This window comes from Pseudomonas sp. GW821-FHT09D08 (genome assembly GCF_059416305.1).
Map to the genome: position 1 here is coordinate 162,570 of NZ_JBWKOX010000006.1, position 57,671 is coordinate 220,240.

At 62.5% G+C, this 57,671-nt stretch carries 51 protein-coding genes and 2 pseudogenes (2 of these 53 cut by a window edge); 35 read left to right on the forward strand and 18 right to left on the reverse strand.

The window, feature by feature from the left end:
- Window positions 1-127, forward strand: partial view of a protein adenylyltransferase SelO gene (gene selO / locus AC07OP_RS13690; RefSeq protein ID WP_495101361.1) — the end only. 1,337 nt of this gene lie to the left of the window's left edge; only the last 127 of its 1,464 coding nucleotides appear in the window; its start codon lies beyond the left edge, outside the window; its stop codon occupies window positions 125-127.
- Between the two features lie 218 nt (window positions 128-345).
- Window positions 346-780 (forward strand): thioredoxin TrxC, encoded by a 435-nt coding sequence (gene trxC / locus AC07OP_RS13695; RefSeq protein WP_495101362.1) that lies wholly within the window; start codon window positions 346-348, stop codon window positions 778-780.
- Window positions 781-928: 148 nt separating this feature from the next.
- On the opposite strand, the gene AC07OP_RS13700 is transcribed toward trxC, so the two are convergent.
- Window positions 929-1,144, reverse strand: coding sequence for a DUF6124 family protein (locus tag AC07OP_RS13700; protein WP_495101363.1), 216 nt, complete (start codon window positions 1,142-1,144; stop codon window positions 929-931).
- Window positions 1,145-1,614: 470 nt separating this feature from the next.
- Window positions 1,615-2,385: a ParA family protein gene (locus AC07OP_RS13705; protein WP_495101364.1), complete on the reverse strand. Its 771-nt coding sequence runs from the start codon at window positions 2,383-2,385 to the stop codon at window positions 1,615-1,617.
- A 337-nt stretch (window positions 2,386-2,722) separates the two neighbouring features.
- Here AC07OP_RS13705 and AC07OP_RS13710 point away from each other — a divergent pair, with 337 nt between their 5' ends.
- The 20 genes from AC07OP_RS13710 (at window position 2,723) to AC07OP_RS13805 (ending at window position 20,272) form a co-directional block, all read left to right on the forward strand.
- Entirely contained in the window at window positions 2,723-3,442 is a 720-nt protein-coding gene (locus AC07OP_RS13710; RefSeq protein ID WP_495101365.1) for a beta-ketoacyl synthase chain length factor, read from the forward strand.
- Window positions 3,418-4,230, forward strand: a complete 813-nt coding sequence (locus tag AC07OP_RS13715; protein ID WP_065940811.1) for a lysophospholipid acyltransferase family protein — start codon at window positions 3,418-3,420, stop codon at window positions 4,228-4,230. Before AC07OP_RS13710 ends, AC07OP_RS13715 begins: the two co-directional genes overlap by 25 nt.
- Window positions 4,208-4,477, forward strand: a complete 270-nt coding sequence (locus AC07OP_RS13720) for a phosphopantetheine-binding protein (RefSeq protein ID WP_027604978.1) — start codon at window positions 4,208-4,210, stop codon at window positions 4,475-4,477. Before AC07OP_RS13715 ends, AC07OP_RS13720 begins: the two co-directional genes overlap by 23 nt.
- 9 nt (window positions 4,478-4,486) lie before the next feature.
- The gene (locus AC07OP_RS13725; RefSeq protein ID WP_003187949.1) at window positions 4,487-4,741 is read left to right on the forward strand and encodes an acyl carrier protein; all 255 of its coding nucleotides are present in this window, start codon (window positions 4,487-4,489) and stop codon (window positions 4,739-4,741) included.
- Window positions 4,738-5,283, forward strand: coding sequence for a COG4648 family protein (locus AC07OP_RS13730; protein WP_065925689.1), 546 nt, complete (start codon window positions 4,738-4,740; stop codon window positions 5,281-5,283). The genes AC07OP_RS13725 and AC07OP_RS13730 overlap by 4 nt, the downstream gene beginning before the upstream one ends.
- On the forward strand, window positions 5,280-6,950 hold the full coding sequence (locus AC07OP_RS13735) for an ApeI family dehydratase (RefSeq protein WP_495101366.1): 1,671 nt from the start codon (window positions 5,280-5,282) through the stop codon (window positions 6,948-6,950). The genes AC07OP_RS13730 and AC07OP_RS13735 overlap by 4 nt, the downstream gene beginning before the upstream one ends.
- 185 nt (window positions 6,951-7,135) lie before the next feature.
- Window positions 7,136-7,870 carry a glycosyltransferase family 2 protein gene (locus AC07OP_RS13740; protein ID WP_065925691.1) on the forward strand — a complete coding sequence of 245 codons (735 nt, stop codon included), beginning with the start codon at window positions 7,136-7,138 and terminating at the stop codon, window positions 7,868-7,870.
- Complete coding sequence (locus AC07OP_RS13745) at window positions 7,867-8,802, forward strand: lysophospholipid acyltransferase family protein (protein ID WP_065940809.1); 936 nt, start codon at window positions 7,867-7,869, stop codon at window positions 8,800-8,802. Before AC07OP_RS13740 ends, AC07OP_RS13745 begins: the two co-directional genes overlap by 4 nt.
- Window positions 8,786-10,327: an HAL/PAL/TAL family ammonia-lyase gene (locus AC07OP_RS13750; RefSeq protein ID WP_098480505.1), complete on the forward strand. Its 1,542-nt coding sequence runs from the start codon at window positions 8,786-8,788 to the stop codon at window positions 10,325-10,327. The genes AC07OP_RS13745 and AC07OP_RS13750 overlap by 17 nt, the downstream gene beginning before the upstream one ends.
- Window positions 10,320-10,748: an acyl-CoA thioesterase gene (locus tag AC07OP_RS13755; RefSeq protein WP_495101367.1), complete on the forward strand. Its 429-nt coding sequence runs from the start codon at window positions 10,320-10,322 to the stop codon at window positions 10,746-10,748. Before AC07OP_RS13750 ends, AC07OP_RS13755 begins: the two co-directional genes overlap by 8 nt.
- Complete coding sequence (locus tag AC07OP_RS13760) at window positions 10,742-11,434, forward strand: outer membrane lipoprotein carrier protein LolA (protein ID WP_495101368.1); 693 nt, start codon at window positions 10,742-10,744, stop codon at window positions 11,432-11,434. The genes AC07OP_RS13755 and AC07OP_RS13760 overlap by 7 nt, the downstream gene beginning before the upstream one ends.
- Window positions 11,424-13,736 (forward strand): MMPL family transporter, encoded by a 2,313-nt coding sequence (locus AC07OP_RS13765; RefSeq protein ID WP_495101369.1) that lies wholly within the window; start codon window positions 11,424-11,426, stop codon window positions 13,734-13,736. The genes AC07OP_RS13760 and AC07OP_RS13765 overlap by 11 nt, the downstream gene beginning before the upstream one ends.
- A gap of 33 nt (window positions 13,737-13,769) precedes the next feature.
- Window positions 13,770-15,017, forward strand: coding sequence for an NAD(P)/FAD-dependent oxidoreductase (locus tag AC07OP_RS13770; protein WP_141156547.1), 1,248 nt, complete (start codon window positions 13,770-13,772; stop codon window positions 15,015-15,017).
- The gene (locus tag AC07OP_RS13775; RefSeq protein ID WP_495101370.1) at window positions 15,014-15,748 is read left to right on the forward strand and encodes a class I SAM-dependent methyltransferase; all 735 of its coding nucleotides are present in this window, start codon (window positions 15,014-15,016) and stop codon (window positions 15,746-15,748) included. Before AC07OP_RS13770 ends, AC07OP_RS13775 begins: the two co-directional genes overlap by 4 nt.
- Window positions 15,745-16,227: a hypothetical protein gene (locus tag AC07OP_RS13780; RefSeq protein ID WP_495101371.1), complete on the forward strand. Its 483-nt coding sequence runs from the start codon at window positions 15,745-15,747 to the stop codon at window positions 16,225-16,227. Before AC07OP_RS13775 ends, AC07OP_RS13780 begins: the two co-directional genes overlap by 4 nt.
- On the forward strand, window positions 16,224-17,390 hold the full coding sequence (locus AC07OP_RS13785; protein ID WP_495101372.1) for a beta-ketoacyl-[acyl-carrier-protein] synthase family protein: 1,167 nt from the start codon (window positions 16,224-16,226) through the stop codon (window positions 17,388-17,390). The genes AC07OP_RS13780 and AC07OP_RS13785 overlap by 4 nt, the downstream gene beginning before the upstream one ends.
- Window positions 17,387-17,848 carry a hotdog family protein gene (locus tag AC07OP_RS13790; protein WP_027604991.1) on the forward strand — a complete coding sequence of 154 codons (462 nt, stop codon included), beginning with the start codon at window positions 17,387-17,389 and terminating at the stop codon, window positions 17,846-17,848. The genes AC07OP_RS13785 and AC07OP_RS13790 overlap by 4 nt, the downstream gene beginning before the upstream one ends.
- Entirely contained in the window at window positions 17,845-18,573 is a 729-nt protein-coding gene (gene fabG, locus AC07OP_RS13795; protein ID WP_253493007.1) for a 3-oxoacyl-ACP reductase FabG, read from the forward strand. The genes AC07OP_RS13790 and fabG overlap by 4 nt, the downstream gene beginning before the upstream one ends.
- Window positions 18,573-19,799, forward strand: a complete 1,227-nt coding sequence (locus AC07OP_RS13800; protein ID WP_027604993.1) for a beta-ketoacyl-ACP synthase — start codon at window positions 18,573-18,575, stop codon at window positions 19,797-19,799. Before fabG ends, AC07OP_RS13800 begins: the two co-directional genes overlap by 1 nt.
- 26 nt (window positions 19,800-19,825) lie before the next feature.
- Window positions 19,826-20,272, forward strand: a complete 447-nt coding sequence (locus tag AC07OP_RS13805; RefSeq protein WP_115486460.1) for a hypothetical protein — start codon at window positions 19,826-19,828, stop codon at window positions 20,270-20,272.
- 46 nt (window positions 20,273-20,318) lie between these two features.
- Here AC07OP_RS13805 and AC07OP_RS13810 read toward each other — a convergent pair whose 3' ends face one another.
- Window positions 20,319-21,212: a LysR family transcriptional regulator gene (locus AC07OP_RS13810; protein WP_115486461.1), complete on the reverse strand. Its 894-nt coding sequence runs from the start codon at window positions 21,210-21,212 to the stop codon at window positions 20,319-20,321.
- Between the two features lie 172 nt (window positions 21,213-21,384).
- On the opposite strand from AC07OP_RS13810, the gene AC07OP_RS13815 reads away from it, so the two are divergent.
- Window positions 21,385-22,605 carry an MFS transporter gene (locus AC07OP_RS13815; protein WP_495101410.1) on the forward strand — a complete coding sequence of 407 codons (1,221 nt, stop codon included), beginning with the start codon at window positions 21,385-21,387 and terminating at the stop codon, window positions 22,603-22,605.
- 26 nt (window positions 22,606-22,631) lie between these two features.
- On the opposite strand, the pseudogene AC07OP_RS13820 reads toward AC07OP_RS13815, so the two are convergent.
- From AC07OP_RS13820 to pilM, 11 genes and pseudogenes are all read right to left on the reverse strand, one after another.
- Window positions 22,632-23,126 (reverse strand): annotated as a pseudogene (locus AC07OP_RS13820) (cytochrome b/b6 domain-containing protein); the annotation flags it as partial.
- Window positions 23,127-23,321: 195 nt separating this feature from the next.
- Window positions 23,322-24,389 (reverse strand): uroporphyrinogen decarboxylase, encoded by a 1,068-nt coding sequence (gene hemE, locus AC07OP_RS13825; RefSeq protein WP_027604999.1) that lies wholly within the window; start codon window positions 24,387-24,389, stop codon window positions 23,322-23,324.
- A 242-nt stretch (window positions 24,390-24,631) separates the two neighbouring features.
- The gene (locus AC07OP_RS13830; protein WP_027605000.1) at window positions 24,632-26,050 is read right to left on the reverse strand and encodes an FAD-dependent oxidoreductase; all 1,419 of its coding nucleotides are present in this window, start codon (window positions 26,048-26,050) and stop codon (window positions 24,632-24,634) included.
- 32 nt (window positions 26,051-26,082) lie between these two features.
- Entirely contained in the window at window positions 26,083-30,528 is a 4,446-nt protein-coding gene (gene gltB / locus AC07OP_RS13835; protein ID WP_495101373.1) for a glutamate synthase large subunit, read from the reverse strand.
- Between the two features lie 351 nt (window positions 30,529-30,879).
- Window positions 30,880-32,424 carry an SPOR domain-containing protein gene (locus tag AC07OP_RS13840; RefSeq protein ID WP_115486467.1) on the reverse strand — a complete coding sequence of 515 codons (1,545 nt, stop codon included), beginning with the start codon at window positions 32,422-32,424 and terminating at the stop codon, window positions 30,880-30,882.
- A gap of 10 nt (window positions 32,425-32,434) precedes the next feature.
- The gene (gene aroB / locus AC07OP_RS13845; RefSeq protein WP_495101374.1) at window positions 32,435-33,535 is read right to left on the reverse strand and encodes a 3-dehydroquinate synthase; all 1,101 of its coding nucleotides are present in this window, start codon (window positions 33,533-33,535) and stop codon (window positions 32,435-32,437) included.
- Window positions 33,536-33,660: 125 nt separating this feature from the next.
- Complete coding sequence (gene aroK, locus AC07OP_RS13850; protein ID WP_003171222.1) at window positions 33,661-34,179, reverse strand: shikimate kinase AroK; 519 nt, start codon at window positions 34,177-34,179, stop codon at window positions 33,661-33,663.
- 4 nt (window positions 34,180-34,183) lie between these two features.
- Window positions 34,184-35,449 (reverse strand): annotated as a pseudogene (locus AC07OP_RS13855) (type IV pilus secretin PilQ); the annotation flags it as partial.
- A gap of 129 nt (window positions 35,450-35,578) precedes the next feature.
- Window positions 35,579-36,550 (reverse strand): pilus assembly protein PilP, encoded by a 972-nt coding sequence (locus tag AC07OP_RS13860; protein ID WP_495101375.1) that lies wholly within the window; start codon window positions 36,548-36,550, stop codon window positions 35,579-35,581.
- Window positions 36,547-37,098, reverse strand: a complete 552-nt coding sequence (locus tag AC07OP_RS13865; RefSeq protein WP_092489395.1) for a PilN domain-containing protein — start codon at window positions 37,096-37,098, stop codon at window positions 36,547-36,549. The genes AC07OP_RS13860 and AC07OP_RS13865 overlap by 4 nt, the downstream gene beginning before the upstream one ends.
- On the reverse strand, window positions 37,095-37,751 hold the full coding sequence (gene pilM, locus AC07OP_RS13870) for a type IV pilus biogenesis protein PilM (RefSeq protein WP_495101376.1): 657 nt from the start codon (window positions 37,749-37,751) through the stop codon (window positions 37,095-37,097). Before pilM ends, AC07OP_RS13865 begins: the two co-directional genes overlap by 4 nt.
- A gap of 221 nt (window positions 37,752-37,972) precedes the next feature.
- Between pilM and AC07OP_RS13875 the strand changes: the two genes are divergently transcribed.
- Entirely contained in the window at window positions 37,973-40,432 is a 2,460-nt protein-coding gene (locus tag AC07OP_RS13875; protein ID WP_495101411.1) for a penicillin-binding protein 1A, read from the forward strand.
- 211 nt (window positions 40,433-40,643) lie between these two features.
- Here AC07OP_RS13875 and AC07OP_RS13880 read toward each other — a convergent pair whose 3' ends face one another.
- From AC07OP_RS13880 to rpmE, 3 genes are all read right to left on the reverse strand, one after another.
- On the reverse strand, window positions 40,644-41,912 hold the full coding sequence (locus AC07OP_RS13880) for a malic enzyme-like NAD(P)-binding protein (protein WP_027605010.1): 1,269 nt from the start codon (window positions 41,910-41,912) through the stop codon (window positions 40,644-40,646).
- A gap of 181 nt (window positions 41,913-42,093) precedes the next feature.
- Window positions 42,094-42,900 carry a thermonuclease family protein gene (locus tag AC07OP_RS13885; RefSeq protein WP_495101377.1) on the reverse strand — a complete coding sequence of 269 codons (807 nt, stop codon included), beginning with the start codon at window positions 42,898-42,900 and terminating at the stop codon, window positions 42,094-42,096.
- A gap of 14 nt (window positions 42,901-42,914) precedes the next feature.
- Window positions 42,915-43,148, reverse strand: a complete 234-nt coding sequence (gene rpmE, locus AC07OP_RS13890; protein ID WP_005784030.1) for a 50S ribosomal protein L31 — start codon at window positions 43,146-43,148, stop codon at window positions 42,915-42,917.
- Between the two features lie 230 nt (window positions 43,149-43,378).
- Between rpmE and AC07OP_RS13895 the strand changes: the two genes are divergently transcribed.
- From AC07OP_RS13895 to AC07OP_RS13940, 10 genes are all read left to right on the forward strand, one after another.
- The gene (locus tag AC07OP_RS13895; RefSeq protein WP_495101378.1) at window positions 43,379-45,598 is read left to right on the forward strand and encodes a primosomal protein N'; all 2,220 of its coding nucleotides are present in this window, start codon (window positions 43,379-43,381) and stop codon (window positions 45,596-45,598) included.
- A 110-nt stretch (window positions 45,599-45,708) separates the two neighbouring features.
- The gene (gene argS, locus AC07OP_RS13900; RefSeq protein WP_027605013.1) at window positions 45,709-47,445 is read left to right on the forward strand and encodes an arginine--tRNA ligase; all 1,737 of its coding nucleotides are present in this window, start codon (window positions 45,709-45,711) and stop codon (window positions 47,443-47,445) included.
- Window position 47,446: 1 nt separating this feature from the next.
- Window positions 47,447-48,148, forward strand: a complete 702-nt coding sequence (locus AC07OP_RS13905) for an SPOR domain-containing protein (protein WP_027605014.1) — start codon at window positions 47,447-47,449, stop codon at window positions 48,146-48,148.
- 258 nt (window positions 48,149-48,406) lie between these two features.
- On the forward strand, window positions 48,407-48,937 hold the full coding sequence (hslV, locus tag AC07OP_RS13910) for an ATP-dependent protease subunit HslV (protein WP_010563201.1): 531 nt from the start codon (window positions 48,407-48,409) through the stop codon (window positions 48,935-48,937).
- A 37-nt stretch (window positions 48,938-48,974) separates the two neighbouring features.
- The gene (gene hslU, locus AC07OP_RS13915) at window positions 48,975-50,312 is read left to right on the forward strand and encodes an ATP-dependent protease ATPase subunit HslU (RefSeq protein WP_065940783.1); all 1,338 of its coding nucleotides are present in this window, start codon (window positions 48,975-48,977) and stop codon (window positions 50,310-50,312) included.
- A gap of 149 nt (window positions 50,313-50,461) precedes the next feature.
- Complete coding sequence (locus tag AC07OP_RS13920) at window positions 50,462-50,839, forward strand: gamma-butyrobetaine hydroxylase family protein (protein WP_027605016.1); 378 nt, start codon at window positions 50,462-50,464, stop codon at window positions 50,837-50,839.
- A 249-nt stretch (window positions 50,840-51,088) separates the two neighbouring features.
- Window positions 51,089-52,768 (forward strand): class II poly(R)-hydroxyalkanoic acid synthase, encoded by a 1,680-nt coding sequence (gene phaC, locus AC07OP_RS13925; RefSeq protein WP_115486474.1) that lies wholly within the window; start codon window positions 51,089-51,091, stop codon window positions 52,766-52,768.
- Between the two features lie 135 nt (window positions 52,769-52,903).
- Window positions 52,904-53,749 (forward strand): poly(3-hydroxyalkanoate) depolymerase, encoded by an 846-nt coding sequence (gene phaZ / locus AC07OP_RS13930; RefSeq protein WP_027605018.1) that lies wholly within the window; start codon window positions 52,904-52,906, stop codon window positions 53,747-53,749.
- A gap of 88 nt (window positions 53,750-53,837) precedes the next feature.
- On the forward strand, window positions 53,838-55,520 hold the full coding sequence (gene phaC, locus AC07OP_RS13935) for a class II poly(R)-hydroxyalkanoic acid synthase (RefSeq protein ID WP_027605019.1): 1,683 nt from the start codon (window positions 53,838-53,840) through the stop codon (window positions 55,518-55,520).
- Window positions 55,521-55,547: 27 nt separating this feature from the next.
- Window positions 55,548-56,168 (forward strand): TetR/AcrR family transcriptional regulator, encoded by a 621-nt coding sequence (locus AC07OP_RS13940; RefSeq protein ID WP_065940780.1) that lies wholly within the window; start codon window positions 55,548-55,550, stop codon window positions 56,166-56,168.
- On the opposite strand, the gene AC07OP_RS13945 is transcribed toward AC07OP_RS13940, so the two are convergent.
- Window positions 56,169-56,831 carry a response regulator gene (locus AC07OP_RS13945; RefSeq protein ID WP_115486529.1) on the reverse strand — a complete coding sequence of 221 codons (663 nt, stop codon included), beginning with the start codon at window positions 56,829-56,831 and terminating at the stop codon, window positions 56,169-56,171. It lies immediately after the preceding gene.
- A 354-nt stretch (window positions 56,832-57,185) separates the two neighbouring features.
- On the opposite strand from AC07OP_RS13945, the gene AC07OP_RS13950 reads away from it, so the two are divergent.
- On the forward strand, window positions 57,186-57,671 hold the 5' portion of the coding sequence (locus AC07OP_RS13950) for a fimbrial protein (RefSeq protein ID WP_115486475.1). The gene runs 93 nt beyond the window's last position; 486 of the gene's 579 nt are visible here — the first part of the coding sequence; it begins with the start codon at window positions 57,186-57,188; the stop codon falls past the right edge of the window.

The following is a 57,671-nucleotide window of genomic DNA, read 5'->3' on the forward strand; positions in this document are numbered from 1 at the left end:
CTACAGCGAAGTGCAGCGACTGCATGAGGTGCTTTCCAAGCCGTTCGAGGAGCAAGCGGGGATGGAACAGTACGCGCAACGACCGCCGGATTGGGGCAAGCATTTGGAGATCAGTTGTTCGTCCTAAGACAGGCAGACTGTGGCGACAGAGCTGGCTCCCGCTGGGCTGCGCAGCAACCCCAACGCCTGAAAGCGAGGTATATCCAGTACACCTCGCCACGCTACCCAGGGCTGCTACGCAGCCCAACGCGGGACAAGCCCGCTCGCCACAGTCATGTATCTATCTTGATAATTATCGGCGCTGACTCCAGATAGGGAGCATTGGCCACATCCACGGAGCCCACCATGTCCGAACCTCTCGTTATCCCCTGCCCCCATTGCAACGGCCTCAACCGCATCCCCGCAGAACGCCTGGGTGATACGCCCAAGTGCGGGCGCTGCAAGCAACCGGTTCTACTGGGCAAGCCTTTCGAGCTGAAACAAGGCGACTACGCCAGCCAGATCAAGGGCGACCTGCCGCTGCTGGTGGATGTGTGGGCCGATTGGTGCGGGCCGTGCAAGTCGTTCGCGCCGGTGTTTGAACAGGCGGCCGGGCAGCTGGAAGGCAAGTGCAGGCTGGCCAAGCTGGACAGCGAGGCCAATCAGCAGCTGTCGGCACAATTGGGGATTCGTTCGATCCCCAGTCTGATTCTGTTCAAGAACGGCCGCGAAGTGGCGCGCCAGAGCGGAGCGTTTCCGTTGCCGCAGTTGATGAGCTGGTTGCGTAGCCAGGGGATATAACCGGACTTGAGAACGATGCTGAACAATGTGGGAGGGGGCTTGCCCCCGATGGCGGTGGCTCAGCTACAGATGAGCTAGCCGGCATACCGCCATCAGGGGCAAGTCGAATCGTCGCACCGCCCCTCCCACATTTGACCGCGTTGTACCTTCAGGCCAGAGGGACTTCGCGGTCCATCATCTGGCCGACCAGCAATACGCCCAGTTCACTCAATTGGTGGATAGCCAGGGCCATGTCGCGGTGTTCACCGGTGAGGTCGCTGGAAAGGTTGAGCAATAGGGTACGGACGGAGGAGAAGGTTTCGTAGCTGTTGAGGATGAGGGTTTCGGTGGGGAGGTTGGGCGTAACGGTATAAAGGTTAACCATGGATCGTCTCCGAGTAGTGGAGCCGCAACCGGCCGCTACTAAACGGAGGGTGGCAGCTGTACGCAGGTTAGTAGACCGGGGAGACGCAACCGGCGCGCTCGAAAGCGCCCTCCGTACAGCCACCATCAAATTCAGGAAGCTCCTGATCGACGAATTGCCGTACATCTCACCTCGGGCTACTAAACCCGATCACTGAACATTCAGTGACCGCAGAACCTTAGAGATGCCCATCCAGACGCACAAGCCGGCGGATTCTGGCGTAGCTGTAGGCAACGATACAAGCCACAACCCCTCTAGCCAGACCCTTCCTACAACCTCTGTGGGACAAATCCAAATCCCCGACTGAAATGCAATACAAATGTGGGAGGGGCTTGACGCCGATGGCGCTGACTCAGTCAACGTATTCGTGACTGACACACCGCAATCGGGGGCAAGCCCCCTCCCACAGGGATTCTTTGTTGCCTTCAAGGTCAGGCGTTTTCCAGCAGGTTATGCAGCTCCAAGAATTGTTGCGTGAGCTTGTGCCGTGGGTCGAGGTGGATCAGCGGCTTGTTCTCCTGGTGCGACTCACGCATGCGCACTGAGCTGGCCAGGTACACCGGCAACACCGGCAAGCCCTCGGCAATCAACTCATCGAGCATTTGCTGCGGCAGGCTCGCCCGCGCCTGGAACTGGTTGACCACGATGCCTTCCACCTCGAGGCTTTCGTTGTGGTCTTCCTTCAACTCTTCGATTTCAGCCAGCAGGCCATACAGTGCCTGGCGCGAGAAGCTGTCGCAATCGAAGGGGATCAGCACACGATCAGCGGCAATCAGCGCAGAAACCGCATAAAAGTTCAGGGCTGGCGGGGTATCCAGGTAGATCCGGTCGTAATCTTCGCTCAGTTCATCGAGCAGCTTTCGCAGCTTGTTGATCTTGTGCTTGGCTTCAAGCTTGGGCTGCAGGTCCGCGAGTTCGGCGGTGGCGGTGATGACGTGCAGGTTGTCGAAGGGGGTTTCGTAGATGTCGACCTTGTTCTTCTTCGAAAACGGCCCGGAAGACAGGGTTTGCTTGAAAAAGTCCGCGATCCCCATGGGGATGTCGTCGCCAGTCAGCCCCGTCAGGTATTGGGTTGAATTGGCCTGTGCATCGAGGTCCACCAACAGGGTTCGATAGCCTTCGCTGGCGCTGACCGCCGCCAGGTTGCAGGCGATGCTCGACTTGCCAACACCGCCTTTTTGATTGAACACCACGCGCCGCATGGAAAAACCTCCGTGTATCAATGAATGTCCGAGTGTAGAGGGCAAAAGCGCCTGTTAGCTACCTCGTTCATCGATGCATTGCTGCATTGCATCGGGTCTGTCATATGTCGCGTACAAATGAAAAGGAAGTGTCCGACGATCCAAGTTGCTCCTCGTTGAAGGACAATCTGTAAACCTTCCCGACTTATTTGTAATCGGCCTTGCACAATTCTTTACCAAAGTTTGCTAGAACCCCGCAGCACCGGGATAATGCGCGCCACTCGGCGATTGCTCCCTGTCCCGGTATTCGGGGCCAAAAGCCGCACATGGAAGCCCGCAGGGGCGGGATAACTTCTCAGTGATTAACTTCAACATCGCCCAATGGCGCGCCTGGGCCCCCGGCCTGGAAAGCGCGGACGACTGGCACGCCTGGTGCCAGGCCCCGGTGTTGCTGCCTGCCAGCGATGCTTCGCCCGATGTATCGTTCCTGCCGGCCATACAGCGCCGCCGCCTGAGTCGCCTGGCGCGCATGGCGTTCAGCGTAGGCTGGCCCCTGGCCGACGGCCTGCAAGACCTGCCGCTGGTGTTTATTTCCCGGCATGGCGAAACCCCGCGCACCCTCGACATCCTCAGCGACCTGGCCAACGACCAGCCGCTGTCGCCGACCCAATTCAGCCTGTCGGTGCACAACGCGGTGATTGGCCTGTGGTCGATCCTGCGCAATGAAACCAGCGAAATGACAGCCCTCGCCGCCGCCGGCGATGGCCTGGAGCACGGCATGCTCGAAGCCGCGGCCCTGCTCAACGAAGGCGCTCCGGCGGTATTGCTGGTCATCACCGAAGAACAGCCGCCCGAGGCCTACGCCAGTTGGATCGTTGACGTGCCGTTTCCCTACGCCCTCGGCCTGCTGCTGACGCCAGGCGACGAGTGGCAACTGGAACTCAGCGCCGGCACTGTCCAACCCACTCAAACCCAGTGGCCCCACGCCCTGAACCTGCTGCGCACCCTGCTTACCGAACAGGGCGCCTGCCAACATGCCTGGAAGAACCGTGTATGGAACTGGCAACGCAAGTCGTGAACGATAAGCCACGGGATGCCTACTACTGGCGCCTGTTCGCCACTGCCGCGAGCTTCTTCGTGTTCGGCGTCGGCGGGTTGTGCCTGCGTTTGCTGGTCTTTCCCCTGCTCAGCTGCCTGCCGGGCAACGTAGAAAGGCACCAGCGCCGCGCCCGCCATACCATCAGCAAGCTGTTCTGGTTCTTTATCCGCCTGATGCAGCGCGCCGGCGTGCTGACCTACAGCGTCGAAGGCGCCGAACGGCTCGGCCAGCCAGGCCAGATGATCATCGCCAACCATCCGTCGCTGATCGACGTGGTGTTCCTGATCGGCCTGATGCGCCAGACCAATTGCGTGATCAAGCAGAGCCTGTTTCAAAACCCGTTCACCCGTGGCCCGGTGCGCGACGCGGGTTACATAAGCAACGACGGCAGCGCGGACATGCTCGACGCCGCCGCCGACGCCCTGCGCCAAGGCCAGACGCTGATCATCTTTCCCGAAGGCACTCGTACCACACCCGGCGTGGCGCCCGCCTTTCATCGCGGGGCCGCCGCCATTGCCCTGCGCGGTGCGACAATCATCACCCCGGTAGTGATCAAGGTCAGCCCCACCACCCTGACCAAGGCCGAACCCTGGTATCGCATCCCCAAATGCCGTTTTCACTTCAGTTTGCGCGTGGGGGCCGATATAGAACCACAGGCGTTCGCAACACTGGGGCCCGCGCCCCAGGCCTCACGCAAGCTCAACGATTACCTGCACCACTATTTCATTAAGGAGCTCGCCGAAGATGAGCGACCAACACCGCCTTGAGCACGACATAAAGCTGTTGATCATCGAGGCCCTGGGCCTGGAAGACATCAGCGCCGACGACATCGGCAGCGACCAAACCCTGTTCGGCGAAGGCCTGGGCCTGGATTCGGTAGACGCCCTGGAATTGGGCCTGGCGATCCAGAAAACGTACGGCATCAAGATCGATGCCGACGCCAAGGACACCCGCAATCACTTCACCAACGTGGCCAGCCTTGCGGCGTTCGTCACGGCCAGACAGGCAGCTTGAGACCGGACCATGCAAACTCGTGACGATATTTTCAACACCCTGCGCGATGCCTTGGTGGAACTGTTTGAACTGCCCCCGGAGCGCGTCACCCTCGACGCCAACCTGTATCAGGACCTGGAGATCGACAGCATCGATGCCGTGGACCTGATCGACCATATCAAGCGCCAGACCGGCAAGAAGATCGCCGCCGAAGAGTTCAAGGCCGTGCGCACCGTCAACGACGTGGTTGAGGCGGTGTACCGTCTGGTCCAGCCTGCCGCATGAGCCGGCTGATCGGCCTTGGCCTGTTATTGGCGGGGCTGCTGTACCCGTTTGCGGTGTATTACGGCACCGAGCACTTTGCGCCCTGGCAATTCGGCCTGCTGCTGGGCAGCCTGTGGCTGCTGCGCGCGGTCACGGGTGCGGCGCGCCCCGGCAGCCGCTGGATGGCGTTGGCGGTAATCGTGTTTTGCCTGGCCCTGGCCTGGTTCGACAACCCGCACCTGTTGCGCTGGTACCCGAGCCTGGTCAGTGCGTTCATGTTGGCGCTGTTCGGCCTGAGCCTGAAATACGGCCCGCCGATGGTGGAGCGTCTGGCGCGCATGACCGACCCGGTGCTGCCGCCGCACGCGATTGTGTATACGCGCCAGGTCACCGTGGTGTGGTGCGTGTTTTTTCTGTGTAATGGCCTGCTCGCCGCCGCCCTCACCCTATGGGCGCCGTTGAGCTGGTGGACGTTGTACAACGGCTTGATCGCCTACGGGCTGATGGGGCTGTTGTTTGCCGTGGAATGGCTGGTACGACAAAGGGTTCGAGGCCGCGTATGAATGGGTTGAATCTTGAGCATCTGTTGCTCGAGCCGCTGGAACAGCGTTTGGTGACCACCGAACCTGCGATGAATCACGCCCAGCTGTGGGAACACTCCCTGAGCCTGGCCGCCGGGTTGCAAGCGCGTGGTATACAGCGCCTGGCCCTGCACCTGGAAGACGCCGGCCTGCTGGCGATTGCACTGCTGGGCGCCTGGCGCGCCGGGGCCAGCGTACTGCTGCCCGCCGATCTGCAACCCCAGACCCGCCAACGCTGGGACACGGTTGTCGACGCCTGGCTGACTGAAGCGGCAGACCTGGACGCGCTGTATCAAGCACCGTTGAGCCCGGCTGCCCTCGACCTGGACACCTGCCAACTGAGCCTGTGCACCTCCGGCTCCAGCGGCGAACCCAAGCGCATCGACAAGACCCTGCGCCAGTTGGCCAATGAGGTCCAGGCCCTGGAAGCGCTGTGGGGTTCAGACCTGAAAGACGCCTGCATCATCGGCAGTGTCGCCACCCAGCACATCTACGGTTTGCTGTTCCGCGTGCTGTGGCCGCTGTGCGCCGGGCGCAGCTTTGTGCGCCGCCAGCTGGCGTTTCCGGAAGACATGCAACGCGCCAGCCGCGAACACCCGCAATTCGCCTGGGTCGCCAGCCCGGCGCTGCTCAAGCGCATGGGCGACAACCTCGACTGGCCGGCGCTGAGCCAGGTATCGCGGGTGTTCTCGTCGGGCGGCGCCCTGCCCATCGAGGCGGCCGGCAGTCTATACGAGCGCTTGCAGCAATGGCCGACCGAGATCCTCGGCAGCTCGGAAACCGGTGGCATCGCCTGGCGCCAGGGCGCGCAACCCTGGCAGCCGTTTGCCGATGTACACCTGAGCCAGGACGCCGACGGTGCCCTGCGCATCGCCTCGCCATACTTGCCGGTCGGGCACATAGAACAAACCGCTGACGCTGCGCGTATCCATGCCGATGGTCGCTTCGAGCTGCTCGGACGCCTGGACCGTATCGTCAAGCTGGAAGAAAAACGCATCTCCCTGCCCATGCTTGAGCAGGCGCTGATGACCCACCCGTGGGTCGTCGAAACGCGCCTGGGGGTGGTGCAGGAAAACCGCGCATCACTCGGCGCGCTGGTGGTGCTCAGTGCCGACGGCCTGCACGCCCTGCGCAACCAGGGCCGACGGACTGTCACCCAGACCCTGCGCCAGCATTTGAGCCAGCATTGCGAAGCCCTGGCGCTGCCACGTCGCTGGCGGCTGCTGCGCCAGCTGCCGCTGAATGCCCAGGGCAAGCTGCCCCAGGCCGATGTGGCCGCGTTGCTGCTGGCACCCCGGCCCAAGGCGCCGGAAGTGCTGGAGCAAGTCGAAGTCGATGGCGAATGGACCTTGCAACTGAGCGTGCCGCCGGACCTGGCCTATTTCAGCGGCCACTTCCCGGTCACTCCGGTATTGCCCGGCGTGGTCCAGGTGGAGTGGGCGTTCAACCTCGGCCAACAACTGCTCGATCTGCCCGCGACCTTTGCCGGCATGGAAGTGCTCAAGTTCCAGCAACTGGTGCGCCCCGGCGACCGTATCGAACTGCACCTGCGCTTCGACCAGGAACGCGGCAAGTTGTATTTCGCCTACCGCAACGGCGTCGCGGCCTGCTCCAGCGGCCGCATCCAATTGGAAGCGGCCCATGCATAAGCTTTTGTGGCGAGCGGGCTTGCCCCGCGTTGGGCTGCGAAGCGGCCCCAAAACCTGCGCCGGAGGTCTGTCTGACACGCCTCGGTTACCTTACTGGGGCCGCTCCGCGGCCCAACGCGGGGCAAGCCCGCTCGCCACAACAGGCCCGCTCGCCACAGGTTATTTACCAGACGGTGAGGGACACCATGCATAACCCCTGCGCCCTGATCCCGGTCTACAACCACGAAGCCGCCGTGCCCGCCGTGGTCCACAGCCTGTTGAACAGTGGCCTGCCGTGCCTGTTGGTGGACGATGGCAGCAGCCCGGCCTGCGCAGCGGTGCTGGCGCAACTGGCGCGGCTGGACAATGTCACCCTGCTGACCCTGCCGACCAATCAGGGCAAGGGCGGCGCAGTGATGGCGGGCTTTCGCGAAGCGGCGCGCCTGGGCTTCAGCCACGCCTTGCAGGTCGATGCCGACGGCCAGCACGACCTGCGTGAAGTCGAAACGTTTATCGACGCGTCCCGCAGGCAGCCCAACGCAATCATCTGCGGCTACCCCGAATACGACGAAAGCGTGCCCAAGGGCCGTTTGTATGCGCGTTACCTGACCCATGTGTGGGTGTGGATCAACACCCTGTCACTGCAGATCCGCGACTCGATGTGCGGCTTTCGCGTGTACCCGCTGGCACCGGTGCTGGCGCTGATGGACTCGGCCTATATCGGCACGCACATGGACTTCGACTCCGACATCCTCGTGCGCCTGGCCTGGCGCAACCAGCCGATGCGCTGGCTGCCGACCCAGGTGCATTACCCCGCCGACGGCCTGTCGCACTTCCGCCTGTTCCGCGACAACGTACGCATCAGTGCCATGCACACCCGCCTGTTCTTCGGCATGTTGGTGCGTGCGCCGCTGATCTTGTGGCGACGGTGGCAGGCATGAGCGACAGCACCAAGCACTGGGCCGACCGCGAAGAGCGCGGCAGCTACTGGCTGATGAAATTCACCGCCCTCGCCGCCAAGGTCCTCGGCCGCCGCCTGCTGAGCCCGGTGCTGTACGGCATCGTGCTGTACTTCTTCCTGTTCGGCCGCACCGCGCGCCAGAGCGCCTGGCAATACCAGCAGCGCCTGGCCGACTGGAGCGGGCGCGATGAACTGCGCCCCAGCCAGCGCAGAGTCTTTGCCCAGTTCATGGCCTTCGCCGATGCCCTGCTCGACAAACTCGACGTGTGGAACGGCAAGCTGCGCCTGGAACAGATCGACATCAACGACCCGGCAAAACTGCGCGGGCAACTGCGCGGCGGGCGCGGGCAGATGCTGGTGGGCGCCCACCTGGGCAACCTCGAAGTGTGCCGCGCGCTGGCGGAAATCGGCGAACAGGTCACCATGAACGTGCTGGTGCACACCAAGCACGCCGAACGCTTCAACCGCCTGCTGGGCGAAGCCGGTGCCACCCACCTGCGCCTGATCCAGGTCAGCGAGCTGGACCCGGCCACCATGCTGCTGCTCAGCCAGCGCCTGGACGACGGCGAGTGGCTGGCGATTGCCGGCGACCGCGTGCCCTTGCATGGCGGGCGCACGGTGCGCGTGGATTTCCTCGGCCATGACGCCGCGTTCCCCCAAGGCCCGTGGCTGCTGGCGGGCCTGCTGAAATGCCCGGTCAACCTGCTGATGTGCCTGAAACACCAGGGCCGCTATCGCCTGACCATCGAGCCCTTCGCGCAATTGATCGAATGGAAACGCAGCACCCGCGAGCAGGTCATCGCCCTGTGGACCGCGCGCTACGCCGCACGCCTGGGCCAGTTCTGCCTGGAAGCGCCCCAACAATGGTTCAACTTTTACCCTTTCTGGAAGACCGATGACGACGCATCTTGAGCCGGTAACCTTTGGCGAACGCCCCCTGCGCATCGAAGACGTGCTGGCCCTGGCCAACCGTCAGGTGCCTACCCAGCTGCAAGGCGATGCCGCGTATCGCCAACGCATTGCCAAGGGCGCGCAGTTCCTCGACTCGCTGCTGGACAAGGAAGGCGTGATCTACGGCGTGACCACCGGCTACGGTGACTCCTGCGTGGTCGCGGTGCCGTTGCAACACGTCGAGGCCCTGCCCCGTCACCTGTACACCTTCCACGGTTGCGGCCTGGGCAAGTTGCTCGACGCTCAAGCCACCCGTGCGGTGCTGGCGGCGCGCTTGCAGTCGCTGTGCCACGGTGTCTCCGGGGTGCGCGTGGAACTGCTGGAGCGCCTGCATGGGTTCCTCGAACACGACGTGCTGCCGCTGATCCCGGAAGAAGGCTCGGTGGGCGCCAGCGGTGACCTGACCCCGCTGTCCTACGTGGCCGCGACCCTGTCCGGCGAGCGCGAAGTGCTGTTCCGTGGCGAGCGTCGCCAGGCAGCCGACGTGCACCGCGAACTCGGCTGGGAGCCGCTGGTACTGCGCCCCAAGGAAGCCCTGGCACTGATGAACGGCACCGCGGTGATGACCGGCATCGCTTGCCTGGCCTTTGCCCGTGCCGACTACCTGCTGCAACTGGCCACGCGCATCACCGCGCTGAACGTGGTGGCGCTGCAAGGCAACCCGGAACACTTCGACGAGCGCCTGTTCGCTGCCAAGCCGCACCCGGGGCAGATGCAAGTCGCCGCCTGGCTGCGCAAGGACCTGGCGATCGACGCGCCGACCGCGCCGCTGCATCGCCTGCAGGATCGCTACTCGCTGCGCTGCGCGCCCCACGTTCTCGGCGTGCTGGCGGACAGCCTGAACTGGCTGCGTTCGTTTATCGAGATCGAACTGAACAGCGCCAACGACAACCCGATCATCGACGCCGAAGAAGAACGCGTGCTGCACGGCGGGCATTTCTACGGCGGGCATATCGCCTTTGCCATGGACAGCCTCAAGACCCTGGTGGCCAACGTCGCCGACCTGCTTGACCGCCAGCTCGCCCTGCTGGTGGACGTGCGCTACAACCACGGCCTGCCGAGCAACCTGTCCGGTGCACCGGCGGACCGCGCGATGATCAACCACGGCTTCAAGGCGGTGCAGATCGGCACCAGCGCCTGGACCGCCGAAGCATTGAAAAACACCATGCCGGCCAGCGTGTTCTCGCGCTCCACCGAGTGCCACAACCAGGACAAGGTGAGCATGGGCACCATCGCCGCCCGCGATGCGATCCGCGTGCTGGAGCTGACCGAACAGGTCGCCGCCGCCACCCTGCTCGCTGCCAACCAGGGCGTGTGGCTGCGCGCCCAGGCCGACGACGCACGCCCGTTGCCACCGGCGCTGGCGGCCATGCATGCAGAGCTGGCCCAGGACTTCCCGCCGGTCATCGAAGACCGTGCCCTCGAAGGCGAACTGCGCCTGTGCCTGCAACGCATCGCCGAGCAACACTGGAGGCTGCATGCGTAGCCCTGGCGTATTGCACAGCGACACCGAAATCCTGGTGCCGTTTTTTGACGTCGACACCATGCACGTCGTCTGGCACGGGCATTACGTGAAGTACCTGGAAGTCGCACGCTGCGCGCTGCTGGACAAGATCGGCCATAACTACACGGCGATGCTCGAAGCCGGCTACGCCTGGCCGGTGATCGACATGCAACTGCGCTATGTGCGCGGTGCGGTGTTCGGCCAGACGATCAACGTGCGCGCCAGCCTGGTGGAGTGGGAGAACCGCTTGAAGGTCAATTACCTGATCACCGACCTGGCCAGCGGCGAGCGCCTGACCCGCGCCAGCACTGTGCAGGTGGCGGTGGACATCGCCACTCGCGAGATGCAGCTGGCGTCCCCCAAAGTATTCACCGACGCCGTCGAAAGGGCCCTGAAATGCTGACCCCGTTCTCTGTAGGAGCGAGCTTGCTCGCGAAGATCGTCAACGATAACGCGGGTTTCCTGATCCCCCGGGGCGCTCTCGGGTTTTTCGCGAGCAAGCTCGCTCCTACAGTGTTTGTGTTGTTGGGTTTTTCGGGGGTTGCACACGCCTTCGACCTGCAACAACTCAGCGACCAGTTGGCCAAACCCTCAGTGATCCACGGCAGCTTCATCCAGGAAAAACACCTGCGTGCGCTGCCGCAGCCGTTGGTCAGCAAAGGCACCTTCGTCCTGGCCAAGGACCACGGCCTGCTGTGGCTGCTGAAAACCCCGCTGCAACAGGACTACCGCATCAGCGCCCAGGGCATTGCCCGGCGTGACGCCAACGGCTGGCAACTGCTGCCGAACAAGAGCGCCGGTGCCGAACAGAACCGTCTGTTCCTCGCCGTGCTCCAGGGCGACAGCAGCGGCTTGCAGCGCGACTTCGAGCTGCAACTGCAAGGCGAAGCCCGGCAATGGAAGCTCACGCTGATCCCGCGTTCACTGCTGCTCAAGCAGGTATTCACCCAAATCAATATCGACGGCGGTGAGCTGGTGCAGAAGATCGAACTGCTGGAAACCCAGGGCGACAGCACCGTGCTGCGCATGCAGGACAGCACCGCCGGCCAGCCATTGAGCGACGCGGAGCAACACGATTTTGCCCAGTGAGCGCCTGCTGCCCCGCCTGTTCCTGATCCTGCTGGTGGCCGTGCTGGCCCTGGCCGGCTGGCAGTGGCGCCACGGCGCACCGCTGTCAGCCAACCTGATGGAACTGGTGCCGGGCAGTACGCCGGACGCCTTGGAACTGCAAGCCGAACAGCGCATGCAGGAGCCGCTCAACCGCGAAATGCTGGTGTTGGTGGGAAACGCCGATCGCCAGCAAGCGGTGGCCGTGGCCCAGCAATTGGGCGAGCGCTGGCAGGCCAGCGGCTTGTTCGAGAAGGTGCAATGGAACCTGCAAGCCGACCTGCCGGCACTGCGTGAGCAGTTGCTGCGCGGACGGCTGGCGATGCTCTCGGCCAAGGACCGCGAACAGCTGATCGAGCACCCCGACGCGTTCATTCAGCAACGGGTGCAGTCGCTGTTCGACCCCTTCACCGGCTTCAGCCTGGTGCCGAGCCAGGACGACTGGCTGGGCCTGACCGGGCGCATCCAGAACAGCCAGCCGCAGCACGGCTCGGTGCAACTGGACATCGGCAGCGGCGCCTTGATCGCCGATGCCGACGGCAAGAGCTGGGTGCTGCTGCGCGCACGTACCACCGGCAATGCATTCGACATGAAACTGCCGCTGCAAGTGGCGGATCTGCTCCAGGCCAGCCGCACGCAGGCCGGCGAATACGGCGCGCAATTGCTCGCCGCCAGCGGTTTGCTTTACGCGGCGAACGGCCAGCAACAGGCCACGCGGGAAATCACCTGGGTCGGCGGCGGCGCCACCGTCGGCATTCTGCTGTTGCTGTTGCTGGCGTTCCGCCGCTGGCGAGTGCTGCTGGCGTTTGTACCGGTGCTGGTGGGCATGCTGTTTGGTGCCGTCGCTTGCGTGGCGCTGTTCGGCCATATGCATGTGATGACCCTGGTGCTCGGCTCCAGCCTGATCGGCGTCGCGGTGGATTACCCGCTGCACTACCTGTCGAAAAGCTGGAGCATGAACCCCTGGCGCAGTTGGCCGGCATTGCGCCTGACGCTGCCAGGGCTGAGCCTGAGCCTGGCCACCAGTTGCATCGGCTACCTGGCGCTGGCCTGGACGCCCTTCCCGGCCTTGACGCAAATCGCGGTGTTCTCCGCCGCGGGCCTGGTCGGCGCCTACCTGTCAGCGGTGTGCCTGCTGCCGGCACTGCTCAAGGGTGTCGAACTGCGCCCGGCACAATGGCCGCTGCGCGTCGCCGAATGCCTGTGGCGGGTGCGGGCCGCCTTGCTCAAGCGTGTGCCCAGTCCGGTGCTGCTGGTGTGGGTGTTGCTGTTCTGCGCCGGCGGCCTTTGGCAGTTGAACAGCAAAAACGATATCCGCCAGTGGATCGGCGCGCCGCCGCAGTTGCTGCAAGAGGCACAGGCCGTGGCGCGCATTACCGGTTTCCAGCCCACCAGCCAGTTTTTCCTGATACGGGCCGACAACCAGCCGCAGTTGCTGGAGCGCCAAGCCGCCCTGGGCCAACGCCTGGACCAGTTGGTGAATATGGACAAGCTCCAGGGTTACCTGGCGCTCAACCAACTGGTCAGCCTGCCCGCCGAACAGCAGCAACTGCGCGACGCCCTGAGCACACTTCCACAGCATTGGCAGCCGCTGCTGGACCTCGGCGTGCCCGCCGGCGCCCTGCACGCCGAAGTCGCGCAACTGCAAGCGCTGCCCACCGAAGACATCGACGCTGCGCTGGTGGGCCCCTTGGCCGAACCTTGGCGCACCCTGTGGCTGGGCCCGGTGGACGGCGGCGTGGCGGCCATGGTCAGCCTGCAGGGCTTGAACAACCCGGCGCTGCTGCGGGTGCAAGCCGTGGACCTGCCCGGCGTGCAGTTGGTGGATCGTCTCGGGGATTTGAACCGTGTATTCGCCGACACGCAGATCAGCGCCGCCGAATTGAAGTTGATGTCCTGCGTGCTGATCGTGCTGTTACTGATCCTGCCGTTCGGATTCGGCGGGGCCTTGCGCATCGTCGCCCTGCCGTTGCTGGCTGCACTGTGCAGCCTGGCCAGCCTGGGTTGGCTGGGCCAGCCGCTGACCCTGTTCAGCCTGTTCGGGTTGCTGCTGGTCACGGCCATCAGTGTCGACTATGCGATTTTGATGCGCGAACAGATCGGCGGCCCCGCGGTCAGCCTTTTAGGGACACTGCTGGCAGCGCTGACGACCTGGTTGTCGTTCGGCCTGCTGGCGGTGTCCAGTACCCCGGCAGTGAGTAATTTCGGCCTGTCGGTCAGCCTGGGCCTGGCATTCAGCTTTATGCTGGCCCCCTGGGCCGGCCAACGGAAACACGCCTCATGAATGTAGTTATCGCCAAAGCGGCAAGGAGCCCTCGTGCCCATAGTTGAAATGGAACGTCGCCAGGTCGTGGTGATTGGTGCCGGGCCATCCGGCGCGATTGCCGCCGCACTGCTTAAACGCAAAGGGCATGATGTATTGATCATCGAGCGCCAGCATTTTCCGCGCTTCTCGATCGGCGAAAGCCTGCTGTCGCACTGCATCGACTTCATCGAAGAGGCCGGCATGCTCGACGCCGTGCAGGCGGCGGGATTCCAGGTAAAAACCGGTGCCGCGTTTGCCTGGGGCGAGCGTTACAGCGCGTTCGATTTCGGTGACACCTTCAGCAACGGCAAGCCCACTACCTTCCAGGTGCAGCGCGGCGAGTTCGACAAGTTGCTGGCCGATCAGGCCGCCCAGCAAGGCGTCGACATCCGCTACGGCGAAACCATCGTCGGCGTGGATTTCTCCGGTGAGTGCCGCTACCTGCATGTGCGCCGCGAGAACGGCAGCGAGTACCACATCAAGGCCAAGTTCGTGCTTGATGCCAGCGGCTACGGCCGCGTGCTGCCGCGCCTGCTCGACCTGGAGGCGCCGTCGAATTTCCCGCTGCGCCAGGCGGTGTTCACCCACGTTGAAGACCGCATCGAACACCCAGGCTTCGATCGCACCAAGATCCTGGTCACCACGCACCCTACGAAACGCGATATCTGGTTCTGGACCATCCCGTTCAGCAACGGTCGTTGCTCGGTCGGCGTGGTCGCGGCCAAGGAGCATTTCGACGGCCGCGACAGCGACCTCGACGCTTGCCTGCGGGGTTTTATCGATGAAACCCCAAGCCTGTCCGGTGTACTGCGCCACGCTGTGTGGGATACCCCCGCGCGCACCATCGGCGGCTACTCGGCCAACGTCAAAACCCTGCACGGCCCCGGCTTTGCGCTGCTGGGCAATGCGGCGGAATTCCTCGACCCGGTGTTCTCCTCCGGCGTGACCATCGCCATGCGCTCGGCGAGCATGGCCGCCGGCGTGCTGCACCGTCAGCTCAAAGGCGAGACCGTGGACTGGCAAACCGAGTTTGCCGAGCCGCTCAAGCGCGGTGTCGACACCTTCCGCTGCTACGTCGAAGGCTGGTATGCAGGCACCTTCCAGGATGTGATCTTCCACCCCGGCAGCTCACCGGACATTCGGCGGATGATCAGTTCGATCCTCGCAGGTTACGCGTGGGACGAACGCAACCCGTTTGTCAGCGAGCCCAAGCGGCGCTTGCGGATGTTGTCGGAAATTTGCGCGAGTGAACCGGTATGACGTCTCAATACCTGAGTAAAAACTACGTCGAAGAAACCCGCTTCGGCTTCTGGTTCCTGCGCAGCCATACCTGGCAGCACCATGTATTGCGCGTGGCAATCAACGACCTGCGCGGCCTGTTCACCGACCCGTTGCCCCAGGCGCCGGTGCTGCTGGACGCCGGTTGCGGCCAGGGCAAGTCATTCCAGTACTTGCAGCAGGTGTTTGCCCCCGCGCGCCTGATCGGCCTGGATGCCGACCCCCACAGCCTGGAACTGAGCAAGGCCGAAGCCGCGCGCCAGGGCCTGGCCATCGAATTGATCGGCAGCGACTGCGCCACCCTCGATGTGCCGGACGCCAGCGTCGACATCCTGTTCTGCCACCAGACCTTCCATCACCTGGTTGAACAGCATCGCGCACTCAAGGAGTTCTACCGGGTGCTCAAGCCGGGCGGTTACTTGCTGTTTGCCGAATCCACCGAAGCCTATATCGACACCTGGGTCATTCGCTGGCTGTTCCGCCATCCCATGCATGTGCAGAAAAGCGCCGAAGAGTACCTGCAGATGCTCCGCGAGCAGGGCTTTGAGTTCGGCCCGCAGAACGTTTCGTACCCCTACCTGTGGTGGAGCCGTTCCCGCGACTTCGGCCTGCTGGAGCGCTGGGGCCTGCGTACCCCGCCGCCGGTGGGCCAGCGTGAGGAAACCCTGGTCAACTGCGTGGCGCGCAAACCCCTGGCGAGCGCCACACCATGATGCGCAGCCTGTTGATCGGTTGCCTGTTGCTGCTGAGCGCCTGCGCCAGCCAGGCGCCGCTGCCTGAAAAAAACCCGGCCCTGGCCTTGCCGCTACAGCTGCATGTGCAGCGCCTGGCGGACGGCCAGAGCCAGGACTGGCTGCTGGTGATCCAACGCGAAGGCGGCGCAATCCGCTGGTCGATGATGGACCCCCTGGGCATTCCCCAGGCCCGGCAAAAACTGATCGATGGCCAGTGGCAGGCCGACGGTCTGTTGCCGCCCAATCCCCAGGCGCGCGAGCTGTTTGCCGCACTGTTGTTTGCCTTGGCCTCGGCCGATGACGTACGCGCGCTCTACCCCGGCGCCCAGGCGATGGACCTCACGCGGACCCTGCCGGGCCATTGGCAGATCGTCTACCAATCGTCAGAAGTCTTCAGTGTGAACATGAGCGACCAGCCCTTGAGCTACCGCATCACGCCACTCGGTGCCGCCCGATGAGCGCCTACCTCAATGCCCTCGGCGTGATTTGCGCCCTTGGCCGTGGCCAGGCCGCCGTCAGTCGCAGCCTGTTTGCCGGCGACTGCTCGGGGATGCGTGCCGAAAGCGGCTGGGTGCCGGAGCGCACGCTGCCGGTAGGCAGTGTGCACGGCGAGCTGGTGACCATCCCGGTGGAACTCGGCCAGCAAAGCAGCCGCAATAACCAACTGCTGCTGGAGGCGGCGCTGCAGATCGAGGGCGAGATTCGCCAGGCGATCCACCGCTATGGCGCCTCGCGGGTCGGGGTCGTGCTCGGCACCAGCACCTCGGGCATCGACGAAGCCAGCCGTGGAATCGCCCAGTACCTGCGCGATCAGCACTTCCCCAGCGACTACGACTACCAGCAACAGGAACTCAGCGCCCCGGCGAATTTTCTCGCCGACTGGCTGCAACTGAGCGGCCCGGCCTATGTGATTTCCACCGCCTGCACATCCAGCGCCCGGGCCTTGATGAGCGCACAACGCCTGCTCGACCTGGGAGTGTGCGACGCGGTGCTCTGCGGCGGCGTCGACAGCCTGTGCAAGCTGACCCTCAATGGGTTCGGCGCGTTGGAAGCCGTGTCCAATGAACGCTGCAACCCGTTTTCGGTGAACCGCAACGGCATCAATATCGGCGAAGCGGCGGTGCTGTTCCTGATGACTAAAACGCCTGCGGCGATCGCCCTGCTCGGCAGCGGGGCGAGTTGCGATGCGCACCATATCTCCGCGCCGGAACCCACCGGCAAAGGCGCGTTGCAGGCGATGCGCAAGGCCCTGGCCAGCGCGAACGTGCAGCCCGGGCAGATCGGCTACCTGAACCTGCACGGCACCGCCACCCAACACAACGACGCCATGGAAAGCCTGGCCGTCGCCAGCCTGTTCCCCGACGGCGTGGCCTGCTCGTCGACCAAACCCATGAGCGGCCACACCCTGGGCGCGGCCGGCGCGCTGGAAGCCGCGTTCTGCTGGCTGAGCCTGGCCCATGGCCGGGTGCCGCCCCATGTGTGGGACGGCCAGGCCGACCCCGCGCTGCCCGCCCTGCAATGGGCGCAGGCGGGGGACACCTTGGAAAAACGCTGCCTGATGAGCAACTCGTTTGCCTTCGGCGGCAACAATGTCAGCCTGATAATCGGAGAGGCCCCATGACCGATTGGCCACTCGCCGAACTGCTGCCCCACGCGGGCGACATGATCCTGATCGACCAGGTGCTGTCGTTCGATGAAGAGCAGATTCACACCCGCCTCACCGTCAAGCCCGGCGGCCTGTTCAACCGCCCTGACGGCAGCCTGCCGGCCTGGGTCGGCGTCGAGTTGATGGCGCAGAGCGTCGCCGCCTACGCCGGCTGCCGCGCCCGTCAAAAGGGTGAAGCGGTGGAACTGGGCTTCCTGCTCGGCACACGCAAGTTCGAGTGCAACGTGGAACACTTCCCGGCCGGCGCCGAGTTGAACATCCACGGCCTGCGTTCCCTGGAAGACGACAACGGCATGGGTGTGTTCGAATGCCACCTCACCGGTAGCGGTATCCAGGCCAGTGCGCGCTTGAACGTATTTCGACCGCCCCAGGCGGCCAACTATTTAGATGAATCGAAGGACGAAACGCCATGACTGAACCCGTACTGGTCACCGGCTCCAGCCGTGGCATCGGCCGCGCCATTGCCCTGCGCCTGGCCCAGGCCGGGCATGACATCGTGCTGCATTGCCGCAGCGGTCGGGCCGAAGCCTGCGCGGTACAGGTCGAGATCGAGGCCCTGGGCCGCCAGGCGCGGGTGCTGCAATTCGATGTGGCGGACCGCGCCGCGTGCAAGCAGATCCTTGAAGCCGATGTTGAGCAACACGGTGCTTATTACGGCGTGGTGCTCAACGCCGGCCTGACCCGCGACGGCGCCTTCCCGGCCCTGTCGGAAGACGATTGGGACGTGGTGATGCGCACCAACCTGGATGGTTTCTACAACGTGCTGCACCCGGTGATGATGCCGATGATTCGTCGTCGCGCAGCCGGGCGTATCGTGTGCATCACCTCGGTCTCCGGGTTGATCGGCAACCGTGGCCAGGTCAACTACAGTGCCTCCAAGGCCGGCCTGATCGGTGCGGCCAAGGCCCTCGCCATCGAACTGGGCAAGCGCAAGATCACCGTCAACTGCGTCGCCCCCGGCCTGATCGACACCGCCATGCTGGATGAAAACGTACCGGTGGAAGAACTGATGAAGATGATCCCGGCACAACGCATGGGCACCCCGGAAGAAGTCGCCGGTGCAGTGAATTTCCTCATGTCGGCCGAAGCCGGCTATATCACGCGCCAGGTCCTGGCCGTGAATGGAGGCCTGTGCTGATGAAACGCGTCGTCGTCACCGGCATGGCCGGCGTGACCTCCCTGGGCAGCGACTGGGACACCATCGCCGCCAACTTCCGCGCCAACCGCAGCGGCATCCGACGCATGGACGAGTGGGAGCGTTTTACCGAATTGAACACGCGCCTGGCCGGGCCGGTCGATGATTTCGTCGTGCCCGCCCATTGGACGCGCAAGCAGCTGCGCAGCATGGGCCGCGTCTCGCGCCTGGCGGTGTGGGCCGCGGAGCAGGCGTTGCAGGACGCGGGCTTGCTCGGTGACGAGTCGATCAAGGACGGGCGCATGGGCGTGGCCTGTGGCTCGTCCACCGGCAGTACCGATGAGATCAAGGCCTTCGGCAATATGCTGCTGAACTCGGTGGCCGAGGGGCTCAATGCCAACTCCTATGTGCGGATGATGCCCCACACCACGGCGGCGAATATCAGCATCTTCTTTGGCCTCACCGGGCGGCTGATCCCCACGTCCAGCGCGTGCACCAGCGGCAGCCAGGGCATCGGCTATGCCTATGAAGCGATCAAGTTCGGCCGCCTGCCATTGATGCTCGCCGGCGGCGCCGAGGAGCTGTGCCCCACCGAAGCCATGGTGTTCGACGCGCTGTATGCCACCAGCCTGAAGAACGACGCGCCGCAGACCAGCCCACGCCCCTACGACAGCGGCCGCGATGGCCTGGTGATCGGCGAAGGCGGCGGCATGCTGGTGCTCGAAGAGCTGGAACACGCACTGGCGCGGGGCGCGCATATCCATGCCGAGATCGTCGGCTTCGGCAGCAATGCCGACGGCCAGCACACCACGCGCCCGGAACAGAAAACCATGCGCCGCGCCATGGAGCTGGCCCTGGAAGATGCGGGCCTGGAGCCGGCCGCCATCGGCTACGTCAACGGCCACGGCACCGCCACCGACCAGGGCGATATCGCCGAAACCCAGGCCACCAGCAGCCTGTTCGGCAGCCGCATGCCCATCAGCTCGCAGAAAAGCTTCCTCGGCCACACCTTGGGCGCCTGCGGTGCACTGGAATCGTGGTTCAGCATCGAGATGATGAACCGCGACCAATACGTGCACACCTTCAACCTGGACTCCGTCGACCCGCAATGCGGCGAGCTGGATTACCTGCAGGGTGAATTCCGCGAGATGCACCACGACTACGTGATGAACAACAACTTTGCCTTTGGCGGCGTCAATACGTCGCTGATCTTCCGCCGCTGGTCCTGACTTTTTAATCGATTGGAGAATACGGAATGTCTTCCTTGCTACGCGCTACGCTGATCACCCTGGCCCTGCTGACCACCGCCGGCTGTACCAGCAAACCGATCCTCAACACCCAGCACGACCTGCCAGCCGACGCCCAGCTCAGTGAAGAGAAAATGAAAACGGTGATCGTCAACGCCCTGCAAAAACGCGAATGGACGGTGCAACGCCTGAGCCCGCAACTGGTGCAGGCCGAGATCACCGTGCGCAATCAGTACTACGCGGCCATCGACATCCGCTACACCCGCAACAGCTACGCCATCACCTACCGCGACAGCCGCCAACTGGGCTACAAGGACGGCAAGATCCATCGCAACTACAACCGTTGGGTGAACAACCTGGACAGCGACATCATGGCGGGATTGCGCAGCAATGGCGTGAGTGGTGAGGCAGGGTCGGCGGCGCAGTTGTTCGAGCAGACGGGAACGTCGAAGTAAAACCAAAGCCAGGCACAACCGCTGTGGCGAGCCCGTTCACAGTGAGTTATTGCACCGCCTTGCGCGTCAATAACTCCACAAACGCCTTCGCCATCGGCGTTTGTGCGCCTTTGCGCTGCACCAGCCATACCGCCGTCACCGCCTCCTGATCCAACAAGGTGCGATACACCACGCCATCGATCCGTATCCGTTGGTATGACGCCGGCAACACCGACACCCCCAACCCCGCCGCCACCAAACCGATAATGGTCATCGCCTCCCCCGCTTCCTGGGCGAAGTGCGGGCTGAAGCCGGCATCGCGGGCCAGGTTCAGCAGTTGGGCATACAGGCCACTGCCGTAAGTGCGCGGAAAAAACACAAACGGCTCCTGCGCCAGTTGCGCCAAGTGCAGGCCGCTCTCACTGCCCTCCACCAACGGATGACCGGCATTCAACACAGCGACCAGCGGTTCACGCATCAGCTCGATGACGGTCAATGAATCCGGCAGCGGCAGCGGACGCATCAGCCCAACCTGGATCGACTCATCCACCAGCGATTCGGCCACTTCGGTGCTGCTCATTTCCTGCAGGTTCAGGTGCACCGCCGGGAAGGCTTGGCGAAACGCGAAGATCGCCTGCGGAATCGTGGAGTTGAACGGCGCCGACGAGGTGAAGCCGATCTTCAGCTCGCCCAGCTCCCCCAACTGCGCGCGACGGGCCACATCCGCCGCCTTGTCGACCTGGGCCAGTACCAGTCGCGCCTCGTGCAGGAACAGGCGTCCGGCCTCGCTCAGTTCGACCCGACGATTGGTCCGCTCGAATAACCGAGCCCCCACCTCCTGCTCCAGCGCCTGGATCTGCTGGCTCAACGGCGGTTGCGAGATGCCCAGCACCTGCGCGGCGCGGCCGAAGTGCAGTTCTTCGGCAACGGCAATGAAGTACCGCAGGTGACGTAGTTCCATGCCAGCCTCATTAGGTCGTAAAAGCTATCAAACGGGTCGAACAATATATTGGAAAGAATCATTAGCCAGCTATATTCTTTTTTGCATTGCCAGTCCTGGCAGGCTTTTCCTCCCCGAGGTCTCCGTGAAATCTGCTGTCGCTCCATTCGCCCAAGAAGTCCCGCCCACCGCCCTGGATGAGGTGGTGGCGCAGCTCAATGACGCGTACATCGAAAAAGGCACGCCGATGTTCATGCGCACGGTGCTGGCGCTGTTCTCCGGCGGCTTCGCCACGTTCGCCCTGCTGTATTGCGTACAGCCGATGATGCCGGCGCTGTCCCACGAGTTTTCGATCAATGCGGCGCAGAGCAGTCTGATCCTCTCAGTGGCCACGGCGATGCTGGCGCTGGGTTTGCTGATTACCGGGCCGATTTCCGACACCCTGGGCCGCAAGCCGGTGATGGTCGCCGCGTTGTTTTGCGCCGCGCTGGCGACCATCGCCAGCGGCCTGATGCCGTCCTGGGAAGGGATTCTGCTGATGCGTGCGCTGGTAGGCCTGTCCTTGAGCGGACTGGCTGCCGTGGCGATGACGTACCTGAGCGAAGAAATCCACCCCCAGCACATCGGCCTGGCCATGGGCCTGTACATCGGCGGCAACGCCATCGGGGGCATGAGCGGACGCCTGATCATCGGTGTACTGATCGACTTCGTCAGCTGGCACACCGCAATGCTGATCATCGGCGCCCTGGCGCTGATTGCCGCCACGGTGTTCTGGAAGATCCTCCCCGAATCGCGCAACTTCCGCGCCAGCAGCCTCAAGCCGCGCAGCCTGGTGGATGGCTTCGTCATGCATTTCAAGGATGCCGGCCTGCCGTGGCTGTTCCTTGAAGCCTTCCTGCTGATGGGCGCATTCGTGACGATGTTCAACTACATCGGCTATCGCCTGCTGGCCGCCCCCTATGACCTGAGCCAGGCCGTGGTGGGCCTGCTGTCGCTGGTATACCTCTCGGGCATCTACAGCTCGGCAAAAATCGGCTCCCTGGCCGACCGCCTCGGCCGTCGCCGCGTGCTCTGGGCCACCATCGTGCTGATGCTCGCCGGCATGGCCCTGACCCTGTTCACCCCACTGTGGCTGGTGGTGCCGGGCATGTTGATCTTCACCTTCGGCTTCTTTGGCGCCCACTCGGTGGCCAGCAGCTGGATCGGGCGCCGCGCGGTGAAAGCCAAGGGGCAGGCGTCGTCGCTGTATCTGTTTTGCTATTACGTAGGCTCAAGCATCGCCGGGACAGCGGGCGGATTCTTCTGGCACTTCGGCGGATGGAACGGCATCGGCGCGTTTATCGTGGCGCTGTTGATGGGTGCGTTGCTGGTGGCGTTAAAGTTGGCGAAGTTGCCGCCGCTGACCGCCCCTTGAACAACCGGCGCCTTGAACAACATCCGCGCCATCACCCGCTTGCCCCGGCGCTCATGCATGACTACGGCGCCGATATGCAGGACCAGCATCAGCAGCAACCCCACACACGAGAGCACATGCACACGGGTATACAGGGCGATGCGGACCGGGTCGTGGTCGAGGGGGGCGATGGAGAGCAGGTTAAAGATATTGATCGGGCGATCCATCATCAGCACGCCGGTCGCCAACACCACGGCGAGCACCAGGTACATGGCCTTGTGAACCAGCAACGCCAGGTATTCCTGCGGTGTTCGCTTGACGGAAAAGTCCATGCCGTGGGCAAAGGAACAATAGACCCGCAAGACAAACACCGGAATATAGACAGTGGTCAGCGACACATTGAAGAACGCCACCCACGCCTTGACCGAGGCGGGCACGCTGAATACAGCCACGAAAAAACCCGACAATAACGCCCACACAATAATGACAGCCGAAACCCAATGCAGCAGTTTCTGGCTCGTTGAATACGCTGAAGTGTTCATCCTGAGATCACCTGACAATGAACGCCATGCACTGGCGAGAGGAAGAGTCGGGTAGGATTTTTACCGAGGCAAGTTACCGGAGGCTGTAGGAGAAATCCCAAAGCATCCACATTACCAAGGCAGGACTTAACGAACGCTGAAACGCAGCGAATCCCCCTTCGCCAGGCAAAGGGGGATCCGATTCAGGCGGGAGTATTACGGGTGGTATTGCGCTGACAGCTCGTGCACGGCCTGCAGGAAGGCACCCGCATGGTCCGGGTTCACTTCCGGAGTGATGCCATGGCCGAGGTTGAACACGTGGCCACTGCCTGTACCGTAGCTGGCCAGGATGCGGCCGACTTCGGTGCGGATCGCTTCCGGCTTGGCGTACAGCACGGTCGGGTCCATGTTGCCTTGCAGCGCGACCTTGCCACCGACACGACGACGGGCTTCGCCGATATCGCAGGTCCAATCCAGGCCCAGTGCATCCGCGCCAGCGTCGGCGATGCTTTCAAGCCACAGGCCACCGCCCTTGGTGAACAGGATGACCGGCACTTTACGGCCTTCGTGTTCACGGATCAGGCCGCTGACGATCTTGCGCATGTAGGCCAGGGAGAATTCCTGGTACGCCGCCGCCGACAGGTTGCCACCCCAGGTATCGAAAATCTGTACCGCTTGGGCTCCGGCCATGATCTGGCCGTTGAGGTAGGAAGTGACCGACTGGGCCAGCTTGTCCAGCAGCAGGTGCATGGCTTGCGGGTTGTCGTAGAGCATGGCCTTGGTCTTGCGGAAGTCTTTCGACGAGCCGCCTTCGACCATATAGGTGGCCAGGGTCCATGGGCTGCCGGAGAAGCCGATCAGCGGCACGCGGCCGTTCAGCTCGCGGCGGATGGTGCTGACGGCGTCCATCACGTAGCCGAGGTCTTTGTGCGGATCGGGGATCGGCAGGGCTTCGATATCGGCCAGGGTGCTGATGACTTTCTTGAAACGCGGGCCTTCGCCGGTCTCGAAGTACAGGCCTTGGCCCATGGCGTCGGGGATGGTGAGGATGTCGGAGAAGAGGATGGCCGCATCCAGTTGCGGGTAGCGATCCAGTGGCTGCAGCGTGACTTCGCAGGCGAACTCCGGGTTCATGCACAGGCTCATGAAGTCGCCAGCGTGGGCGCGACTGGCGCGGTATTCCGGCAGGTAGCGACCGGCCTGGCGCATCATCCACACAGGGGTGACGTCCACGGGTTGCTTGAGCAGGGCACGAAGGAAACGGTCGTTCTTGAGGGCAGTCATGTCGGCATCCGCAAAAAAAGTGCGGGCATTTTCTCAGAGCGCGACGCAAAAGGCACGGCAAGAGCGGTGCCTTTTGTCTATCGGGTCAATTTGTCGCGGTAGCTAGCTGTGGTGAGGGGGCTTGCCCCCCGTCGGGTTCACCGCAGATCAAAGGGGCTGCTTCGCAGCCCGGCGCGGGACAAGCCCGCTCACCACAGCAAGCCCCTCCCACATTTTGATCCCCTTTCAGCCTGGGATCAGGGTCAGACTTGCAGGTAGTCCAGGATCCCTTCGGCGGCATTGCGGCCTTCGAAGATCGCCGTCACCACCAGGTCAGAGCCGCGCACCATGTCGCCACCGGCGAAGATTTTCGGGTTGCTGGTCTGGTGCTTGTACTGGCCTTGTTCCGGGGCGACAACGCGGCCCTGGCTGTCGGTCTGGATCTCGAACTGCTCGAACCACGGCGCCGGGCTTGGGCGGAAACCGAAGGCGATGACCACGGCGTCGGCCGGGATGATCTCTTCGGAGCCCGGGATCGGCTCGGGGCTGCGGCGGCCACGGGCGTCCGGTTCGCCGAGACGGGTCTCGACCACCTTCACGCCTTCGACGCGGTCTTCACCGACGATGGCGATCGGCTGGCGGTTGTAGAGGAATTTCACGCCTTCTTCCTTGGCGTTCTTCACCTCTTTGCGCGAGCCGGGCATGTTGGCTTCGTCACGACGATACGCACAGGTCACCGACTTGGCGCCCTGGCGGATCGAGGTACGGTTGCAGTCCATCGCGGTGTCGCCGCCGCCGAGGACCACGACCTTCTTTCCCTTCATGTCGACGAAATCTTCCGGCGACTTTTCAAAGCCCAGGTTGCGGTTGACGTTGGCGATCAGGAAGTCCAACGCGTCGTAAACGCCCGGCAGGTCCTCACCGGCAAAGCCGCCCTTCATGTAGGTGTAGGTGCCCATGCCCATGAACACGGCATCGTATTCGGCGAGCAGCTGCTCCATGGTCACGTCTTTGCCGATCTCCGTGTTCAGGCGGAACTCGATGCCCATGCCGGTGAAGACTTCGCGGCGATTGCTCAACACGGTCTTTTCCAGCTTGAACTCGGGGATGCCGAAGGTCAGCAGGCCGCCGATTTCCGGGTTCTTGTCGAACACCACCGGGGTCACGCCGCCGCGCACCAGCACGTCGGCACAGCCCAGGCCCGCCGGGCCCGCACCGATGATCGCGACACGCTTGCCGGTCGGCTTGACCTTGGACATGTCCGGACGCCAGCCCATGGCGAACGCGGTATCTGTGATGTACTTCTCCACCGAACCGATGGTCACCGCGCCGAAACCGTCGTTCAGGGTGCAGGCACCCTCGCACAGACGGTCCTGCGGGCACACCCGGCCGCAGACTTCCGGCAGGGTGTTGGTCTGGTGGGACAGCTCGGCGGCGGCGAGGATGTTGCCCTCGGCCACCAGCTTGAGCCAGTTGGGAATGAAGTTGTGCACCGGGCACTTCCATTCACAATACGGGTTACCGCAACCCAGGCAGCGGTGGGCCTGATCGGCCGAATGCTGGGGTTTGAAGGGCTCGTAGATTTCCACGAACTCTTTCTTGCGTTGACGCAACAGTTTCTTCTTCGGATCTTTGCGCCCGACATCGATGAACTGGAAGTCGTTATTCAGACGTTCAGCCATGTTAAAACCTCATCAAACTCTTCAGGCGCATATCACTGCGGGTTGGCACGGATGCTGGAAAGCAACGATTTCAGGTTGGCAGCCTTGGGCTTGACCAGCCAGAAACGACGCAGGTAATCATCGAGGTTTTCAGCGAGGTTACGCCCCCATTCGCTGCCGGTCTCCTCGACGTACTCGTCCAGCACGTGCTGCAAGTGGTTCCGGTAGGATTCCATGGCTTCGCCGCTGATCCGCTGGATCTCGACCAACTCGTGGTTGACCTTGTCGACGAAGGTGTTGTCCTGGTCGAGCACGTAGGCGAAACCGCCGGTCATGCCCGAACCGAAGTTGTAACCGGTCTTGCCCAGTACCGCGACAAAGCCCCCGGTCATGTACTCGCAGCAGTGATCCCCAGTGCCTTCCACCACGGTGTGGGCACCGGAGTTACGCACGGCGAAACGCTCACCGGCCGTACCGGCGGCGAACAGCTTGCCACCGGTGGCACCGTACAGGCAGGTGTTGCCGATGATGGCACTGTCCTGGGTCTTGTAGACGCTGCCTTTGGGCGGAACGATGACCAGCTTGCCGCCGGTCATGCCCTTGCCTACGTAGTCGTTGGCGTCGCCTTCCAGGTACATGTGCAGGCCGCCGGCGTTCCACACGCCGAAGCTCTGGCCCGCAGTGCCCTTGAAGCGGAACGTGATGGGCGCCTTGGCCATGCCCTGGTTGCCGTGCTTGCGCGCGATTTCGCCGGAGATGCGTGCGCCGATGGAACGGTCGCAGTTGCAGATATCCAGGGCGAATTCGCCACCAATGGCGTCGTTGATCGAGGAACCGGCCATCTCGACCATTTTCTCGGCCAGCAGGCCTTTGTCGAACGGCGGGTTGCGATCCACCTGGCAGAATTGTGGCTTGTCTGCAGGGATGTGATCGCTGCCCAACAACGGCGTCAGGTCCAGGTGCTGTTGCTTGGCGGTCTGGCCTTCGAGGATGTCCAGCAGATCGGTGCGACCGATCAGCTCTTCCAGCGAACGCACGCCCAGCTTGGCCAGCCACTCACGGGTTTCTTCGGCGACGTAGGTGAAGAAATTCACCACCATGTCGACGGTGCCGATGTAGTGATCCTTGCGCAGCTTCTCGTTCTGAGTGGCGACGCCGGTGGCGCAGTTGTTCAGGTGGCAGATGCGCAGGTATTTGCAGCCCAGGGCGATCATCGGCGCGGTGCCGAAGCCGAAGCTCTCGGCGCCGAGGATCGCGGCCTTGATCACGTCGAGGCCGGTTTTCAGGCCACCGTCGGTCTGCACCCGCACTTTGCCGCGCAGGTCGTTGCCGCGCAGGGTCTGGTGGGTTTCCGCCAGGCCCAGTTCCCACGGTGCGCCGGCGTACTTGATCGAGGTCAGCGGCGATGCGCCGGTGCCGCCGTCGTAGCCGGAGATGGTGATCAGGTCGGCATAGGCCTTGGCCACGCCGGCGGCGATGGTACCGACGCCCGCTTCTGCGACCAGTTTCACCGAGACCAGGGCCTGCGGATTGACTTGTTTCAGGTCGAAAATCAGCTGCGACAAATCTTCAATCGAGTAGATGTCGTGGTGCGGCGGGGGCGAAATCAGGGTCACGCCCGGTACCGCATAACGCAGCTTGGCGATCAGGCCATTGACCTTGCCGCCCGGCAGCTGGCCGCCCTCACCGGGCTTGGCGCCCTGGGCCACCTTGATCTGCAGCACTTCGGCGTTGACCAGGTATTCCGGGGTCACACCGAAACGGCCAGTGGCAACCTGCTTGATTTTCGAACTCTTGATCGTGCCGTAGCGCGCCGGGTCTTCACCGCCTTCACCGGAGTTGGAACGCGCGCCCAGGCGGTTCATGGCTTCGGCCAGGGCTTCGTGGGCCTCAGGCGACAAGGCGCCGAGGGAAATACCGGCAGAGTCGAAGCGCTTGAGGATCGATTCCAGCGGTTCGATTTCGCTGATAGCCAGCGGCGTATCCAGGGTCTTCACCTTGAACAGGTCGCGGATCATCGACACCGGGCGGTTATCCACCAGCGCGGTATATTCCTTGAACTTCGCGTAGTCGCCCTGCTGCACGGCGGCTTGCAGGGTGCTCACCACGTCCGGGTTGTAGGCGTGGTATTCGCCACCGTGCACGAACTTGAGCAGGCCACCTTGCTGGATCGGCTTGCGCGCGCTCCAGGCTTCGGCGGCCAGGGCTTTCTGTTCGGCTTCGATGTCGACGAACCGCGCGCCCTTGATACGGCTCGGCACACCACGGAAGCTCAGCTCGCAAACTTCTTCCGACAGGCCGATGGCTTCGAACAGCTGCGCGCCACGGTAGGAGGTGACGGTGGAGATGCCCATCTTCGACAGGATCTTCAGCAGGCCCTTGGTGATGCCCTTGCGGTAGTTCTTGAACACCTCGTAGAGGTCGCCCAGGACTTCACCGGTACGGATCAGGTCACCCAGCACTTCATAAGCGAGGAACGGGTACACCGCCGAGGCGCCGAAGCCGATCAATACCGCAAAGTGGTGCGGGTCGCGGGCGGTGGCGGTTTCCACGAGGATGTTGGAGTCGCAGCGCAGGCCTTTTTCGGTCAGGCGGTGGTGCACCGCGCCGGTGGCCAGGGACGCGTGGATCGGCAACTTGCCTGGAGCGATATGACGGTCGGTCAGCACGATCTGGGTACGCCCGGCGCGCACGGCTTCTTCGGCCTGGTCGGCGACGTTGCGCACAGCGGCTTCAAGGCCGAGGCTCTCGTCGTAGTTCAGGTCGATGATCTGGCGGTCGAAACCCGGGCGCTCCAGGGTCATCAGCGAACGCCACTTGGCCGGGGAAACGACCGGCGAGCTGAGGATCACGCGGGAGGCGTGCTCAGGCGATTCCTGGAAGATGTTGCGCTCGGCACCGAGGCAGACTTCCAGGGACATCACGATGGCTTCGCGCAGCGGGTCGATCGGTGGGTTGGTCACCTGGGCGAACTGCTGGCGGAAATAGTCGTACGGCGTGCGCACGCGCTGGGACAGGACGGCCATCGGCGTGTCATCGCCCATGGAGCCGACCGCCTCGTAGCCTTGCTCGCCGAGCGGGCGCAGCACCTGGTCGCGCTCTTCGAACGTGACCTGGTACATCTTCATGTACTGCTTGAGCTGGTCGATGTCGTAGAACGCCGAACCGTGGTCGTTGTCTTCCATGGTCGCCTGGATGCGCAGGGCGTTCTTGCGCAGCCATTGCTTGTACGGGTGACGGGACTTCAAGCGATTGTCGATGGCATCGGTGTCGAGGATCTGGCCGGTTTCGGTGTCCACGGCGAGGATCTGCCCAGGGCCTACACGGCCTTTGGCGATCACGTCTTCCGGCTTGTAGTCCCACACGCCGATTTCCGAGGCCAGGGTGATGAAACCGTTAGTGGTCGTGACCCAGCGGGCCGGGCGCAGACCGTTACGGTCGAGCAGGCACACCGCGTAGCGACCGTCGGTCATGACCACGCCGGCCGGGCCGTCCCACGGTTCCATGTGCATCGAGTTGTACTCGTAGAATGCACGCAGATCCGGGTCCATGGTCTCGACGTTCTGCCACGCAGGCGGAATGATCATGCGCACGCCACGGAACAGGTCGATGCCGCCGGTGACCATCAGTTCGAGCATGTTGTCCATGCTGGAGGAGTCGGAGCCCACGCGGTTGACCAGCGGGCCGAGCTCTTCCAGGTCCATCAAATCGTTGGCGAACTTGGTGCGACGGGCCACGGCCCAGTTGCGGTTGCCGGTGATGGTGTTGATCTCGCCGTTGTGGGCGAGGAAGCGGAATGGCTGGGCCAGCGGCCATTTCGGCAGGGTGTTGGTGGAGAAGCGCTGGTGGAACACGCAAATGGCGGTTTGCAGGCGCTCATCGCTCAGGTCTGGATAGAAGGCGGTCAAGTCCGCCGGCATCATCAGGCCTTTATAAATGATGGTCTTGTGGGAAAAGCTGCAGATGTAGTGGTCGGCATCGGCGGCGTTGGCCACGGACGAGCGACGACGGGAGGTGAACAGCTTGATCGCCATGTCCTGGTCGCTCAGGCTGTCGCCTGCGATGAACACTTGCTCGATCTGCGGCAGGCGCTCCAGGGCCAGGCGGCCGAGCACGCTGGTGTCGATCGGCACTTTGCGCCAGCCCACCAGCTGCAGGCCGGCAGCGACGATCTCGCGGTTCATGTTCTCGCGAGCGGCTTCGGCTTTGACCGGGTCCTGGTTGAAAAACACCATGCCCACGGCGTACTGCTTGGGCAGGTCGACCGCGAAATGCTCTTTGGCGACCGCGCGCAGGAATTGGTCGGGCTTTTGAATCAGCAAGCCGCAACCGTCACCGGTCTTGCCGTCGGCGTTGATCCCACCGCGGTGGGTCATGCAGGTCAGGGCCTCGATGGCCGTTTGCAAAAGGGTATGACTGGGCTCGCCCTGCATATGGGCTATCAGGCCGAAACCGCAGTTATCCTTGAATTCATCGGGTTGGTACAGACCTGCTTTCATAGACACTTTCTCACCAGGCTGCCTCTTATATCGAGGCAAATTTCTTTTCAATTCAACCGGTTACCTTCCACGCCGAACGTACGCCGGCTTAGCGGGGGCAAAAGGGAGGTCATTGTACACACCGACACGAACGCTCACAAATTTAGCGACGAAATGTCGCAAATCTATGTCGCATTTATGAAAGGTTTAAAGCGATATGCTGTGCTAGTCAAAACTTTTTTAATTCTGACCGCTACGACTCAAAAGCTACTGTAACGCAGACACCACAAAGCGCGCGGCCTGGAGGGGCTGCACGCCTTGCGATCTTTTTTGAGGTGCCGGGAGGGCGGCCTGGGTAAGGCCGCCGGATCTTCAGCGAGTTGCTGCCAGTTCTTGTTGAACGCTGGCGACAGTGCGAGGCCAAGGTTTACCAGCCTGAACCTTCGCTGGCAAGGCTTTGATGGCGGAATCAGCTGCGGCACGGCTTGGGAAGCTGCCGTAGGTGATCACGTAGAGAGGCTTGCCGTTGAGCACTTTCTTGAAATAACGGTATTCGCCGCCCTGCTCTTTCACGAACGCCTGGGCGTTGGCTTCGGAGCTGGTGCCGAGGATCTGCACGACAAAGTTGCCGGTGGGCTGGCTGCTGTACCAGCTGCTGCCGGCCTTGGCGACGGTGGCTGCCGGCTTTTCGGCCGGTTTGGCGACTGGCGCCGGAGCCGGCTTCGCCACTGGCGCCGCAGGCTTGGCTGTGGCAACGGTCGGCGCCGGGGTCGGCTTGGCGGCTGGCGCCACAGGTGTCGCTGGCGTACCTGCGGGAACGCCCGCAGGTGGTGCAGTAGTGGTCACGGTCGGCGGTGTGGCGCTGGAGCCTTCCACCGGCACGCCGTCGTCGCCTTCGGAGATACCACCGGCTTCTTCGGCGAGCGGGCCACGCATCACCGGCTGGCCCACCATCGGCAGGTTGGTCGGCTGACCGGAATTGGCGAACTCGACATTCGGCGTGGGCTTGCCCAGTGGCAACTGCGCCTGTTCGGTTGGCGCACCGGCGGTAGTCGGTGCCTTGCTGCGACCCGGAATCAACCAGGCGGCGGCAACAGCAACCACGACAACGGCGGAAATTGCCAATACGTGCTTCTTAGGCATAGTGAACCCCATCTTTGGACGCTTGACCGCAGAGCGGCTGGCAATCATGGCTTCGATCATGGCATCGCGGGCGACCTGGTTGATGGTGCCAGGCCAGCCGTCGGAGCTTTCGTGAATATCAGAGATCTGCGCAGCGGAGAAAAGTTCGATGCCCTGCCCTGCGCCTTCGAGGCGCTGAGCCAGGTATTCCCGGGTTTCGTCCTCTTCGTACGGTTGCAGTTCGATAACGTGGAACAGCTCCTGATCACCGCTGATCTGCTCCAGATCGGCGATCAACGACGATTCACCGAACAGGAACACATGGGGGCGACCTTCCGGCGTGCCCGCCGCCAGCGCCAGCAGCGCTTCCAGGGCGGATTCGTCGAGCTGCTCGGCGTCATCCACCAGCAGGTAGACTTCCTGGCCGGTCAGACCCAGTTGCACCACCTGCTTGAGAATCGCATTCGGCTCGGCAGTGGCGACATCCAGCGCCTGGGCTACCTGACGCAGCACGCCCGCCGCATCACCGGCACCACGGGCCGACACCACCACGCTCTGTACGGACTGTTTGTTGGTACTGGCCACCAGGGCCTGGCGCAGCAAGGTCTTGCCGCTGCCCAACGGGCCCGTGACAACCAGCAGCAGCTGGCTGTAGCGCGCGAGATGGTGCAGTTGCCCCAGCACCGGCTTGCGCTGGGCCGGGAAAAATTTGAAACCAGGCACCCGTGGAGCAAAAGGGTCGTGGCTTAACTGGTAATGGCCGAGGAACGCCTCGTCGGCATGCAAACTAGTCATCGGGATCTTATTAACCTTTCAGCTGAGCCAGGGCGCGGTAATCCGCTCCCAGCGTGGCCTGTAAAATCTCTTTCGGATAATCGTCGGTCACTACCGCTTCGCCCATATGGCGCAACAGCACCAATCGCAGGCGACCGTCGATCACTTTCTTGTCTATTGCCATATGTTCGAGGAAGTCCGCCTCGGTCATCTCTTCCGGCGGGATAACCGGCAAACCGGCACGCTGGAACAGGCGAATACCGCGATCACGCTCCTGGGCGCTGATCCAGCCCAGACGTTGCGACATCTCCAATGCCATCACTGTGCCAGCCGCTACAGCCTCTCCATGCAACCACACACCATAGCCCATGCGGGTTTCGATCGCATGGCCGAAGGTGTGGCCCAGGTTCAAGGTGGCCCGCACACCGGACTCCCGTTCGTCTGCGTTCACCACCAACGCCTTGGCGGCGCAGGAGCGGGAAATCGCCTCGGTGAGCGCCACCTGGTCGAGTGCGCGCAGGGCGTCCACATGTTCTTCCAGCCAGGCCAGGAAGGGTTCGTCGCAGATCAACCCGTACTTGATGACCTCCGCCAGGCCCGCCGACAGCTCCCGCGGTGGCAAGGTGTTGAGGGTCGCGGTGTCGATCAGCACGGCCTGGGGCTGGTAGAACGCGCCGACCATGTTTTTGCCCAGGGGGTGATTGATGCCGGTCTTGCCGCCCACCGACGAATCGACCTGGGACAACAGGGTGGTCGGCACCTGGATAAAGTCCACGCCGCGCTGGTAGCAGGCCGCCGCAAAGCCGGCCATGTCGCCGATCACACCGCCGCCCAGGGCAATCACGGTGGTTCGGCGGTCATGGCGTGCGGTCAGCAGGCCATCAAAGATCAGTTGCAGGGTTTCCCAGTTCTTGTGGGCTTCGCCATCGGGCAAAATCACGGAGATCACTGAGTACGCCGCCAGGCTGCGGCTCAGACGCTCAAGATACAGCGGCGCGACCGTTTCATTGGAGATGATCGCCACTTGCCGCCCGGCAATGTGCGGGGCCAGCAATTCGGGCTGGTCCAGCAGACCTTCGCCAATATGGATCGGGTAGCTGCGCTCGCCTAGATCGACCTTAAGTGTCTGCATGTGTCCCCGCGTTGAAGATGTATTGACGACCGGTAACGTCGAGATCTGACGTTGCCTGATGGCTCTACGCCACACCCCGCAGGGTGATAGCGCGCCGCCGAGAATAGCGCATTTCGGGCCTGGCTTTAACGGGGTGGCAGCCGTTGCAGGCGCTCAAGAATGTCGAGAACCACCATCCGAGGCGGCCGCTCATCGGTTTCCACCACCAGATCGGCGATTTCCCGATACAGCGGATCGCGCAGCGCAAGCAGGTCGCGCAAGGTTTTTTCCGGGTTCGCCGTGCGCAGCAAAGGACGATTGCGATCACGGGCGGTACGCCCCACCTGCTGCTCGACCGACGCATGGAGATAGACCACCCGACCACCGGCATGCAGCGCCCGCCGATTTTCATCGCGCATCACCGCGCCGCCGCCGGTGGCCAATACCACGCCATCGCAGCCGCACAGCTCGGCAATCATCGCCTGCTCGCGGTCGCGAAAGCCCAGCTCGCCTTCCTTATCGAAGATCCATGGGATATTGGCACCCGTGCGCAATTCAATTTCCTTGTCGGAATCTTTGAATGGCAGGCGCAGCTCTTTGGCCAGCAATCGGCCGATGGTGCTTTTTCCAGCCCCCATCGGTCCTACAAGAATCAAATTTCGCACAGAATCAACGACTCACAGCAATCGCCTGGTTATTCATAATACGCGGAGTCAGGAATACCAGCAGCTCGGATTTTTTCTCCGCCAGCACATCGCGCCGGAAAAGGCGGCCAAGATACGGCACATCGCCCAAAAATGGCACTTTATCTACCACTTTGCTTTGGGTATTGGAGAAAACCCCGCCGATGACGATGGTTTCGCCATCCTTGACCAGCACCTTGGCATTCACCTCGTTTTTCTTGATCGGCGGTACGTCGTTGAGTTTGTTGAGATAGTCGGGCTCATCCTTGGTGACCTTGACCACCATGATCACATGGTCATCGGGGGTGATCTGCGGCGTGACCTCCAACGACAGGGACGCCTCCTTGAACGACACCGAGGTAGCACCCTGGGAGGTGGATTCCTGATAGGGAATTTCGGTGCCCTTCAGAATGCGCGCGGTTTCCTTGTCGGAAGTGACCACCTTGGGCTGCGAGACGATTTCGCCATTGCCGGTTTTCTCCATGGCGGTCAGTTCCAGGTCCAGCAGGAGGTTATCGGTGATAAAGGCGATGCCCAGGCCCGATGTACCCGTGAGTGAACCCAAGTCGACAAATGGCGAGCTGGGCACGTTTTCCGGCGCCTGGGCACCGTCCGGCAAAGGCTTCTGGATCCCCCCGGCCGCCCAATTCCCGCGAGTGAGCCGCCCACCCCAGCGTGCGCCCAGGCTTTTGTCGTAGTCGACATTGGCCTCGACAATCCGCGCTTCGATCATCACCTGGCGCACCGGCACATCCAGTTGCGCCACGATCCGCCGCAACTCTTCCAGGCGCTCGCCGGTCTGGTAGGCAATGATGTTATTGGTGCGGTCATCCACTGCCACTGAGCCACGTTCATCGGTCGTGCCTTCAAAGCCGCTCACCGACTGAAACAGCTTGGCCAGGTCTGCCGCCTTGGCATGGTTGACTTGCAGTAGCTCACGGCGCAGCGGCGCCAGGTCAGCCATCTGCTTGCGCGACTCCAGCGCCAGCAGTTCCCGTGCAGCCAACTCCTCGGCCGGCGCCACCAGCAGGACACCAGCCTTTATCCGTTTATCCAAGCCTTTGGTTTGCAGCACCAGGTCCAGCGCCTGATCCCAGGGCACGTCTTTGAGCCGCAGGGTGATAGAGCCCTGTACGTCATCGCCGACCACCAGATTGAGGCCCGCCACGTCGGCGATTTGCTGCAAGGCAGCGCGCAGACCGATGTCCTGGAAGTTGAGGTTCAGCTTGTCACCGCTATAGGCGCCCGAATCCGCGCTGCCGGGAGGCGGTAGCTGGATCAGGTCCACACGATTGGGCACAGCAGCAGCCATCGGTGCCGTGAACGCTATCCATAGCGCCACACCGAAGGACGAGAAAGTCCTTTTCATTGTTTGATTCCGTTATGAGTTGACGTTTAGCACGAGGGTTCGCGGGCGCTCCAACCATCCCCCCTGTTCATCGGGAAATAACTCGACCAGTTCGATATGGCCGTCATGAATCGCTGTAACTCGACCATGGTCCGGCCCCAGATAGTCGCCGACTGCCAGGCGATGCACGGTCGAGGCCTGGCGCAGCAAGGCGAAGGTCTGTGCCCCACGGGACAACGTGCCGACCATCTCGAACTGATCCACTGGGTGGCCTTCCAAGGCTTCCCGCGGGCGAGCGAGGTCCGGCGCAGCGGCCGTCCGCCCTGGCGCGCGGTCGACTTGCAGGGCAATGGGCTGGAACGGGTCACGAATACCAGAAGCACCGTATACAAAGGGTGGCCCTTGCATGACAGCCGCGTCCCGCTTGATGCCTTTTCGCTCATGCCAATAAGTCTTGGCCAGCAGATCAAGGTGCAGCAGTTTGCCATCACGTCGCATGGCGATGTCGTGCGCCGTGGCGATTCGCGAAAGGCCGCCCAGGGCACTCACAAAGGTCGCCAGGTCGTGATAGGTACCGGTGGCGCCGATGCGAACGGGCTGTTCGTGATAGAACGGCCTAGACAGCTTATCCAGCGGAGTGACGCTCTCAATCACCAAACCGTTGGCCAGCGCCATCCTGGCGATGTCCTCAAGAAAGCCGGGCATTTCGGACTCTTCGGGCATTTGCTGCAAAAGCCCGCTGACCTTTTCCTGCATAAGCTGGACCTGGCGAGCCCGCTCTTCAAGGTCCGCAGCCAGGACGGCTTTTTCCGCAAGTTGCTGCTGCAAGCTCACTTCCTGCACCTGGACCTCGCGCAAGCGCTCCCGCGACGGGCTGAGGCACACAAAGTCGCCCACCAACAGCACCACGCCGGCCAGCGCACAGCCCAGCAAGATCCTGCCAGGTAAGGGCCATTTGGCAGCATTGTGAGTCAGCGCGGAAAATTCGAGCCTGGGCCGGCTCATGGCTGGGCCTCGGAAGATTCTCCCTGGCGCACCATCAACTGGAATTCAGTGTTGCCGCGAGCGCCTTCGGTTCGTACATGCTGCAGGCGAGTGGCGTGGGCGCCTTCGGATGCCTCCAGGCGGCGCATCAGTTGGGCAATATCCTGGCTGGACTCAGCACTGCCGCTGATACTCACCGTATCGCCTTTCGCCACGACCTCATGCAAATGCACACCGTCGGGCACCGCACGGGCCAACTGATCCAGCAGCTGTGCACCGGCGGAGCGATTATCGTGCAGGTCCTGCACGACTTTCATGCGCTCCGCCAGTTGCTGGCTTTGCACCTGGAGGTCGTCAATGGTCTGGATGCGCGAGTCCAGGACGCCGACGTCCTTGCGCACATGATCGTTTCGCGTCACCTGCCGGTCGATCGCCTGGTCGATCACCTGGTCCGCCAGCCACACCGTCGCGAGCGCGACACAGGCAAACGCCACCAGCAGTATCAGGAAATATTTACGCCTGCGCTCCGCCAGCGCCTGGCGCCAAGGCAAAAGATTGATTCGTGTCATCCAGCGAAACTCCTCAGGGCCAACCCGCAAGCGACTCCCATCCCAGGGGCATCCACGATCCACTGTGCACCATCGACTCGATGACCCGGCGTGAAGCTGGCGAAATCCTGACGGCAAGCGCGCGCCAATGCAAACCCTTCGACATCCACCACCCTGGGCACCAGCCCCGCCAGGGCCAACACGGCTTCACGAACCTCGACGTGCTCCTTCAAACACGCCGCCAGCAACACCTCGACCCGCGCGGGATCCTGCGTCGACGGCCCCTGGACCTGAAAGTCCAGCGCCACCTCGTCCAGCGGGTAGGGAATGTATTGCTCTGCCTCCACCTGGATCCTCCGGGCCATTTCGTCGTCGCCAAGCCCCGCCTGCATTTCAATGACCCGTGTAATGACCGAAGGACCGGAAACGGCGACCGCCGCCTGCCTGGCCGACGTGCGCAGCCGGGACAGCGCCGTGTACAGCACATGGCCTATGCCTTCCAGGTCCAGCCAGACGCCGTCGACCACCGCCTGGGCCGGCAGCGCCTGTGTGGCGTAGCCCTGCACGGTGTAACGGTTGGCTGAACAGTTCAGCTCTACCAGCCTGATCCCTGCCTCATTGATGTCGACGCCAAGGACGGTGTCGACTTTGCGCCTGAAAAATCCCTTTCCCATAAAACTCCCCAAAGCTTTGCCTGTCTTAACGCCTGATTGCCGCCGGAAGCCCTGCATTCGGTCGACTTGTTGAGCCGGCGCGAATGACGCCCCAAGGCGAAAAATGCTTTAATGCCCAGCGTTTTTCCCCGCTTTTTATCCGCAGCTCGGGTCGATCCATCGTTTGCCATGCATGCCCCGACGCGTAACCCATTCTTTTCTCTGGAAATCCAAAAGCCTTGATCCGTCTGCTGAAGTTTTTCGGGTACTCCATTGTCGCGATCGTCTGCGGGCTGCTGCTCGTACTCAGCGGGGCCTACCTCTACCTTAGTCCGGGTTTACCCTCCGTAGAGGCCCTCAGAAGTATCCAGTTGCAGATTCCTTTGCGGGTCTACAGCAGCGATGAAAAGCTGATCGCGGAGTTCGGCGAAATGCGCCGCACACCGATCCGTTTTGCCGACATTCCACCTAATTTCATCAGCGCATTGCTGTCGGCCGAAGATGATAATTTTGCCAACCACTATGGCGTCGACCCCAGCAGCCTGGTGCGTGCGGCCACGCAACTGGTAAAAAGCGGACACATTCAATCCGGCGGCAGCACCATCACCATGCAGGTGGCGAAAAACTTCTTCCTCACCAGCGAGCGCAGTTTTTCCCGCAAAGCCACTGAAATCCTGCTGGCATTGCAGATCGAACGTCAGCTGACCAAGGACGAGATCCTCGAGCTGTACGTCAACAAGATCTACCTGGGCAACCGTGCCTACGGAATCGAGGCGGCCTCCCAGGTCTACTACGGCAAGTCTATTCGTGACGCCAGCCTGGCGCAGATGGCGATGATTGCCGGCCTGCCCAAGGCCCCTTCGCGCTTCAACCCCCTGGCCAACCCGGCGCGCAGCAAGGAGCGCCGCGACTGGATCCTGGGGCGCATGTACAAGCTGGGCAAGATCGACCAGGCCGCCTATGAGAGTGCGGTGGCCGAGCCATTGAACGCCAGCTACCACGTGCCGACGCCGGAAGTGAATGCCCCGTATATCGCTGAAATGGCGCGCGCCGAGATGGTCGGCCGTTACGGCAGCGAGGCCTACACCGAAGGCTTCCGCGTGACCACGACGGTTCCGAGCGACTTGCAGGAGATCGCCAATGACTCCGTGCATTCCGGCCTGATCACCTACGACCAGCGCCACGGCTACCGAGGCCCTGAGTCGCGCCTGCCAGGTAAGACCCTGAGCGCCTGGACGGCCGAGCTGGGCAAACAGCGTGCCATCAGCGGCCTGGAGCCGGCCATCGTCACCCAGGTGAAGAAAGATGGCGTGCAGGTACTGACCCGCACCGGCGAAGCCCACGTGGCCTGGGACAGCATGAAATGGGCGCGCCCGTTCCTGAACACCAACAGCATGGGCCCGATGCCGAAGCAACCGTCGGATGTCGCGCAAGTGGGCGACCTGATCCGCGTGCAACGCCAGAAGGACGACAGCCTGAAATTCAGCCAGGTGCCGCTGGCCCAGGGCGCACTGGTATCGCTGGACCCGCAGAACGGTGCAATCCGCGCCCTGGTGGGTGGCTTCGCGTTCGAGCAGAGCAACTACAACCGGGCCACCCAGGCCAAGCGCCAGCCGGGCTCGAGCTTCAAGCCGTTCATCTACAGCGCCGCCCTGGATAACGGCTACACCGCCGCCAGCCTGGTCAACGATGCACCCATCGTGTTCGTCGACGAGTACCTGGACAAAGTCTGGCGCCCGAAGAACGACACCAACACTTTCCTTGGCCCTATCCGTATCCGTGAGGCGCTGTACAAGTCACGCAACCTGGTGTCGATCCGCCTGCTGCAGGCGATGGGTGTCGGCAAGACCATCGACTACATCACGCGCTTTGGCTTCAACAAATCGGACCTGCCGCCGAACCTGTCCCTGGCCTTGGGTACCGCGACCCTCACGCCGATGGAAATCGCCACCGGCTGGAGCACCTTTGCCAACGGCGGCTACAAGATCGCGCCGTACCTGATCGACAAGATCGAAAGCCGCAACGGCGACACCCTGTTCACCGCCAACCCGCCACGCGTGCCGGGTGATGTGGTCAACGGCATCGCTGCGACGGATGGCCTGGCGGCGCCAGGCAATGGCGGTATCACCGTCGAGCCGACCCCAGGAACCGCGCCAGCCACCAATCCCGCTGCAACCGAACCGCAGGCACCCGCCGTGGCCGAGCGCATTGTGGATGGCCGTACCACCTATATCCTCAACAGCATCCTGGAAGACGTAATCAAGAAAGGCACCGGCCGTCGCGCCCTGGCCTTGGGGCGCGCGGACATCGCGGGCAAGACCGGTACCACCAACGAATCCAAGGATGCCTGGTTCTCGGGCTATAACGCCGACTACGTGACCACCGTGTGGACCGGCTATGACCAGCCGGAAAGCCTTGGCCGCCGCGAGTTCGGCGGTACCGTAGCGCTACCGATCTGGATGAGCTACATGGGCGCGGCCTTGAAGGACAAGCCGCTGCACACCCAACCGGAGCCGGAAGGCATCCTCAGCCTGCGGATCGACCCGGTCAGTGGCCGTGCGGCCTCGCCGAGCACGCCGAATGCGTACTTCGAACTGTTCAAGAGCGAAGACACGCCGCCGTCGGTCAATGAGCTGGGCAACGGCGTCGTACCGGGCAGCCCGTTGCCGGCGGATGAGGCGGCGCCGATCGATCTGTTCTAACCTGGACCTTAAGCCTACGCAGAACCCAATGTGGGAGGGGGCTTGCCCCCGATAGCACTGGACCAGCCAACTCATCGAGTGACTGACACACCGCCATCGGGGGCAAGCCCCCTCCCACATTTGATCTCCACAGGACACAAGTTAATCGCCACCCCAACAAAAAGCCCCGACTCGCGAGAGCCGGGGCTTTTTGTTGGTGCGCTACAACGGCTTAGCCGTTGAACACATCATCCACGCTTTGCAGCGGGTAGTTTTTTGGATACGGCAGGGTGGCCACACCGGTCTCGATCGCGGCCTTGGCCACGGCATCGGAGATCAGGGTGATCAGGCGCTTATCCATTGGTTTCGGGATGATGTACTCACGACCGAATTCCAGCTTGGCGCCACCGTAGGCGTCGCACACGTCCTGAGGCACGGGCAGCTTGGCCAGTTCACGCAGGGCGTTGGCGGCAGCCACTTTCATCTCTTCGTTGATGCGCTTGGCGCGAACGTCCAGGGCACCACGGAAGATGAACGGGAAGCCCAAAACGTTGTTGACCTGGTTCGGGTAGTCCGAACGACCGGTGGCCATGATCACGTCGTCGCGGGTGGCGTGGGCCAGTTCCGGGGCGATTTCCGGATCAGGGTTGGAGCAGGCGAACACGATCGGGTTGGCCGCCATGGACTTCAGGCCTTCAGCGCTCAGCAGGTTCGGGCCGGACAGGCCGACGAACACGTCGGCACCGTTCAGGGCGTCAGCCAGGGTACGCTTGGAGGACGGGTGGGCAAACATCGCCTTGTACTGGTTCAGGTCGGTACGCTCGGACTGGATTACGCCCTTGCTGTCGACCATATAGATGTTTTCCAGCTTGGCGCCCATGCTGACGATCAGCTTCATGCAGGAGATGGCCGCAGCGCCGGCGCCCAGGCAGACGATCTTGGCGTCAGCCAGGGTCTTGCCGGCGATTTCCAGGGCATTGATCATGCCGGCCGCGGTGACGATCGCGGTGCCGTGCTGGTCATCGTGGAATACCGGAATGTCGCACTGCTCGATCAGGGCCTTTTCGATCTCGAAGCACTCAGGTGCCTTGATGTCTTCCAGGTTGATGCCACCGAAGGTGATGGAAATGCGCTTGACCGTGTCGATGAAAGCCTGCGGGCTCTCGGAGTCGACTTCGATATCGAAAACGTCGATGCCGGCGAAGCGCTTGAACAGCACGCCCTTACCTTCCATGACTGGCTTGGAGGCCAGTGGGCCGAGGTTACCCAGGCCGAGAATCGCGGTGCCATCGGAAATCACTGCAACCAGGTTGCCTTTGCCGGTGTACTTGTACGCCAGTTCGGGGTCGCGGGCGATTTCACGTACGGGCTCGGCCACGCCAGGGCTGTAGGCCAGCGACAGGTCGCGGGCGGTGGCGGTGGCTTTGGTGAGCTCTACACTCAGCTTTCCTGGACGAGGATGGGCATGATATTCGAGAGCGGCAGTTTTCAAATCAGACATATCGGCATTCCGCTTTTACTGTTGGTCGACGGACCGCCGAGGATACTCGTGTCGTAAAGTCCCTACAAGACTGGGCAGTCACAGGTGTCAAGGGCCCTGCACTAAGACTTTCGGCCAAGAGCCACGGGATACAAGGGCTCAACTGTTCACAATCGACTTAAAAAATGTCTACAATTTTTTCTCAGTGCGTCGATTTGAGCATACTTGGATCGGTCAACGGCAGAAGCCAGCGCGCCTGACCTTTTTTCAGCCCGCCGCGTCGCGAGCGATCCTGTACCCAGCCCCGCGCCTCAACAGTGCGGCCTTGCAGACCATTAAGCCCGGCAGCATCGAACTGACTGACCAGAGCAGGCGAGACGCGTAATACCAGTGATCCCTGCATTTCAATCCAGATACCGCCGCGATTGCGCTTTACCTGGCTGACCCGGCCACTGACCACGGCAAACCCGGAGCGTTTGAGCTGCGCCACAGACTGTACCGGCGATTGGCGCCACAGGCCCAGGCGCGCGTTACGGGCGCTGTTTTCAGCCGCCTGCTGACAGGTGACGAGATCGACATTCGGCGCCACGCCGACCTGGAATCCCAGGCCCTCGGCCAACAGTTGCGCCTCCAGGTTCTCGCCGTCGGCACCATAGAGGTGGGCCAGGGTGCGCCCGTAATGATCCTTACGCTCACGCCCCGGCACCAGGCCGACACGACCACCGCTGGCATCCACCAACGCCTGCAGGCGCTGGCGCGCGGCAACCGCGAAAGGCTCGTCGGCGCGCCCCTTCTTGCCGGTTTCCGGAGCATTGATACCGATCATCCGCACACTGCGGCCATCCTTGAGGCGCACCGTGTCGCCATCCACTACCCGCTGCACTTCCATGCGGGCCAGGGCCGTCGGCGCGGGGCAGAATACCTCGGCCTGCACGGCCGTCACCCAAATCGCAGGCACAAAAAAGGCGCCCGCAAGGGACGCCTTTTTCAACAGCTGGCAAAAGCCCATAAGGCTTTTGAGCCTTACTCTGCTGGAGTAGCAGCAGGCTTCTTGCCGAAAGCACCAAAGCGATCTGCGAAGCGCTGTACACGGCCGCCGGTGTCCAGAGTTTTCTGCTTACCGGTGTAGAACGGGTGGCACTCGTTGCATACGTCAGTACCCAGTGGCTTGCACAGGTTCGAGCGAGTTTCGAACTTGTTGCCGCAGCTGCAGGTTACTTCGATGGTTTCGTACGCTGGATGGATATCGGCTTTCATGGTGACTTCCTCGGGCTAGCGTGCCGCCACTCAACACTATTGTCGAATACCGCACGTAATTAGGCCGCGGATTCTACCAGACCTTTTTAAACACGCAAGCGGCGACACCCATCGCGTGTCAACATAAAAGCACCTTTCATCAGAAAACTGGCGGCTACCCCAAGCCTCCCCCGGTCTGCTAGGCTCCCGCCCCTGCGCCACCGCCTGCCTTTATAGATGAGACCTCTCGCGTGCCCGACGCCATTTTGCGCCTAGCCCTGCCCTCGCCCCTGCGCCGCCTGTTCGACTACCGGGCCCCGGCCGGTGTGCTGCGCACGCAGTTGCAGCCGGGCATGCGCGTGCGCGTGCCGTTTGGCCGCCGAGAGATGATCGGCATCCTGGTGGAAGTCGCCGACCACAGCGAAGTGCCGGCCGAGAAGCTCAAGCCGGCCATCGCCCTGCTCGATGCCACGCCGCCGTTGCCTCCCGCCCTGTTCAAGCTGTGCCTGTGGACCGCCCAGTATTACCAGCACAGCCTCGGTGACACGCTGAGCTGGGCACTGCCGGTGCTGTTGCGCCAGGGTGAACTGGCCGAAACGCGCCAGGAACGCTTCTGGTCGACGGTGCCCGGCGCACACCTCGACGACCCGCGCATCGCCCGCGCCCCGCGCCAGCGTGAAGCCCTGGCGACCCTGGCCCAGCATCCCCATGGCGTCGCCCATCAGTTGTTGAGCAAGCTGATGCTGAGCAAGGACAGCCTCGACCTGTTGCTGGCCAAGGGCCTGGTGCAGGTGGAAATCCGCAGGCATGCCCCCGACCCGCGCCACGAACACTGGCTGGCCCAGCCCGAACTGCCGCTGAACCCTGAACAACGTGCCGCCTATGAAGCGATTCGCGCAGGTTTCGACAGCTTCCATGCGTTCCTGCTGGCGGGCGTCACCGGCAGCGGCAAGACCGAAGTCTATTTGCAGTTGATCCGCGAAACCCTGCAGGCCGGCAAACAGGCACTGGTGCTGATCCCCGAGATCAACCTGGGCCCGCAGACTCTGGCGCGCTTCGAACAGCGTTTCAATGCGCGCATCGCCCTGGTGCACTCGGCGGTCAATGACCGTGAGCGCCTGGAGTCGTGGCTGGCGGCGCGGGATGGCGAAGCCGACATTATTATCGGCACCCGCTCGGCGCTGTTCACGCCGATGAAAAACCCCGGGCTGATCATCATCGACGAGGAACACGACGGCTCCTATAAACAGCAGGAAGGCCTGCGCTACCACGCCCGCGACCTGGCGCTGGTGCGCGCGCGCCAGGAAGACATCCCGATTGTGTTGGGCTCGGCCACACCGTCCCTGGAAAGCCTGCACAATGCCTACACCGGTCGTTACGGGCTGCTGCGCCTGAACGAGCGCGCCGGCGGCGCCAAGCAACCCCGTTTCCTGCGCCTGGACGTAAAAAGCCGGCCGCTGGACAGCGGCATTTCCGGGCCGATGCAACAAGCCATCGGCCAGACCCTGGCGGCCGGCCAGCAGGTCTTGGTGTTTCTCAACCGCCGGGGCTTTGCGCCGACGCTGCTGTGCCATGACTGCGGCTGGATGTCCGAGTGCGAGCGTTGCGATGCGCGCATGACCGTGCATCAGCGCCATGGCGAACTGCGTTGCCACCATTGCGGCCATGTGGAGCGTGTACCGCGCCATTGCCCACAGTGCGGCAAGGTCGATCTGCGTCCGGTGGGCGCAGGCACCGAGCGCGCCGAGGAGCGCCTGGGGATTCTGTTCCCGGACTACCCGGTTTTGCGGGTCGACCGCGACAGCACATCGCGCAAGGACGCGATGAACCAGCTGTTCGCCACCATCCAGAAGGGCCAGCCGTGCATCCTCGTGGGTACGCAAATGCTCGCCAAAGGGCACCACTTCCCCCGGGTGACCCTGGTGTCGATCCTGGATGCCGACGGCGGGCTGTTTTCCGGCGACTTCCGCGCCAGCGAGCGCATGGCGCAGCTGATCGTGCAGGTCGCCGGGCGTGCCGGGCGCGCCGAGGAGCCGGGCAAGGTGATTATCCAGACCCACCTGGCCGACCATCCGTTGCTGATTCAACTGACCGAACAAGGCTACTTTGCCTTCGCCGAACAGGCGCTGAGCGAACGCCGCTCCGCCGGCCTGCCGCCCTTTGCGCACCTTGCGCTGTTGCGTGCCGAAGCCCATAAACCGGGGCAGGCCGAGGGTTTTCTGGACGAAGCCTGCAGCGCCGCCGAACGCTTGCTCGGCGAGCTGGGGCTGAGCGGCATCGAATTGCTCGGCCCGGTACCCGCGCCCATGGAGCGTCGTGCCGGGCGTTATCGTGCCCAGCTACTCTTGCAGGCCACGTCCCGCGCACCGTTGCATCGCCTATTAAGTAGCTGGTTACTTGCGCTGGAGCAAATGCCCAGTGGCCGCCAGGTGCGATGGTCGTTGGATGTAGACCCGGTAGATTTGTATTAAGCCTGGCCACAGGTCCTGCGAAGGTTGGCAAGCCCGCCCTCGCCACGGATAATGCCCAGTTTTTCCACCTGCGCATCGCGCGCCGCCGCTTGCGGTCGAAAGAGAACACCATGAAAGACACCATTCGCCAGCTGATCCAACAAGCCCTCACCCAACTCGTCAACGAAGGTGTGTTGCCTGAAGGCCTGACGCCGGCGATCCAGGTGGAAAACACCCGCGACAAGACCCACGGCGACTTCGCCAGCAACATCGCGATGATGCTGTCCAAGCCGGCCGGCATGAAGCCGCGCGACCTGGCGGAAAAAATCATCGCCGCGCTGCCTGCCGACGAGAGCGTTACCAAGGCCGAAATCGCCGGCCCGGGCTTTATCAACTTCTTCCAGAACACCCAGGCCCTGGCTTCACGCCTGGATGCGGCCCTGGCCGATGCCAGGATCGGCGTACGCAAGGCCGGCCCGGCTCAGCGCGTGGCCATCGACCTGTCGGCGCCCAACCTGGCCAAGGAGATGCATGTCGGTCACCTGCGCTCGACCATCATCGGCGACGGCGTGGCCCGGGTCCTGGAGTTTCTCGGCGACACCGTGATCCGCCAGAACCACGTAGGCGACTGGGGCACCCAGTTCGGCATGCTGATGGCCTACCTGCAGGAAAACCCGATCACCAGCAACGAGCTGTCGGACCTGGAGAACTTCTACCGCGCCGCCAAGAAGCGTTTCGACGAATCCGAAGAGTTCGCCGATCGCGCCCGCGGCCTGGTGGTCAAGCTGCAAGCCGGCGACAAGGAATGCCTGGAACTGTGGGGCCGCTTCCGCGAGATCTCGCTGTCCCACTGCCAGGAAATCTACGAGTTGCTCAACGTCAAGCTGACCATGGCCGACGTGATGGGCGAAAGCGCCTACAACGACGACCTGATCAACGTGGTCAACGACCTCAAGGCCAAGGGCCTGCTGGTCGAGAGCAACGGCGCGCAGTGCGTGTTCCTCGAAGAATTCAAGACCGCCGACGGCGAGCCGCTGCCGGTGATCATCGTCAAGGCCGATGGCGGCTACCTCTATGCCACCACCGACCTCGCGGCCGTGCGCTACCGCAGCGGCGTGCTCAAGGCCGACCGTGCGCTGTATTTCGTCGACCAGCGCCAGGCCCTGCACTTCCAGCAGGTGTTCGAAGTGGCACGTCGCGCCGGCTTCGTCACCCACCCGATGCACATGGAGCACATGGGCTTCGGCACCATGAACGGCGCCGATGGCCGCCCGTTCAAGACCCGCGACGGCGGCACCGTCAAGCTGATCGACCTGCTCAACGAAGCCCAGGACCGCGCCTACAACCTGGTGAAGGAAAAGAACCCGGAGCTGGCCGAGGCCGACCTGCGCAACATCGCCCGCGTGGTGGGGATTGGCGCGGTGAAATACGCCGACCTGTCCAAGCACCGCACCAGCGACTACAGCTTCAACTTCGAACTGATGCTCAACTTCGAGGGCAACACCGCGCCGTACCTGCTGTACGCCTACACCCGCGTGGCCGGTGTGTTCCGCAAGCTGGGCAAGGACTTCAGCGAAGTCGAAGGCCGCATCGTGCTGGATGCGCCCCATGAACAGGAGCTGGCCGCCAAGCTGGCGCAATTCGGCGAAGTGCTGAACAGCGTCGGCGAGAAAGGCACACCGCATATCCTGTGCACCTACCTGTACGAAGTCGCCGGGTTGTTCTCCAGCTTCTACGAGAACTGCCCGATCCTCACCGCCGACGACGAAGCCCAGAAGCAAAGTCGCCTGCGCCTCGCCGCACTGGCTGGACGGACCCTCAAGCAAGGCCTGGAACTGTTGGGCCTGGAAACTCTGGAGCGTATGTAAGTTGGCTGCCAAGAAAAAACCTGCACCCAAGCGCGGCGCCAGCCGCTACCAGGCCCCGGCGAAGAAGCCGATCCCAGGCTGGTTGTGGATGGCCATCGGCCTCACGGTCGGCGCGTTTATCGTGTTCCTGATGAAGCTGGACCCAGGCCAGGGCGATGACGTCAAACGGGTCAAGCAGGAACAGCAGAAGGCCACGAAAATGGCTGAAGCCAACAAGACTGCACCGAGCCCGACAGCACCGGTAAAGCCGAAGTACGACTTCTATACGCTGCTGCCGGAATCGGAAGTGATCGTGCCACCCGACGCCGTGCCGGAAAAAACCCTGCCGACGCCGCAAGTGCCGACCACGCCAGTCACCCCTGCGGAAGCGGCGAAAATCGATACGGCGCGGGCCCAGGCAGCACTGGCCGGTATTACTCCGCCGCCAGCACCACCGGTTGCCGAAACCAAGGCCGCACCTGTGACCAAGTTCTTCCTGCAGGCGGGCTCGTTCCCGAAGCAGGCGGATGCGGATCGCGTGCGTGCGCAGATCATTCTGCTGGGCCAGACGGTGACGGTGGAGTCCGGCACGGTGAAGGACGCGACCTGGTATCGCGTGCTGGTGGGGCCGTTCAGCAACCGCGAACAGCTGACCGTGGCGCAGAAGCAATTGGCCGGCGCCGGGTTTAGCAACTTGTTGTTACAACAGCGCCAGAGCCGCTGATTCGGGCTCAACTTCGATAAAAATGTGGGCGGGGGCTTGCCCCCGATAGCGGCAGTTCAGTCAATATTTTCGGTGACTGATACACCGCCATCGGGGGCAAGCCCCCTCCCACATTTGGTTTTGCAGCGCTCTGAAATGGGTGTCAGACCGATAAACACCACTCGTCCGCCATAAACCCCCATGGTTGAAATCCCCCCCGCCACCCCCATATGAGTTTCCATCAGGGCATTTTCGCCCCGCTGCGTGGAGACTCTCCCCTTGACCACCATCGTTTCAGTACGTCGCCACGGCAAAGTCGTCATGGGCGGCGACGGCCAGGTTTCCCTGGGCAATACCGTGATGAAAGGCAATGCGAAAAAAGTGCGTCGCCTGTATCACGGCCAGGTCCTCGCCGGTTTTGCCGGTGCAACCGCCGACGCCTTCACCCTCTTCGAGCGTTTCGAAGGCCAGCTGGAAAAACACCAGGGCCACCTCGTACGTGCCGCTGTCGAACTCGCCAAAGAATGGCGCACCGACCGTTCCCTCAGCCGCCTGGAAGCCATGCTGGCCGTCGCCAACAAAGATGCGTCCCTGATCATCACCGGTAACGGCGATGTGGTTGAACCTGAACATGGCCTGATCGCCATGGGCTCCGGCGGCGGGTATGCACAAGCCGCAGCCAGCGCACTGTTGAAGAAAACCGACCTGTCGGCCCGCGAAATCGTCGAGACCGCCCTGGGCATCGCCGGCGATATCTGCGTGTTCACCAACCACAACTTCACCATTGAGGAGCAGGACCTCGCCGAGTAAGCCGTAGGCTTATTCCCGCTTGAGGCCGCCAAACACTATGTCCATGACTCCCCGCGAAATCGTCCATGAACTCAATCGCCATATCATCGGCCAGGACGATGCCAAGCGCGCGGTTGCCATCGCGCTGCGTAACCGCTGGCGCCGGATGCAACTGCCCGAAGAATTACGCGTTGAAGTAACACCCAAGAACATCCTGATGATCGGCCCGACCGGCGTCGGTAAAACCGAGATCGCGCGACGCCTGGCCAAACTGGCCAACGCACCGTTCATCAAGGTCGAAGCGACCAAGTTCACCGAAGTCGGCTATGTGGGCCGCGATGTCGAGTCGATCATTCGTGATCTGGCCGACGCTGCCCTGAAACTGCTGCGCGAACAGGAAATGACCAAGGTCAGCCACCGTGCCGAAGACGCCGCCGAAGAACGCATCCTTGACGCCCTGCTGCCACCGGCGCGCATGGGCTTCAATGAAGACGCCGCACCGGCCTCGGATTCCAACACCCGCCAGCTGTTCCGCAAGCGCCTGCGTGAAGGCCAGTTGGACGACAAGGAAATCGAGATCGAAGTCGCTGAAGTCTCTGGCGTCGACATCTCCGCACCGCCTGGCATGGAAGAAATGACCAGCCAGCTGCAGAACCTGTTCGCCAACATGGGCAAGGGCAAGAAGAAAAGCCGCAAGCTCAAGGTGAAGGAAGCACTGAAACTGGTGCGCGACGAGGAAGCCGGGCGCCTGGTGAACGAGGAAGAACTCAAGGCCAAGGCCCTGGAAGCGGTTGAGCAGCACGGCATCGTGTTTATCGACGAGATCGACAAGGTGGCCAAGCGCGGCAACGCCGGCGGCGTCGATGTATCGCGCGAAGGTGTGCAGCGCGACCTGCTGCCGCTGATCGAAGGCTGCACCGTCAATACCAAGCTGGGCATGGTCAAGACCGACCACATCCTGTTTATCGCTTCGGGTGCGTTCCACCTGAGCAAGCCAAGCGACCTGGTGCCCGAGCTGCAAGGCCGCCTGCCGATTCGCGTAGAGCTCAAGGCGCTGACCCCCGGCGACTTCGAGCGCATCCTCAGCGAACCCCATGCGTCGCTCACCGAGCAATACCGTGAGCTGCTGAAAACCGAAGGGCTGGGCATCGAGTTCCTACCGGACGGTATCAAGCGCCTGGCGGAGATTGCCTGGCAGGTCAACGAGAAGACCGAGAACATCGGTGCGCGCCGCCTGCACACCTTGCTTGAGCGCCTGCTTGAGGAAGTGTCCTTCAGCGCCGGCGACATGGCCGGGGCGCAGAATGGCGTAGCGATCAAGATCGACGCCGACTACGTCAACAGCCACTTGGGCGAATTGGCGCAGAACGAGGACTTGTCGCGGTATATTCTGTAAGCCTCACACAGAACTGCTTTGCTTCAAATGTGGGAGGGGGCTTGCCCCCGATAGCGGTGGATCAGTCAGCTTATCTATAGCTGACCCACTGCAATCGGGGGCAAGCCCCCTCCCACATTTTTAAGCCGGTTTATTCAAGAGCACCTCATATGGCCAAGTTTCCTACCGCTGTAAACCTGCACAAAACCTCCAACACCCTCGGCCTCACCTATGGGCCCGACGAGGTCTACCAGTTGCCCGCCGAACTGCTGCGGGTGCATTCGCCTTCCGCCGAGGTCCAGGGCCACGGCAAGCCTATCCTGCAATTCGGCAAGCTCAACGTGCGGTTGACCAAGATCGAACCGGCCGGCCAGTACGCACTGAAATTGACCTTCGACGACGGGCATGACAGCGGACTGTTCACCTGGGACTACCTCTACCAATTGGCCGTGCGTCAGGACGCGTTGTGGGCCGATTATCTCGCCGAGCTCAAGGCAGCCGGCAAAACCCGCGATCCGAGCGAGTCGGTCGTGCGGCTGATGCTCTAGTCCAGGCTTCTTGCTCTTTAGAGGGCATTTTCTAATTTCATCTGCTTGAATGCCCTGTCGCGTGGCCAACGATTGGCCCGCTTGCGAAAAAAATTAAACTCGGGTAACCAATGGAACTGGCAAGTTCCCTGCATTTGACGATGCGGTATCAACGGTCACCCGAGTCGCAGTACCTGGCTTGTGTTGTGTATCGAAACCTGGTGCGCAGCGGTACCCGGTACTCGTCTTTCGGACAATGGAGCGTCGTAGATGAGTAACAAGAACAACGATGACTTGAAACGCCAGGCCTCGGAAAACACCCTGGGACTCAACCCGATCATCGCGTTACGTAAAAAGGATTTACTGGCCTCGGCCAAGATGGTGCTGACCCAAGCCATCAAGCAACCGTTGCACAGCGTCAAGCACGTCGCCCACTTTGGCGTTGAATTGAAGAACGTGATGTTCGGCAAATCGCAGCTGCAGCCCGAAAGCGATGACCGTCGCTTTCACGACCCAGCCTGGAGCCAGAACCCGCTCTACAAACGCTACCTGCAAACCTACCTGGCGTGGCGCAAGGAACTGCACGACTGGATCGGCGACAGTAACCTGTCGGAACAGGACATCAGCCGCGGCCACTTCGTGATCAACCTGATGACCGAAGCCATGGCCCCTACCAACAGCGCGGCCAACCCGGCGGCGGTCAAACGCTTCTTTGAAACCGGCGGCAAGAGCCTGCTCGACGGCCTGTCGCACCTGGCCAAGGACATGGTGCACAACGGCGGCATGCCGAGCCAGGTCAACATGGGCGCGTTTGAAGTGGGCAAGACCCTGGGCATCACCGAAGGGGCGGTGGTATTTCGCAACGACGTTCTGGAGCTGATCCAGTACAAGCCGATCACCGAACAGGTGCACGAACGCCCGTTGCTGGTGGTACCGCCGCAGATCAACAAATTCTATGTATTCGACCTGAGCCCGGAGAAGAGCCTGGCGCGCTTCTGCCTGCGCAACGGGCAGCAGACCTTTATCGTCAGTTGGCGCAACCCGACCAAGGCCCAGCGCGAGTGGGGCCTGTCGACCTATATCGAGGCGCTCAAGGAAGCGGTCGACGTGGTCACCGCGATCACCGGCAGCAAAGACGTGAATATGCTCGGCGCCTGCTCCGGCGGTATCACCTGCACCGCCCTGCTGGGCCACTACGCGGCGCTGGGGGAGAAGAAGGTCAACGCCCTGACCCTGCTGGTGAGCGTGCTGGACACCACCCTGGACACCCAGGTCGCGCTGTTCGTGGATGAGCAGACCCTGGAAGCGGCCAAGCGCCACTCCTACCAGGCCGGTGTACTGGAAGGCCGCGACATGGCCAAGGTGTTCGCCTGGATGCGCCCCAACGACCTGATCTGGAACTACTGGGTCAACAACTACCTGCTGGGCAATGAGCCGCCGGTGTTCGACATCCTGTTCTGGAACAACGACACCACGCGCTTGCCGGCGGCCTTCCACGGCGACCTGATCGAACTGTTCAAAAACAACCCACTCGTGCGCGCCAATGCCCTGGAAGTGTGCGGCACGCCCATCGACCTCAAGCAGGTCACGGCCGATATCTATTCACTGGCCGGCACCAACGACCACATCACGCCCTGGCAGTCGTGCTACAAGTCGGCACAGCTGTTTGGCGGCAAGGTGGAATTCGTACTCTCCAGCAGCGGGCATATCCAGAGCATCCTCAACCCGCCCGGCAACCCCAAGGCGCGCTACCAGACCAGCGACAGCCTGGCGGGCAAGCCACTGGAGTGGCAGGAGAATGCGACCAAGCATACTGACTCGTGGTGGTTGCATTGGCAGGCGTGGCAAGCGGAACGGGCGGGCAAGCTGAAGAAGGCACCGACGGTATTAGGCAACAAGACGTACGCCGCAGCCGAAGCGGCGCCGGGTACCTATGTGCATGAACGCTAGTCCTGTAGGAGCGAGCTTGCTCGCGAAAGGCTCAAGATCAACACGGGACATCAGCTATCCCGCGTTATCGTTGACGACCTTCGCGAGCAAGCTCGCTCCTACAAGGGATTGAAGTACCTATCGAAGGGTTCCCCCATGCCGCAACCGTTCATCTTCCGTACCATCGACTTGGATGGCCAGACCATCCGCACGGCGGTACGCCCGGGCAAGCCCCACTTGACGCCGCTGCTGATCTTCAATGGCATCGGCGCCAACCTTGAGCTGGTGTTTCCGTTCGTCCAGGCCCTGGACCCGGACCTGGAAGTGATCGCCTTCGATGTGCCGGGCGTGGGTGGCTCCTCGACGCCCAACCGGCCTTATCGTTTTCCCGGCCTGGCCAAGCTCACCGCACGCATGCTGGACTACCTGGACTATGGCCAGGTGAATGCGGTGGGCGTGTCCTGGGGTGGCGCCTTGGCGCAGCAGTTTGCCTACGACTACCCGGAGCGCTGCAAGAAGCTGATCCTGGCCGCGACCGCGGCCGGTGCCTTTATGGTGCCAGGCAAGCCGAAGGTGCTGTGGCTGATGGCCAGCCCCCGGCGCTACATCCAACCGTCCCACGTGGTGCGCATCGCACCGATGATTTATGGCGGTTCGTTCCGCCGCGATTCGAAACTGGCGGCCGAGCACGCGAGCAAAGTGCGCTCGGCCGGCAAGCTGGGCTACTACTGGCAGCTGTTCGCGGGGCTGGGCTGGACCAGCATCCACTGGCTGCACAAGATCCGCCAGCCGACCTTGGTGCTGGCCGGGGACGACGACCCGCTGATCCCGCTGGTCAACATGCGCATGCTGGCCTGGCGCATTCCCAACGCACAGTTGCACATCATCGATGACGGCCACCTGTTCCTGATCACCCGGGCTGAAGCCGTGGCGCCGATCATCATGAAGTTTCTCGAGGAGGAGCGCATGCGGGCCGTGATTCACCCGCGACCAGCGGTGTAAGGACCACACCGCCGCGCAACTTGCCGAGAACCGACTATGGTTCTGAATTGGCGTGCCTGTTGATGGCTTGACGAAGGAGTGTTGGCTCATGCGAGAAAGACCCGTGACGAACCCGGCGCCCACCCCTGCCGCGTTCATCAACGCACAAAACGCGATCACCGGCCTGCGCGGTCGGGATTTGCTGTCGACCTTGCGCAGCGTTGCCGCCCACGGCTGGCGCAACCCGGTGCATACCGCCCGCCACGCCCTGGCCCTGGGCGGTCAGCTGGGTCGTGTGCTGCTGGGTGAGACCGTGCACGAGCCCAACCCACGGGACAGCCGCTTCAGCGACCCGACCTGGACGCTCAACCCGTTCTACCGACGCAGCCTGCAAGCCTATTTGAGCTGGCAGAAGCAGACCCGCCAGTGGATCGATGACAGCTCACTGAGTGACGACGACCGCGCCCGCGCGCACTTTGCCTTCGCCTTGATCAACGACGCCGTGTCGCCCTCCAACACCCTGCTCAACCCGCTGGCCGTCAAGGAGCTGCTCAACTCCGGCGGCAACAGTGTGGTGCGCGGCGTGAGCAACCTGTTCGACGACCTGCTGCACAACAACGGCCTGCCGCGCCAAGTGAGCAAACAGGCCTTTGAAGTCGGCAAGACCGTGGCCACCACCCCAGGCTCGGTGGTATTTCGCAATGAGCTGCTTGAGTTGATCCAATACAAGCCCATGAGCGAAAAACAGTACGCCAGGCCGCTGCTGATCGTGCCGCCGCAAATCAACAAGTACTACATCTTCGACTTGAGCCCGGCCAACAGCTTCGTGCAGTACGCCCTCAAGAACGGCCTGCAGACCTTCATGGTCAGTTGGCGCAACCCGGACGTGCGCCACCGCGAATGGGGCCTGTCCACCTATGTGGCGGCGCTGGAGGAAGCACTCAACGTCTGCCGGGCCATCACCGGTGCCCGCGAGGTCAACCTGATGGGCGCCTGCGCCGGTGGCCTGACCATCGCCGCCCTGCAAGGCCACTTGCAAGCCAAGCGCCAGCTGCGTCGTATCTCCAGCGCCAGCTACCTGGTGAGCCTGCTGGACAGCCAGATCGACAGCCCCGCCATGCTGTTTGCCGATGAGCAAACCCTGGAAGCCGCCAAGCGTCGTTCCTACCAGCAGGGTGTGCTGGACGGCCGCGACATGGCCAAGGTGTTCGCCTGGATGCGTCCCAACGACCTGATCTGGAACTACTGGATCAATAACTACCTGCTGGGCAAGGAACCGCCGGCCTTCGACATTTTGTACTGGAACAACGACAACACGCGCCTGCCCGCCGCACTGCATGGCGACCTGCTCGATTTCTTCAAGCACAACCCGCTGAGCCATCCCGGCGGCCTGGAAGTGTGCGGCACGCCCATCGACCTGCAGAAGGTCACGGTGGACAGCTTCAGCGTGGCCGGGATCAACGACCACATCACGCCGTGGGACGCGGTGTATCGCTCCACGCAATTGCTGGGTGGCGAGCGGCGCTTCGTGCTGTCCAACAGCGGGCATATCCAGAGCATCCTCAACCCACCGGGCAACCCCAAGGCCAACTACGTCGAAAATCCCAAGCTGAGCAGCGACCCGCGTGCCTGGTACTACGACGCCAACCACGTCGAGGGCAGTTGGTGGCCGCAGTGGCTGGCGTGGATCCAGCAGCGCTCGGGCGTACAGCGCGAAACCCTCACCGCCCTGGGCAACCAGAACTACCCACCGATGGAAGCGGCGCCCGGCACCTACGTGCGAGTGCGCTGAGCTCAACGATCAGATTAAGAAGACTGGATGAAGACCCGCGACCGTATCCTTGAATGTGCCCTGCAGTTGTTCAACCAGAAGGGCGAGCCGAACGTGTCGACCATGGAGGTGGCCAATGAAATGGGGATCAGCCCCGGCAACCTCTACTACCACTTCCATGGCAAGGAACCGCTGGTGCTGGGGTTGTTCGAGCGCTTCCAGGGCGAATTGGCGCCGCTGCTCGACCCGCCGGCGGACGCGCAACTGCAGGCCCAGGATTACTGGCTGTTCCTGCACCTGATCATCGAACGCATGGCCCAATACCGGTTTTTGTTCCAGGACCTGTCGAACCTGGCGGGGCGCCTGCCGAAACTGGCCAAGGGCATTCGCAACTTGCTGACCGCACTCAAGCGCACCCTCGCGTCCTTGCTGGCGCGCCTGAAGGCGGACGGGCAACTGGTCAGTGACACCCAGGCGCTGGGCCAGTTGGTGGAACAGATCACCATGACCCTGCTGTTCTCCCTGGACTACCAACGCATTCTTGACCGTGAGGGCGAGGTGCGGGTGGTGGTGTATCAGGTCATGATGCTGGTGGCGCCACACCTGCTGTTGCCGGCGCGACAGGCGACGGAACGATTGGCGCTACGTTATCTGGACGATCAGGGCTGACTACCCGAGTTTTCCGAACTGGTGAGTAAACTTGAACAGTTCACTGTCGTTCCTGATTCCCAGTTTTCGATAGGCGGATTGTTTTTGCGTACTGATCGTACTTGCACTTCGAGAAAACTTAGCCGCAATGGAATTCACGGACATGCCGTCCAGAAAACACCGCAATACTTCCTGCTCTTTTGGCGTCAGGCATTCGTTAAACTGCAATGGCTTCGAAAAGTCTCTGTCCGATTTAATCTTTCCCTCCTTCAATACGGATTGCACACCCTGCAGCGCAGGCACCATGCAAAGCTGCAGGTAAATCCGTCCCTGGGCGACCGTTCGGATTGCCGTGATCAACTCCGTCAGGTTTTGGGTTTTCCCCATGATCCCCCTGCAACCCGCCTTCAACGACAAAGAAACAGTGGCGGGCGTGTAGTGCGAACACACAATCAAGAGCCTGCAGGTGCTGAAACGCCGGTGCAGCGCCTCGATCAGGCTGAGGCCATCGCTGTCCGATGGCGCGAGGATAAAGTCCATCACCACGACATCGGCCGGCCGCCGCGTAAGAGCCTCCAGCAGTTCCTTGCCGGTTCCGAAGGAACCGATCACCGCAAGGTCGGCCTCCTTGCTCAACCCCAACTCGATGCCCTGCCGAACCATCTCGTGATCATCCAGCAGCATGACGGTATGCGTAGTGGACATTGAAGTAGCCATAATTACACCCATACAAGTGAATACAGCACCACACCCATAATCGCTCTGGTTAAATACACGGTATACCCAGTTACAGGCGAGGATCAATACGACAATTCAATAAGAAAAAACCCTTCAGGTATAACTTACAGATATTTCCCAGTACTACAGAAAACACCTACAAAAGTTAAATTAACTTATCGAACGATCACGAGATAAGTCTCGCTGATTCTCTATGGATACCACTCGGCAAACGCGACAAATTAGGGCACCCCGCCATTCGAAAGATCAGCGATCTTCATCGGCGACGGGCAAGACCTATGAATGACGACTGGAAATATCATGAACGTTAACCCCCTCTCCACGATTACGGCCGCGCTGGCCTTGACCGTCGCCGCTTCACAACCGGCGCACGCAGCAGATGGCATCATCAAGTTCAGTGGTCTTGTGACAGACCTGACGTGCACGGTCGAAGGTGCAGCCCCCGGCACTGGCGCAGTCGTCAAGGACGTCAACCTGGGAGGCGTCTCGGCGGCACGCCTGGCAAGCGCGGGCAGTCGTGCCAACCCGACGGGCTTCACCATCCGTATCGGCGCGCCGGGTGAAGGCAGCTGCAGCAACGGGCGTACCGCCATGGTCGCGTTCGATCCAACCAGCCCGGCCATTGATGTGGCGACCGGGCGCTTGAACATCGACGGCTACGATGACCCGTCCGACACCAGCGCCGCCAAGAACGTACAGGTGGAAGTGACTCAACGCGATGGCACGCCGATCAACGTCTACACCGAGAAATCGGCCGGCGCGGTGATCGTCGACAACCAGGCCGTT

Coding starts and splice junctions, on each gene's coding strand:
- AC07OP_RS13830 (WP_027605000.1), bottom strand. CDS start 26,050: ATGGCTGAACGTCTGAATAACGACTTCCAGTTCATCGATGTCGGGCGC.
- AC07OP_RS13785 (WP_495101372.1), top strand. CDS start 16,224: ATGAGCGCCTACCTCAATGCCCTCGGCGTGATTTGCGCCCTTGGCCGT.
- aroB (WP_495101374.1), bottom strand. CDS start 33,535: ATGCAGACACTTAAGGTCGATCTAGGCGAGCGCAGCTACCCGATCCAT.
- AC07OP_RS13730 (WP_065925689.1), top strand. CDS start 4,738: ATGAGCCGGCTGATCGGCCTTGGCCTGTTATTGGCGGGGCTGCTGTAC.
- phaC (WP_027605019.1), top strand. CDS start 53,838: ATGCGAGAAAGACCCGTGACGAACCCGGCGCCCACCCCTGCCGCGTTC.
- fabG (WP_253493007.1), top strand. CDS start 17,845: ATGACTGAACCCGTACTGGTCACCGGCTCCAGCCGTGGCATCGGCCGC.
- rpmE (WP_005784030.1), bottom strand. CDS start 43,148: ATGAAAGCCGATATCCATCCAGCGTACGAAACCATCGAAGTAACCTGC.
- AC07OP_RS13940 (WP_065940780.1), top strand. CDS start 55,548: ATGAAGACCCGCGACCGTATCCTTGAATGTGCCCTGCAGTTGTTCAAC.
- AC07OP_RS13810 (WP_115486461.1), bottom strand. CDS start 21,212: ATGGAACTACGTCACCTGCGGTACTTCATTGCCGTTGCCGAAGAACTG.
- AC07OP_RS13705 (WP_495101364.1), bottom strand. CDS start 2,385: ATGCGGCGCGTGGTGTTCAATCAAAAAGGCGGTGTTGGCAAGTCGAGC.
- phaZ (WP_027605018.1), top strand. CDS start 52,904: ATGCCGCAACCGTTCATCTTCCGTACCATCGACTTGGATGGCCAGACC.
- gltB (WP_495101373.1), bottom strand. CDS start 30,528: ATGAAAGCAGGTCTGTACCAACCCGATGAATTCAAGGATAACTGCGGT.
- AC07OP_RS13865 (WP_092489395.1), bottom strand. CDS start 37,098: ATGACACGAATCAATCTTTTGCCTTGGCGCCAGGCGCTGGCGGAGCGC.
- phaC (WP_115486474.1), top strand. CDS start 51,089: ATGAGTAACAAGAACAACGATGACTTGAAACGCCAGGCCTCGGAAAAC.
- AC07OP_RS13750 (WP_098480505.1), top strand. CDS start 8,786: ATGACGACGCATCTTGAGCCGGTAACCTTTGGCGAACGCCCCCTGCGC.
- argS (WP_027605013.1), top strand. CDS start 45,709: ATGAAAGACACCATTCGCCAGCTGATCCAACAAGCCCTCACCCAACTC.
- hslU (WP_065940783.1), top strand. CDS start 48,975: ATGTCCATGACTCCCCGCGAAATCGTCCATGAACTCAATCGCCATATC.
- AC07OP_RS13725 (WP_003187949.1), top strand. CDS start 4,487: ATGCAAACTCGTGACGATATTTTCAACACCCTGCGCGATGCCTTGGTG.
- AC07OP_RS13945 (WP_115486529.1), bottom strand. CDS start 56,831: ATGCTGCTGGATGATCACGAGATGGTTCGGCAGGGCATCGAGTTGGGG.
- AC07OP_RS13860 (WP_495101375.1), bottom strand. CDS start 36,550: ATGAGCCGGCCCAGGCTCGAATTTTCCGCGCTGACTCACAATGCTGCC.
- AC07OP_RS13740 (WP_065925691.1), top strand. CDS start 7,136: ATGCATAACCCCTGCGCCCTGATCCCGGTCTACAACCACGAAGCCGCC.
- AC07OP_RS13920 (WP_027605016.1), top strand. CDS start 50,462: ATGGCCAAGTTTCCTACCGCTGTAAACCTGCACAAAACCTCCAACACC.
- AC07OP_RS13745 (WP_065940809.1), top strand. CDS start 7,867: ATGAGCGACAGCACCAAGCACTGGGCCGACCGCGAAGAGCGCGGCAGC.
- trxC (WP_495101362.1), top strand. CDS start 346: ATGTCCGAACCTCTCGTTATCCCCTGCCCCCATTGCAACGGCCTCAAC.
- AC07OP_RS13780 (WP_495101371.1), top strand. CDS start 15,745: ATGATGCGCAGCCTGTTGATCGGTTGCCTGTTGCTGCTGAGCGCCTGC.
- AC07OP_RS13735 (WP_495101366.1), top strand. CDS start 5,280: ATGAATGGGTTGAATCTTGAGCATCTGTTGCTCGAGCCGCTGGAACAG.
- AC07OP_RS13800 (WP_027604993.1), top strand. CDS start 18,573: ATGAAACGCGTCGTCGTCACCGGCATGGCCGGCGTGACCTCCCTGGGC.
- AC07OP_RS13760 (WP_495101368.1), top strand. CDS start 10,742: ATGCTGACCCCGTTCTCTGTAGGAGCGAGCTTGCTCGCGAAGATCGTC.
- AC07OP_RS13700 (WP_495101363.1), bottom strand. CDS start 1,144: ATGGTTAACCTTTATACCGTTACGCCCAACCTCCCCACCGAAACCCTC.
- AC07OP_RS13720 (WP_027604978.1), top strand. CDS start 4,208: ATGAGCGACCAACACCGCCTTGAGCACGACATAAAGCTGTTGATCATC.
- AC07OP_RS13715 (WP_065940811.1), top strand. CDS start 3,418: ATGGAACTGGCAACGCAAGTCGTGAACGATAAGCCACGGGATGCCTAC.
- AC07OP_RS13880 (WP_027605010.1), bottom strand. CDS start 41,912: ATGTCTGATTTGAAAACTGCCGCTCTCGAATATCATGCCCATCCTCGT.
- AC07OP_RS13755 (WP_495101367.1), top strand. CDS start 10,320: ATGCGTAGCCCTGGCGTATTGCACAGCGACACCGAAATCCTGGTGCCG.
- AC07OP_RS13885 (WP_495101377.1), bottom strand. CDS start 42,900: ATGGGCTTTTGCCAGCTGTTGAAAAAGGCGTCCCTTGCGGGCGCCTTT.
- AC07OP_RS13840 (WP_115486467.1), bottom strand. CDS start 32,424: ATGACTAGTTTGCATGCCGACGAGGCGTTCCTCGGCCATTACCAGTTA.
- AC07OP_RS13790 (WP_027604991.1), top strand. CDS start 17,387: ATGACCGATTGGCCACTCGCCGAACTGCTGCCCCACGCGGGCGACATG.
- pilM (WP_495101376.1), bottom strand. CDS start 37,751: ATGGGAAAGGGATTTTTCAGGCGCAAAGTCGACACCGTCCTTGGCGTC.
- AC07OP_RS13805 (WP_115486460.1), top strand. CDS start 19,826: ATGTCTTCCTTGCTACGCGCTACGCTGATCACCCTGGCCCTGCTGACC.
- hemE (WP_027604999.1), bottom strand. CDS start 24,389: ATGACTGCCCTCAAGAACGACCGTTTCCTTCGTGCCCTGCTCAAGCAA.
- AC07OP_RS13775 (WP_495101370.1), top strand. CDS start 15,014: ATGACGTCTCAATACCTGAGTAAAAACTACGTCGAAGAAACCCGCTTC.